60 protein-coding genes, 1 tRNA gene and 1 riboswitch (2 of these 62 running past the window's edge) are annotated in these 57671 nt (G+C 35.9%); of the genes, 44 read left to right on the forward strand and 17 right to left on the reverse strand.

Annotated elements, in window-relative coordinates; genetic code table 11:
• A protein-coding gene (gene odhA, locus AC3WVA_RS10365; protein WP_098881099.1) for a 2-oxoglutarate dehydrogenase E1 component crosses the window boundary here: on the reverse strand, positions 1–2794 show its 5' portion. 74 nt of this gene lie to the left of the window's left edge; the window shows 2794 of its 2868 coding nt (coding positions 1–2794); its start codon is at positions 2792–2794; its stop codon lies beyond the left edge, outside the window.
• Positions 2795–3619: 825 nt separating this feature from the next.
• On the opposite strand from odhA, the gene AC3WVA_RS10370 reads away from it, so the two are divergent.
• The 6 genes from AC3WVA_RS10370 to AC3WVA_RS10395 all read left to right on the forward strand — a co-directional run bounded on the left by AC3WVA_RS10370 (position 3620) and on the right by AC3WVA_RS10395 (position 6009).
• Complete coding sequence (locus tag AC3WVA_RS10370; protein WP_000428510.1) at positions 3620–3829, forward strand: helix-turn-helix transcriptional regulator; 210 nt, start codon at positions 3620–3622, stop codon at positions 3827–3829.
• Between the two features lie 2 nt (positions 3830–3831).
• The gene (locus AC3WVA_RS10375; RefSeq protein WP_492321894.1) at positions 3832–4209 is read left to right on the forward strand and encodes a permease; all 378 of its coding nucleotides are present in this window, start codon (positions 3832–3834) and stop codon (positions 4207–4209) included.
• Between the two features lie 28 nt (positions 4210–4237).
• Positions 4238–4420: a DUF3976 domain-containing protein gene (locus AC3WVA_RS10380; protein WP_001178300.1), complete on the forward strand. Its 183-nt coding sequence runs from the start codon at positions 4238–4240 to the stop codon at positions 4418–4420.
• A 125-nt stretch (positions 4421–4545) separates the two neighbouring features.
• The gene (locus AC3WVA_RS10385; protein ID WP_071758951.1) at positions 4546–4905 is read left to right on the forward strand and encodes a hypothetical protein; all 360 of its coding nucleotides are present in this window, start codon (positions 4546–4548) and stop codon (positions 4903–4905) included.
• Positions 4906–4923: 18 nt separating this feature from the next.
• Positions 4924–5193, forward strand: a complete 270-nt coding sequence (locus AC3WVA_RS10390; RefSeq protein WP_048526758.1) for a hypothetical protein — start codon at positions 4924–4926, stop codon at positions 5191–5193.
• A 219-nt stretch (positions 5194–5412) separates the two neighbouring features.
• Entirely contained in the window at positions 5413–6009 is a 597-nt protein-coding gene (locus AC3WVA_RS10395; RefSeq protein ID WP_492321895.1) for a hypothetical protein, read from the forward strand.
• Between the two features lie 63 nt (positions 6010–6072).
• Here AC3WVA_RS10395 and AC3WVA_RS10400 read toward each other — a convergent pair.
• Positions 6073–6145: transfer RNA gene (locus tag AC3WVA_RS10400), tRNA-Val, on the reverse strand.
• Positions 6146–6324: 179 nt separating this feature from the next.
• Entirely contained in the window at positions 6325–6540 is a 216-nt protein-coding gene (locus AC3WVA_RS10405) for a hypothetical protein (protein ID WP_492321896.1), read from the reverse strand.
• 285 nt (positions 6541–6825) lie between these two features.
• Here AC3WVA_RS10405 and AC3WVA_RS10410 point away from each other — a divergent pair, with 285 nt between their 5' ends.
• The 6 genes from AC3WVA_RS10410 (at position 6826) to calY (ending at position 11682) form a co-directional block, all read left to right on the forward strand.
• On the forward strand, positions 6826–7053 hold the full coding sequence (locus AC3WVA_RS10410) for a hypothetical protein (RefSeq protein ID WP_000251865.1): 228 nt from the start codon (positions 6826–6828) through the stop codon (positions 7051–7053).
• A gap of 156 nt (positions 7054–7209) precedes the next feature.
• Entirely contained in the window at positions 7210–8496 is a 1287-nt protein-coding gene (locus AC3WVA_RS10415) for a D-alanyl-D-alanine carboxypeptidase family protein (RefSeq protein WP_098344712.1), read from the forward strand.
• A 191-nt stretch (positions 8497–8687) separates the two neighbouring features.
• Positions 8688–9257 (forward strand): signal peptidase I SipW, encoded by a 570-nt coding sequence (sipW, locus tag AC3WVA_RS10420; RefSeq protein ID WP_098344711.1) that lies wholly within the window; start codon positions 8688–8690, stop codon positions 9255–9257.
• A 62-nt stretch (positions 9258–9319) separates the two neighbouring features.
• On the forward strand, positions 9320–9907 hold the full coding sequence (locus tag AC3WVA_RS10425; protein ID WP_098344710.1) for a CalY family protein: 588 nt from the start codon (positions 9320–9322) through the stop codon (positions 9905–9907).
• A gap of 134 nt (positions 9908–10041) precedes the next feature.
• On the forward strand, positions 10042–10815 hold the full coding sequence (locus tag AC3WVA_RS10430) for a DUF4047 domain-containing protein (RefSeq protein WP_142320912.1): 774 nt from the start codon (positions 10042–10044) through the stop codon (positions 10813–10815).
• 273 nt (positions 10816–11088) lie between these two features.
• A complete protein-coding gene (calY, locus tag AC3WVA_RS10435) occupies positions 11089–11682 on the forward strand; it encodes a biofilm matrix protein CalY (protein WP_048526765.1) in 594 nt (197 codons plus the stop codon).
• Positions 11683–11756: 74 nt separating this feature from the next.
• On the opposite strand, the gene AC3WVA_RS10440 is transcribed toward calY, so the two are convergent.
• Together AC3WVA_RS10440 and AC3WVA_RS10445 are read right to left on the reverse strand one after the other, a co-directional pair.
• The gene (locus tag AC3WVA_RS10440; protein ID WP_000578882.1) at positions 11757–12080 is read right to left on the reverse strand and encodes a helix-turn-helix domain-containing protein; all 324 of its coding nucleotides are present in this window, start codon (positions 12078–12080) and stop codon (positions 11757–11759) included.
• A 79-nt stretch (positions 12081–12159) separates the two neighbouring features.
• Complete coding sequence (locus AC3WVA_RS10445; protein ID WP_048526766.1) at positions 12160–12294, reverse strand: anti-repressor SinI family protein; 135 nt, start codon at positions 12292–12294, stop codon at positions 12160–12162.
• A gap of 343 nt (positions 12295–12637) precedes the next feature.
• Here AC3WVA_RS10445 and inhA1 point away from each other — a divergent pair, with 343 nt between their 5' ends.
• The 11 genes from inhA1 to AC3WVA_RS10500 all read left to right on the forward strand — a co-directional run bounded on the left by inhA1 (position 12638) and on the right by AC3WVA_RS10500 (position 25923).
• The gene (gene inhA1 / locus AC3WVA_RS10450; RefSeq protein ID WP_098881101.1) at positions 12638–15025 is read left to right on the forward strand and encodes a M6 family metalloprotease immune inhibitor InhA1; all 2388 of its coding nucleotides are present in this window, start codon (positions 12638–12640) and stop codon (positions 15023–15025) included.
• Between the two features lie 171 nt (positions 15026–15196).
• Entirely contained in the window at positions 15197–16564 is a 1368-nt protein-coding gene (locus tag AC3WVA_RS10455; RefSeq protein WP_492321897.1) for an aldehyde dehydrogenase, read from the forward strand.
• Between the two features lie 238 nt (positions 16565–16802).
• Entirely contained in the window at positions 16803–17786 is a 984-nt protein-coding gene (gene potA / locus AC3WVA_RS10460; protein ID WP_000720319.1) for a spermidine/putrescine ABC transporter ATP-binding protein PotA, read from the forward strand.
• A complete protein-coding gene (gene potB / locus AC3WVA_RS10465; protein ID WP_048526770.1) occupies positions 17783–18631 on the forward strand; it encodes a spermidine/putrescine ABC transporter permease PotB in 849 nt (282 codons plus the stop codon). Before potA ends, potB begins: the two co-directional genes overlap by 4 nt.
• Positions 18632–18637: 6 nt before the next feature.
• Positions 18638–19438 (forward strand): spermidine/putrescine ABC transporter permease PotC, encoded by an 801-nt coding sequence (potC, locus tag AC3WVA_RS10470; RefSeq protein WP_000714198.1) that lies wholly within the window; start codon positions 18638–18640, stop codon positions 19436–19438.
• Between the two features lie 38 nt (positions 19439–19476).
• A complete protein-coding gene (gene potD / locus AC3WVA_RS10475) occupies positions 19477–20526 on the forward strand; it encodes a spermidine/putrescine ABC transporter substrate-binding protein PotD (protein WP_048526771.1) in 1050 nt (349 codons plus the stop codon).
• A gap of 59 nt (positions 20527–20585) precedes the next feature.
• Entirely contained in the window at positions 20586–21233 is a 648-nt protein-coding gene (locus tag AC3WVA_RS10480) for a phosphatase PAP2 family protein (protein ID WP_098344510.1), read from the forward strand.
• A 260-nt stretch (positions 21234–21493) separates the two neighbouring features.
• Complete coding sequence (locus AC3WVA_RS10485) at positions 21494–23686, forward strand: MMPL family transporter (RefSeq protein ID WP_492321898.1); 2193 nt, start codon at positions 21494–21496, stop codon at positions 23684–23686.
• Between the two features lie 101 nt (positions 23687–23787).
• The gene (locus tag AC3WVA_RS10490; protein WP_048526774.1) at positions 23788–24204 is read left to right on the forward strand and encodes a YodN-related protein; all 417 of its coding nucleotides are present in this window, start codon (positions 23788–23790) and stop codon (positions 24202–24204) included.
• Between the two features lie 98 nt (positions 24205–24302).
• Positions 24303–25226, forward strand: a complete 924-nt coding sequence (locus tag AC3WVA_RS10495) for an RluA family pseudouridine synthase (RefSeq protein ID WP_098521101.1) — start codon at positions 24303–24305, stop codon at positions 25224–25226.
• A 91-nt stretch (positions 25227–25317) separates the two neighbouring features.
• Entirely contained in the window at positions 25318–25923 is a 606-nt protein-coding gene (locus AC3WVA_RS10500; protein WP_048526776.1) for a DUF1648 domain-containing protein, read from the forward strand.
• Positions 25924–25963: 40 nt separating this feature from the next.
• On the opposite strand, the gene AC3WVA_RS10505 is transcribed toward AC3WVA_RS10500, so the two are convergent.
• The 4 genes from AC3WVA_RS10505 to AC3WVA_RS10520 all read right to left on the reverse strand — a co-directional run bounded on the left by AC3WVA_RS10505 (position 25964) and on the right by AC3WVA_RS10520 (position 31227).
• Positions 25964–26791, reverse strand: a complete 828-nt coding sequence (locus tag AC3WVA_RS10505; protein ID WP_071758941.1) for a CAP domain-containing protein — start codon at positions 26789–26791, stop codon at positions 25964–25966.
• A 465-nt stretch (positions 26792–27256) separates the two neighbouring features.
• Positions 27257–28585: a (Fe-S)-binding protein gene (locus tag AC3WVA_RS10510; protein WP_048526778.1), complete on the reverse strand. Its 1329-nt coding sequence runs from the start codon at positions 28583–28585 to the stop codon at positions 27257–27259.
• Positions 28582–29994 carry a glycolate oxidase subunit GlcD gene (gene glcD, locus AC3WVA_RS10515; RefSeq protein ID WP_098521103.1) on the reverse strand — a complete coding sequence of 471 codons (1413 nt, stop codon included), beginning with the start codon at positions 29992–29994 and terminating at the stop codon, positions 28582–28584. Before glcD ends, AC3WVA_RS10510 begins: the two co-directional genes overlap by 4 nt.
• A gap of 117 nt (positions 29995–30111) precedes the next feature.
• Positions 30112–31227 carry a CdaR family transcriptional regulator gene (locus AC3WVA_RS10520; RefSeq protein ID WP_492321899.1) on the reverse strand — a complete coding sequence of 372 codons (1116 nt, stop codon included), beginning with the start codon at positions 31225–31227 and terminating at the stop codon, positions 30112–30114.
• A 136-nt stretch (positions 31228–31363) separates the two neighbouring features.
• On the opposite strand from AC3WVA_RS10520, the gene AC3WVA_RS10525 reads away from it, so the two are divergent.
• The 9 genes from AC3WVA_RS10525 to AC3WVA_RS10565 all read left to right on the forward strand — a co-directional run bounded on the left by AC3WVA_RS10525 (position 31364) and on the right by AC3WVA_RS10565 (position 39522).
• A complete protein-coding gene (locus AC3WVA_RS10525; RefSeq protein ID WP_492321900.1) occupies positions 31364–32338 on the forward strand; it encodes a YncE family protein in 975 nt (324 codons plus the stop codon).
• A complete protein-coding gene (locus AC3WVA_RS10530) occupies positions 32331–33002 on the forward strand; it encodes a response regulator transcription factor (protein WP_000049882.1) in 672 nt (223 codons plus the stop codon). The genes AC3WVA_RS10525 and AC3WVA_RS10530 overlap by 8 nt, the downstream gene beginning before the upstream one ends.
• Before the next feature lie 3 nt (positions 33003–33005).
• Positions 33006–34406, forward strand: a complete 1401-nt coding sequence (locus AC3WVA_RS10535; RefSeq protein ID WP_048526782.1) for a sensor histidine kinase — start codon at positions 33006–33008, stop codon at positions 34404–34406.
• A gap of 228 nt (positions 34407–34634) precedes the next feature.
• Positions 34635–35324, forward strand: a complete 690-nt coding sequence (locus tag AC3WVA_RS10540) for a FadR/GntR family transcriptional regulator (protein ID WP_255285105.1) — start codon at positions 34635–34637, stop codon at positions 35322–35324.
• 168 nt (positions 35325–35492) lie between these two features.
• The gene (locus tag AC3WVA_RS10545; RefSeq protein ID WP_000869149.1) at positions 35493–36212 is read left to right on the forward strand and encodes a (Fe-S)-binding protein; all 720 of its coding nucleotides are present in this window, start codon (positions 35493–35495) and stop codon (positions 36210–36212) included.
• Between the two features lie 16 nt (positions 36213–36228).
• A complete protein-coding gene (locus AC3WVA_RS10550; protein ID WP_000061914.1) occupies positions 36229–37650 on the forward strand; it encodes a LutB/LldF family L-lactate oxidation iron-sulfur protein in 1422 nt (473 codons plus the stop codon).
• Positions 37650–38360, forward strand: coding sequence for a LutC/YkgG family protein (locus tag AC3WVA_RS10555; RefSeq protein ID WP_098344505.1), 711 nt, complete (start codon positions 37650–37652; stop codon positions 38358–38360). Before AC3WVA_RS10550 ends, AC3WVA_RS10555 begins: the two co-directional genes overlap by 1 nt.
• Before the next feature lie 112 nt (positions 38361–38472).
• Positions 38473–39195: a prepilin peptidase gene (locus AC3WVA_RS10560; protein ID WP_098344504.1), complete on the forward strand. Its 723-nt coding sequence runs from the start codon at positions 38473–38475 to the stop codon at positions 39193–39195.
• Between the two features lie 15 nt (positions 39196–39210).
• The gene (locus AC3WVA_RS10565) at positions 39211–39522 is read left to right on the forward strand and encodes a cyclic-phosphate processing receiver domain-containing protein (RefSeq protein WP_098344503.1); all 312 of its coding nucleotides are present in this window, start codon (positions 39211–39213) and stop codon (positions 39520–39522) included.
• Positions 39523–39549: 27 nt separating this feature from the next.
• Here the strand turns inward: AC3WVA_RS10565 and AC3WVA_RS10570 are convergent, their stop codons facing one another.
• The 7 genes from AC3WVA_RS10570 to phaQ all read right to left on the reverse strand — a co-directional run bounded on the left by AC3WVA_RS10570 (position 39550) and on the right by phaQ (position 45025).
• Positions 39550–40401, reverse strand: coding sequence for a formate/nitrite transporter family protein (locus tag AC3WVA_RS10570; protein ID WP_098344502.1), 852 nt, complete (start codon positions 40399–40401; stop codon positions 39550–39552).
• A 203-nt stretch (positions 40402–40604) separates the two neighbouring features.
• The gene (locus tag AC3WVA_RS10575) at positions 40605–41399 is read right to left on the reverse strand and encodes a TerC family protein (RefSeq protein WP_492321901.1); all 795 of its coding nucleotides are present in this window, start codon (positions 41397–41399) and stop codon (positions 40605–40607) included.
• Between the two features lie 82 nt (positions 41400–41481).
• Positions 41482–41655, reverse strand: a riboswitch (yybP-ykoY riboswitch).
• Positions 41656–41693: 38 nt separating this feature from the next.
• On the reverse strand, positions 41694–43013 hold the full coding sequence (locus AC3WVA_RS10580; RefSeq protein WP_492321902.1) for a TrkH family potassium uptake protein: 1320 nt from the start codon (positions 43011–43013) through the stop codon (positions 41694–41696).
• Between the two features lie 114 nt (positions 43014–43127).
• Positions 43128–43313: an alpha/beta-type small acid-soluble spore protein gene (locus tag AC3WVA_RS10585; RefSeq protein ID WP_001140707.1), complete on the reverse strand. Its 186-nt coding sequence runs from the start codon at positions 43311–43313 to the stop codon at positions 43128–43130.
• Between the two features lie 147 nt (positions 43314–43460).
• A complete protein-coding gene (locus AC3WVA_RS10590; protein WP_001067916.1) occupies positions 43461–43904 on the reverse strand; it encodes a MaoC family dehydratase in 444 nt (147 codons plus the stop codon).
• Between the two features lie 101 nt (positions 43905–44005).
• Positions 44006–44530, reverse strand: a complete 525-nt coding sequence (gene phaP / locus AC3WVA_RS10595) for a polyhydroxyalkanoic acid inclusion protein PhaP (protein WP_048526789.1) — start codon at positions 44528–44530, stop codon at positions 44006–44008.
• Positions 44531–44572: 42 nt separating this feature from the next.
• A complete protein-coding gene (gene phaQ, locus AC3WVA_RS10600; RefSeq protein WP_048526790.1) occupies positions 44573–45025 on the reverse strand; it encodes a poly-beta-hydroxybutyrate-responsive repressor in 453 nt (150 codons plus the stop codon).
• 198 nt (positions 45026–45223) lie between these two features.
• On the opposite strand from phaQ, the gene phaR reads away from it, so the two are divergent.
• The 5 genes from phaR to AC3WVA_RS10625 all read left to right on the forward strand — a co-directional run bounded on the left by phaR (position 45224) and on the right by AC3WVA_RS10625 (position 50434).
• Positions 45224–45706, forward strand: coding sequence for a polyhydroxyalkanoic acid synthase subunit PhaR (phaR, locus tag AC3WVA_RS10605; RefSeq protein WP_098344500.1), 483 nt, complete (start codon positions 45224–45226; stop codon positions 45704–45706).
• A gap of 152 nt (positions 45707–45858) precedes the next feature.
• On the forward strand, positions 45859–46602 hold the full coding sequence (locus AC3WVA_RS10610) for an acetoacetyl-CoA reductase (protein ID WP_000250412.1): 744 nt from the start codon (positions 45859–45861) through the stop codon (positions 46600–46602).
• Between the two features lie 84 nt (positions 46603–46686).
• Positions 46687–47772 carry a class III poly(R)-hydroxyalkanoic acid synthase subunit PhaC gene (phaC, locus tag AC3WVA_RS10615; RefSeq protein WP_098344499.1) on the forward strand — a complete coding sequence of 362 codons (1086 nt, stop codon included), beginning with the start codon at positions 46687–46689 and terminating at the stop codon, positions 47770–47772.
• Positions 47773–47867: 95 nt separating this feature from the next.
• Positions 47868–49061, forward strand: a complete 1194-nt coding sequence (locus AC3WVA_RS10620; protein WP_098344498.1) for an NAD(P)/FAD-dependent oxidoreductase — start codon at positions 47868–47870, stop codon at positions 49059–49061.
• A 23-nt stretch (positions 49062–49084) separates the two neighbouring features.
• Positions 49085–50434: a TrkH family potassium uptake protein gene (locus tag AC3WVA_RS10625; RefSeq protein WP_492321903.1), complete on the forward strand. Its 1350-nt coding sequence runs from the start codon at positions 49085–49087 to the stop codon at positions 50432–50434.
• A gap of 38 nt (positions 50435–50472) precedes the next feature.
• On the opposite strand, the gene AC3WVA_RS10630 is transcribed toward AC3WVA_RS10625, so the two are convergent.
• The gene (locus AC3WVA_RS10630) at positions 50473–50814 is read right to left on the reverse strand and encodes a DUF3905 domain-containing protein (protein ID WP_492321915.1); all 342 of its coding nucleotides are present in this window, start codon (positions 50812–50814) and stop codon (positions 50473–50475) included.
• A gap of 140 nt (positions 50815–50954) precedes the next feature.
• Here AC3WVA_RS10630 and ykzP point away from each other — a divergent pair, with 140 nt between their 5' ends.
• From ykzP to AC3WVA_RS10665, 7 genes are all read left to right on the forward strand, one after another.
• Positions 50955–51107, forward strand: a complete 153-nt coding sequence (ykzP, locus tag AC3WVA_RS10635) for a protein YkzP (protein ID WP_000240799.1) — start codon at positions 50955–50957, stop codon at positions 51105–51107.
• A 228-nt stretch (positions 51108–51335) separates the two neighbouring features.
• A complete protein-coding gene (locus tag AC3WVA_RS10640; protein ID WP_492321904.1) occupies positions 51336–52412 on the forward strand; it encodes a putative 2-aminoethylphosphonate ABC transporter substrate-binding protein in 1077 nt (358 codons plus the stop codon).
• A gap of 19 nt (positions 52413–52431) precedes the next feature.
• On the forward strand, positions 52432–53433 hold the full coding sequence (locus tag AC3WVA_RS10645; RefSeq protein WP_098521108.1) for a putative 2-aminoethylphosphonate ABC transporter ATP-binding protein: 1002 nt from the start codon (positions 52432–52434) through the stop codon (positions 53431–53433).
• Positions 53434–55191, forward strand: coding sequence for a putative 2-aminoethylphosphonate ABC transporter permease subunit (locus tag AC3WVA_RS10650; RefSeq protein WP_141539620.1), 1758 nt, complete (start codon positions 53434–53436; stop codon positions 55189–55191). It begins immediately after the preceding gene.
• A 21-nt stretch (positions 55192–55212) separates the two neighbouring features.
• Positions 55213–56007, forward strand: coding sequence for a phosphonoacetaldehyde hydrolase (gene phnX / locus AC3WVA_RS10655; RefSeq protein ID WP_492321905.1), 795 nt, complete (start codon positions 55213–55215; stop codon positions 56005–56007).
• A 15-nt stretch (positions 56008–56022) separates the two neighbouring features.
• On the forward strand, positions 56023–57120 hold the full coding sequence (gene phnW / locus AC3WVA_RS10660; RefSeq protein WP_098521109.1) for a 2-aminoethylphosphonate--pyruvate transaminase: 1098 nt from the start codon (positions 56023–56025) through the stop codon (positions 57118–57120).
• Positions 57117–57671 carry the beginning of a saccharopine dehydrogenase family protein gene (locus tag AC3WVA_RS10665; protein ID WP_098344492.1) on the forward strand. It continues 630 nt past the right edge of the window, so only the first 555 of its 1185 coding nucleotides appear in the window; the start codon lies at positions 57117–57119; its stop codon lies off the right edge, out of view. The genes phnW and AC3WVA_RS10665 overlap by 4 nt, the downstream gene beginning before the upstream one ends.

Below are 57671 nucleotides of genomic sequence, written 5' to 3' on the forward strand. Positions count from 1 at the left end.
TTAGTTCTTGCTCAGCTTTGTGAGCGAATGGATCGCCACCAGATGGGCTAGAGCGATCTGGGCGTCCAATATAACCTGTTTTCACTTTATCTCCAGCTAGTTCGAACAGAATTGGAGCCATGTAATGCCATGCGCCCATATTACGAGGTTCTTCTTGAACCCAAATAATTTCTTCTAAGTTTTTAAAGCGTTTAATAATAGATTGAATTTTCTCAGCAGGGAATGGGTACAGCTGTTCAATACGAACGACATGAACTTCATCTAAGTTGTAGTCATGTTTACCAGACTCGATTTCTGCTGCTAAGTCAATCGCCATTTTACCTGTGCTTAAAACAAGACGTTTTACTTTGTTTGGTTTCGTGCCAAGGTTTTCTTGTTCTAGAGCAGGTTGGAAACGTCCTTCGCTTAACTGACTAGCAGTTGAAAGCGTAAGTGGGTGACGTAATAAACTCTTCGGCGTCATCAGTACTAATGGTCGAACAGCTTCTGTTCCTAAGATAGATGCTTGACGACGTAAAATATGGAAGTATTGTGCCGCACTCGTTAAGTTTGCAACTGTCCAGTTATTCTCAGCAGCTAACTGTAAGAATCGCTCTGGACGTGCACTAGAGTGCTCTGGTCCTTGACCTTCATAACCGTGTGGTAATAGAAGAACTAAACCAGATTTTTGACCCCATTTTGCTCTTCCTGCTGAAACATATTGATCAAATAATGCTTGCGCAGTATTTGAGAAGTCACCATATTGCGCTTCCCACATAACAAGCGTTTCTGGAGCGAATACGTTATAACCATACTCGTAACCAACAACAGCAGCTTCTGATAACGGACTGTTATGAACAGAGAATGAAGCGTTAATGTTTGGTAAGCGATGTAATGGTGAATATGTTTCATTTGTATCAGTATCGTGTAATACGATGTGACGATGAGCGAATGTACCACGCTGTGAATCTTGACCAGTTAAACGAATTGGCGTACCTTCTTGTAAAATAGAAGCGAATGCTAATGACTCAGCAAGTGCCCATTCAATTTTACCGTTCTCTTCAAGAGCATCTTTACGGCGTTCAAGAATTTTCTTCACTTTCGGATATACGTTAAAGCCTTCTGGCCAAGATAGTAGACCTTCATTAATTGCACGAAGTGAGTCAAGCTCAACACCAGTATCAATTGACTGAATGCCCTTTGCAACAACATCTGGCACTTTAACGTGAATTGTTGCATCGCTCGTATCAGCTGGTGGTACTTGTGCATAGTCAGACTTTAATTGTTCTTGCGTAAACTGTGTAATTGTTTCAACCTCATCTGCATTTAGAACACCAGCAGCTTGTAATTGATCTGCATAAATTGCTCTTACAGTTGGGTGATTTTTAATCTTTTTGTACACTTGTGGTTGTGTAACTGCTGGGTCATCCATTTCGTTATGACCGTAGCGGCGGTAACCAATTAAGTCGATTAAGAAATCTTTTTTGAACAATGTACGATATTGAATCGCAAGATTAGCAGCTGCAAGACAAGCTTCCGGATCATCAGCGTTCACGTGAACAATCGGAATATCGAAACCTTTTGCAAGGTCACTTGAATATTTCGTAGAACGAGAATCATAGCTATCAGTCGTAAAACCAACTGCATTGTTTGCGATAACATGAATTGTGCCGCCCGTTTGGTACGCGTTTAATCTGCTTAAGTTCAACGTTTCAGATACAATACCTTGACCAGGGAATGCAGCATCACCATGAACTAAAATTACGAATGATTTTGAAGTATCTTGTTCTGGAAGACCAGATTTTTTACGATTTTCTTGAGCCGCACGTGCGAAACCTTCCACAACAGGGTTAACGAACTCAAGGTGACTTGGGTTATTTGCTAATGTAACGCGAGTGCTAACTTCTTCGTTACTAACGACTTGTTCTCTACCTAAATGGTATTTTACGTCGCCAGTCCAGCCAGAATTAGCTACTGCGCCTTCTATTTTTGCATGTTTGAATTCAGCAAACATGTGACTATATGGTTTTTCTAATACGTGTGCAAGTACGCTTAAACGACCGCGGTGAGCCATACCAATCATGACATCTTCAACGCCATTTTTAGCACCTTCTAGAACAATTTCATCTAGAACAGGTACAAGCATATCAACGCCCTCGATAGAGAAACGCTTTTGCCCAACGAATGTTTTATGCAAGAATTGCTCGAAACCTTCAACAGCTGTTAAACGTTTTAAAAGAGCAGTTCGTTTTTTATTTGATAGTGGTTGACGCAATGAATTTGATTCCACCATTTGATGCAACCACGCGCGTTCTTCACTATCTTGTATATGAGAAAATTCATAAGCTAAAGATTGTGTATACACTTCTTTTAATCTATGAATTACATCAAGTGCAGTGTGAATACCTTCTGGTGCATCTTGCCATACTGTCTTAGCTGGAATCGCTTTCAAATCAGCATCGCTCAGTTCGTTCATTGCTTTCTCAAGAAGAGATTGTCCATTTGCAGCATCTTCCATCGGATTGATGTGAGCCAACGTATGCCCGAAAGAACGAATCTGTTCAACAAGCTGAACGACTTTAAGAATTTTTTCAATGTTCCCTGTGCTTTGAGGAGAAAAATGTGTTGCTGTGTTGTCCCCTGTTACGACATCATCTTGAAACGAAGGAGCTCCAAAAATTTCAAAAAGCTCTTGTAATTCCGGATCAACAGAACCTGCTCCAGTTACGTAAAGATCATACTGTTCAATAACATAACCAAGGTTCGGACCGTGGAACTTGGCCCAAGGGTTTGTCGTTGTATTCTTCCTCGTCATTTGTTTAAACCTCCCAATGCATATAATCCTTTTTCCATACAAAAAGGTGCATTTTGCTCTTTTCAATAATTGATGAACCAATAATCAATGTAAATGTTTTCTTTACTCTTATGTTATTACAATAATTTACATAATACCAAACACTATTACTTATCTGTTTTGTAAAAAAACATTCACAATAACTTATCACCCAAGTTAATCTTTCATGTTATAAAGTAATTTTACAGAAAAATAGGGTGGATATATTTGGTATACCTATACGAATAACTAAAATTGTTACATGTAAATATAAGTATAATAGTTAGAATGTTTCGATAAAAATAAGTTCGAATTATGTATATTGAAATAATAAGCGCTTTCATTGATATTATACAACAATATAACGGAATATAGTATAAAAAATAAAAAATTATGAATTTATCGTAAACTTTATTTAGATAGTGTTAAATATTGAAAGGAAAGTGAAGGATTTCTACAAAAAAAGTTGCTAAACATAAAAAATGCTTCATAAACAGTTAGTTTCTATAAATATGACGAAAAACACCGTAAAACGAGTAACGTATTTTGTGGAATAAAGAGATGAATGAAATATTTTAAAAGAATAAAACAAATATGGAGATATTAAATTTTAAAAAAAGAGAGGAGGAGATATAGTAACGGTTACTTACAGTGTTCCGCGTTTCATTTCAAAATAGACGTGCTGAAAATGAAAAAGTTTCTTCTATATAAATAGAGTGAAGAATGAATAAAACGGGTGTAAAGGAAACTTGACGTAAAGTTTTCTTTACATATATACTCGGTATAAGGGAGGAGGGAGAAATTTCCTTGGAAAATAAAATGGTCGAATACCGAAAAAAATTTGGACTATCTCAAGAAAAATTGGCTGAGAAACTTGGAGTTTCTAGACAAACCATCATTTCAATTGAAAAGGGAAAATACGATCCATCACTTCCGTTAGCATTTGAAATCGCGAAAACATTTCAAACGACGATAGAACATGTATTTATTTATGAAGGAAAAGAAGGGGAGGAATAGGGATGAATTATTCACAAAAGTACTTCGTTATCATGGGAATTATCTTTCTATTTATGAGTGGATTTATGATATTAACAGGGATAATGACACATTCTGCACCACCAGAAATAACTTATCCATTGCTTGGGATGATGATTATGAGTTTTTGCCTAAGTTACCTGCACCCACAATTTAAAGAAAAAGACGAACGAATGAAACTCATTCGTTATAAAGGAATGTTCTTCAGCTTTTTTGCATTAATAGCGTATTATCTTCTTTTCTCTTTCGGCTTAAACTTAAAAATACTTACACTATCTGCTACTGAACTATTGAACATACTAATGGCCCTTACGATGAGTACCGTCTTTATCTCATTTGTTGTTTTGGCAAAAAGATATTAAGATGGAAGAGAGAAAGGAAGATTAACATATGCAAATGATGTATGCTTTTGGCATTGGGCTTGTATTATTTTTAGCCGTATTCTTATTTATTCGTAAAGACGTTCAAGGCGGGACGTTAACGAAACGAGGCTTTTATAAAATGATCGGCTGTTTAGTTGTTATGTTTATAGCGATTATCGTAATGATCGTTTTAATAAATCAGTCACTATAGAATGAACCTTACTTGAGTAAGGTTTTTCTTTTTTGTATAAAATCCGAAAATTCCCACTAAATCCATTTACTACATATAATCGATATTATATAATTTAATAAGATGATAGATAAGGAGAATAGTATATGAATAAAAAAACTATCTTCTTTTTATTAACATGTATACTACTTGTAGCTACTACTACTTATATAATATGTAACAAACGAGAACAAGTGCCACCTATGTTAGTATGGGAGGGACAGGAATACTATGTAACGCATGGACCTGCGAAAGCAGAAGAAGTTGGGCAAAGGCTCGGAGAAGTAACAAAGAAAATTGAAACAAGTAAAAAACCTACTAAAAATAGTGAATCTAACACATTACAAGAAAAAACAGAAGTATTCACAATGATAGAGGAAGAAAAACATCTTCAATCACCTTTAATCATAAAGGAGCCTCATAGTGACGAATATAGAGTAGTAAGACCGATGTTAAAAGTACTATAAAATAAAAAGGAGATCCATATGCAGACAGTAACTTCATATCCATGGTCGTTAAGAAAAATGTTTGTTTTTTTCCTTTGCTTTATCCTTCCACCAATCGGTGCAATTTATATTTTGATGAATAAAGAAGCACTACAAAAGAGAGACTTCATTTTATATGTATTATTTGCTGCTATTAATATATCGCTTTGGTTATCGCTTATGATCTTTGATCGGAGTATGTGGATGGTAGCGGGGCATTATGTGCTTGGAGCAATTGTTATTGTTGTTTCGAATATGAATAAGAGATAGGCCAGCAACCTTAAAGTTGCTGGTTTTTCTTTTGCTATTTATAATGAAGAAACAAATTTTTAATAGAGGGTAGTGGGCGTTATGAGATGGGAAGAGGGAACGTTTGAAAAAATAGAAACGAATGATTCATATAAATGCTATACTAAAAAATGTTTGTAATGTCAGTTTCATACTATTATATAGTGATGACTTACTAGAAAAGATAAGAGGAGAATGGGCGTGCAAAAGATACAAAAATTATTGCTGTTAATGATGGTAGTAGGATTAACAGTAGGTGTTTTAGCAGGGTGTGCAAACCCGAAAGATACAACAGAAGAATTTTTAATCGCGATACAAAAAGGTGATGTTGAAAAGGCTCGTACATTTGTTGAGAGTGACAAGGAATTTAATAAACTAAATGAAAAAACAGATGATGCTGAGGCAAAAGCAATGCTGAGTGCAATTACGAAAAACTTTAAATTTGAAAAGCCTGAAGAAGTATCGAAAAAAGATGACAAAGCAGAAGTGAAAGTGAAAATTACATCTGCCGATCTATCCGTTGCTGTAACAAAAGCAGTGGGAGAAGTTATGCCAATGGCCTTCGCTAGCGCTTTTAGCGAAGACAAAGGGCAATCTGAAAAAGCAATCGAAAAAACAATGACATCAGCAATCGTCAAACACTTATCAGATAAAGATGCAATCATGGCAACTCGCGAAGTTACATTGAACTTAAAGAAAAACAAAGATGGCGACTATAAAATCGTTGCAGATGATAACTTGAAAGAAGTATTGTTTGCCAATGCGAAGTCTTTGGAGAAGATGTTTGGTGGGAAGTAATTAGCTTACATAAAAAAGAGAAACCATATCACGTAGAAGGTTGATATGGTTTCTCTTTTTTTATGACCCCGGAGAGGCTCGAACTCACGACCTCCACCCTGTCAAGGTGGCGCTCTCCCTACTGAGCTACGGGATCTTCAAAAATGCGTATGTAACAGCATCTTTAATCTTTATGCTAAAGTAATTATATATAATTAACTGAAATTTTATAATATTTTTAAAGCAGGTTTTAAAAAGGAAATCATATTCAATTATACGAGTAGTGTTTGAAGGGATAATGATGAGAAGAAAGCTTAGTAGCATGTAGCGGTCATATTATTTAATGTATTTATCCAAAGGGTTTTCGTCGCTTAAATCAACAAGTAAAGGACATAAGAATAATAAAGGTAGAGCGGCATTAGCATGATGAAAGGTGTCATTAGACAGATACTGCCTCCCAAAACAATATGGGCAATCTTTTTCAAAAATCACGGGTATCGACCATACATCTTTAATTGTCCACTTCGTTTTACAATACGTACAACGTGCCATAGAGTTCCTCCTCATGTTAAGTTTTCTTCTAGTATATTCTATTCTATTGTACGAAAGTCATTTGTATTTGGTATGATACAATGTAAGTTGTTTTGTTTTTATGTGGGTTTATTTAGTCATTTATGATCAATTACATATCGTTTTCTATTTTTGCAGGATGATAGGTTTTCAGTTTCGATATGCAAATTGGCCAATATATCCTTTTTACAATTTACTTAAAATCATGTATAACAGAGATACAAGATTATTTTATAATTATTCAAAAGTAGAGGGAGAATTATTGTAATGGTAAGGAAAACGTTCAAGATGCGTGTATCTAGAAATAGAACGATTTCGATTAATGGCTCAATTCTTGATGTGGATGTTACACATGATGAGTTTTTACAAGAGTTTGTTGAGTGGGTCGATTCTAAAGGCTGGTCGTTTATGGGGATGACAGATGAGATTACACCTGAGGAAGCTAGTCAAAATTTAATAGATTCATTAATTGATGAGAAGGATAAGAAAGAATAATTCTTTCTTATTTTTTATTGTATATTTATGTCGTTCATCGTAAAAATATGATATAGTAAAAAAACAGTGAATGTTCTTCCAATTTAATACAATTTACATATAGATTGGTAGATTCAATTTTTAAACTGTGAGAGTATAGTGAAAAGGGAGAGTCATATGGTAAATTTTAAGAAAATTTTGGTTTTTATTACCGTTATTTGTTTGTTTTTTTCGACACCTATGACGTTACGTGCTGAGACAAATATTGGAGTGAATCCAGAACAAGTAGCCCCACCACCTAAGGAAGGGCCGAATGTTTTTAGTCAGTTTGCAACTACGATTGATGCGAAAACTGGAGATATTTTGTATGATAAAAACGCACATCATCGTGCATTTCCGGCTAGTATGACGAAAGTGTTAACGGCGATTTTACTTATGGAGCATACGAAGCCAGAGGATCAGTTTACGTTTTCACAATTAGCATTAGATCAAGAGAAGAGTAATTATCAAATTGAGTTTCAACCTGGTGAGACGATTAATAGAGATACTGCGCTCATGATTTTAATGGTGCTGAGTGCGAATGATGTGTCGTATGCGATTGCAGAGCGTATTGGTGGAAGTGTTGAGAATTTCGCTCATATGATGAATGAGAGAGCGAAGCAATTAGGTGCTACAGATAGTCATTTCGTCACGCCAAACGGATTGCATGATCCGAATCATTATACTACGCCATTTGATATGGCTATGATTACGAGAGGTGTGCAAAAATATCCTGAGATTTTACAAGCAATGAATACGAAAAGAACGACAGTTACGACATCTAGACAGACGGTGTCTATTTTTAACAAGTCTACTTATTTTGAAAATCCATATAGTATTGGTGGTAAGACGGGTTTTACAAATGAAGCGCGCAATACACTCGTTTTATTAAATGAGAAGGATGGAAATCGTATTATAAATGTAGTGATGGCTTCTCAAAGACCTGAAATTTATGAAGATTTGAAGCAGATGGCAGACTATTCTTTCGGTCAATTTGTGAAGCAAACGATACTAGATAAACATAGTTGGCATCAAAAGACGACGTATTTAAATAAAGATATTGATAGCGAACTTGAGCAAAGTGCAGAACTTATGCTTAAGAAAGATGAAGGGAAAAACGTAAGGACGATTTTCCGTGCGGCCTCATTAGATAAAGATTCTTTATATCATAAAGGAATTCATCGTGGTGAGGTAGTTGGGGCAGTCGATATTACGAAAAATAATCAAACAATTGCGACGGTAAATGTTCTTTCAAAAGAAGATGTTACTTTTGCGATGCCTAAAAAAGATACGGCTACACCTGAAGTAAAGGAATCAAATGTGAAAATAATAAGCATTGGGATAGGTGCCGCTTTATTATTTGGAGTCATTTTATTTGTAGTGCTACGCCGAAATACAACAGGAATGAAATCAGAAGAAAAATAAATTACTAGTTAAAAGGCTGTGAAGAGATTTTGTCACAGTCTTTTTTTATATTTAAAATAACTAATAATTGTAAATTTTCTTATTGCATTTACGTTTCGTTCGTTATATTATTTAGTTGTGTTCTTGTTAAAGAACAAAGATGGATATTGCATACTTCAAATAATATAAAACAACGGAGAGGGAGAGAGATGATGAAAATCGTTTGGAAGATTATTAGCAACGTTATCTCATTTGTTTTATTTGCATTAATGGTTTTTTTAGCCTTTGTAGTTATTTCGTCAAAAGCGAGTGGTGGAGATCCAACAGTGATGGGATATCAATTTAAATCAGTGTTATCAGGATCGATGGAACCGACATTTTTAACAGGATCAATCATTGCGATAGAGCCGACGAAAGATGGTTCTAAATATCAAAAAGGTGATGTTATTACCTTTAAAGAGAAAGACGAAAAAATTATCACTCACCGTATTATCGGTGTGAAAGATACAAATGGAAAAGTAATGTATGAAACAAAAGGGGATAACAACAATGGCCCTGATTTAGAACCAGTACGTGCGGAGAATGTCATTGGGAAATATGCAGATATTACAGTTCCTTATGCAGGATATGCATTAAATTATGCTAGTTCGAAGGCTGGAGCTGCATTGCTTCTTATTATTCCAGGTGTCTTTTTATTAGGTTATTCCGCGATTTCTATTTTTGGTGCGATTCGTAGCATTGACGGGGAAAAGAAAGAGAAAAAAGTAGAACAATCCGTCTAGTTCGTTTGGTTATGCTTTCCGTTTAGGAAGTTAACAAATAAATAGATTAAGGGGATATGGACATGACTTTAAAGAAAAAATTAGGGATGGGTATCGCATCAGCCGTGTTAGGGGCAGCGTTAGTTGGCGGAGGAACATTTGCATTTTTTAGTGATAAGGAAGTGTCAAACAATACATTTGCGGCTGGTACACTTGATTTAGCAATCAATCCAACAACAGTTGTTAATGTATCGAATTTAAAACCTGGCGATACAATTAAAAGAGATTTTAAACTAGAAAATAAAGGATCTTTAAATATTAAAAAGGTTCTATTGAAAACAGATTATAAGGTAGAAGATGCGAAGAACGACAATAAAGATGATTTTGGTAAACATATTAAAGTAACATTCTTAAAAAATGTAGACAAGCATGAAACAATCGTAAAAGAAACAACGCTAGATAAATTGAAAGGTGACACACTTACAGCGGTAGATAATGATTTAGCTGCTTGGTTCTGGGATGAAAAAGGTATTTCAGCAGGTAAATCTGATAAATTCACAGTGAAATTCGAGTTTGTTGATAATAAAAAAGACCAAAATGAATTCCAAGGCGATAAACTTAATTTAACTTGGACGTTTGATGCACAACAAACAGAAGGTGAAGCAAAATAATATTAAAAAGGGCTATCAAATGGATAGTCCTTTTTCTATATTTCTAGTATATAGCTATCATTTTGTATCGTTCTTTATTATAATAAAGTTAACGTTCTGTATAGAGAACATTTTGTTCGATGGGAGAGATTAAGATGCTGAAAACACCTCGCAAATTAAAAAAGATGCTTATATTGCCTTGTATGTGCTCTATTTCATTTTATTTAGGATCTCAAATAATGACGTATACAGAAGCTGCATTTATTCATGAAACGAAAGTGGAAGCCGCTCTTTCTACAGCGATTATATTTCCAAAGACAGTTGATACGTTAAAAGAGGAAGCTGAGAAATACAAACAGTCTATTGAACATGAGTATGGAGAAATGAAGGGGAAGTTGGCAGTAACTTCTATAGAAGAAATTCAACAGGCAATTGTAGTATGGCAACAAGGACGTGAGAAAGTTGCTTCTGAGGAGGCAGCGCTGCAAAATGTATATACTGTAATAGAAGCCCCTTATAATCAAATACAAGAAGAATTAAAAGTGAATAAAAGTGAATCGATTCAACAAGTGGCCGTATATGTGAATGAAGGTTTTCACAGTATAAAAGAGAAGCGCGATTATATTGTGAAAGAAGTTAGTTTACAAGCGATTGATGAACAAATTCAGATTCTTCACCAACAATTAAATGATGCGATAGAGGCGGAAGCTCAAATGAAGAAAGAGGAGGAAAAGAAAATAGAAGAGAAGAAACAAGCGGAAGAGCAGAAGCAAATGGAAGAGCAGAAACAAGTAGAGACAGCTAAAAAAACTGCGGAAGGAAATCATGAAAAGAATACTTCCACAGAACATGAGAAACAATTGAATAATAATGTTGTAGAGTCTGGGGAAATATCACAAACAGCTGAGGATCATCAAGAAAAAGAATGATATAAATGGGTGTGAGAAGGTGTTTTGCTGCGCACCCATGTATTTCTTAAAATATAAACAATTTAATTCAGAAAAATCAAAATAATATTGAGAAATAAAAATAATTGAAAATACTAATAAATATTAGTTGTATTTATACTGTTTTGTTCGTTATAATGAACTTAAGGTTTTTAAAAGAGAACAAAAATTAGCTAAGCTAATATAGTTTTCTTTATATCTCTTATTGAAAAATAAGAGATGAAAAATATAAAAAACAGCTAGGGGGAATTGATTGTGAGTCTAAAAAAGAAATTAGGTATGGGAGTTGCATCAGCAGCACTGGGGTTATCTTTAATTGGTGGAGGAACGTTTGCATTCTTTAGCGATAAAGAAGTATCAAATAATACATTTGCAGCTGGGACGTTAGATCTTACATTAGACCCTACAACGCTTGTAGATATTAAAGATTTAAAACCAGGGGATTCTGTTAAGAAAGAGTTCTTATTAAAGAATAGCGGTTCATTAACAATTAAAGACGTTAAACTAGCGACAAAGTATACTGTGAAAGATGCAAAAGGTGATAATGCTGGTGAAGACTTTGGTAAGCACGTTAAAGTGAAATTCCTTTGGAACTGGGATAAACAAAGTGAGCCTGTATATGAAACAACTTTAGCAGACTTACAAAAAACTGATCCAGATCTTTTAGCTAAAGACATCTTTGCTCCTGAGTGGGGAGAAAAGGGTGGATTAGAAGCTGGTACAGAGGATTATTTATGGGTACAGTTTGAATTCGTAGATAATGGACAAGAGCAAAATATTTTCCAAGGTGATTCATTGAATTTAGAATGGACATTCAATGCTAACCAAGAAGAAGGCACTGAAAGATAATCAAAAAGCGGGGATTCCCCGCTTTTTGTATAAAGAAAAAAGAAGTGCTGGTTGTAAGCACTTCTTTCTATTTATTATTTTTGATCTTGCTTCCATTTTGTAAATTCAAGAAATTCACGAAATTGTTCTTTGGAGACACCTGAGCTCATTGCATCTTTAACGAGTTGTGTCCATTCGGAGTCTAAGTGATTTTCCTTTGTTGTTTCATCATGAAGTAAAGTATCAACTGGAATTTGTAGAACTGCTGCGATCTTTTCAAGAAACTGAATGGAAGGGTTCTTTTGTAAATTTCGTTCTATAGAACTAATGTAAGATTTAGCAACACCGGCTTTTTCGGCAAGTTCAGTTAATGAAATACCTTTTTGTAAGCGCAGGCGTTTTATACGTTCTCCAATCATATTTGCGCACCTTTCTATCAATATGTCGTCGTCTTATGATGCCATTATTATAACATAAATTTCGTTAAAAAGAACAAACCTATTGAGCCTGACTGGATGACTTCATACGTTGGAAAAAATGTTCGATATCTTGTAGAGCGATACCAGAGTCGAGAGCTTCAAGTATTAAATCAATCCATTCTTGATCCAGTGCGTCAGTCTTATCTTTGTACAAATGTAATTCCTCCCTAATTATCGGTCATAACTGCTGCTACAGAATACGTGATAATACAATCGGATTTTGTATTTTTATGTAGTGAATTATCAAATATTTTGTAGATAAAACAAAGATAAAATCCCCATTAAACTCCCTCTATGGCGATTATAAAGTTTCTGACAAGTATTTTCAATATTTTCAGAAAACATTGTTGAATTGTGATATATTCGTATGCTAACTATGGAATTTTTACAAATATATTAAAAACATTACATAATATGACTAAATATTGAAAAAATATTGAATTTTTAATAAAATTCATCTTGTAATACATATTATTTATTAGGGGAGGAAATAAGGGATGAACAAGAAACCGTTCAAAGTTTTATCATCAATCGCTTTGACTGCTGTGTTAGGTCTTTCACTCGGAGCTGGTACTCAATCGGCATATGCTGAAACGCCTGTGAATAAGACAGCTACGAGCCCAGTTGATGATCATTTAATTCCAGAAGAGCGTTTAGCAAATGCACTAAAAAAACGTGGGGTAATTGATTCGAAGGCTTCAGAGAAAGAAACAAAGAAAGCTGTCGAAAAATATGTAGAGAACAAAAAGGGTGAAAATCCTGGGAAAGAAGTATCAAATGGGGACCCACTTACGAAAGAAGCATCTGACTTTATAAAGAAAGTGAAAGATGCGAAAGCAGATACGAAAGAAAAGTTAGATAAACCTGCAACGGGAACACCTGCTGCGACAGGACCGGTCAGAGGTGGTCTAAATGGTAAAGTACCAACTTCTCCAGCAAAGGGAAAAGAATATAACGGTGAAGTTCGTAAAGATAAAGTACTCGTTTTACTTGTAGAGTACGCTGACTTTAAACATAACAATATTGATAAAGAACCTGGTTATATGTATACTGACGATTTTAACAAAGAACATTATGAAAAAATGTTATTCGGTGATGAGCCATTCGCATTAGAGGATGGAAGCAAAATCGAGACATTTAAACAATATTATGAAGAGCAATCTGGCGGTAGTTATACAGTAGACGGAACAGTTACAAAATGGTTAACAGTTCCTGGTAAAGCTGCTGATTACGGTGCAGATGCTGCTACAGGTCATGATAATAAAGGACCAAAAGGACCACGTGATTTAGTAAAAGATGCATTAAAAGCTGCTGTAGATAGTGGTATTGATTTATCAGAGTTTGACCAATTCGACCAATACGATGTAAATGGTGATGGAAATCAAAAACAACCGGATGGTTTAATCGATCACTTAATGATTATTCATGCGGGTGTTGGACAAGAAGCTGGCGGCGGTAAATTAGGTGACGATGCAATTTGGTCACATCGCTGGACAGTTGGACCTAAACCATTCCCAATTGAAGGCACACAAGCGAAAGTTCCATATTGGGGCGGAAAGATTGCAGCATTCGATTACACAATTGAACCAGAAGATGGCGCAGTTGGTGTATTCGCACATGAATATGGCCATGATTTAGGTCTTCCAGATGAGTATGATACGCAATATAGCGGCGCTGGTGAGCCAATTCAAGCTTGGTCTGTTATGAGTGGCGGTAGCTGGGCTGGAAAAATCGCTGGAACAACGCCAACAAGTTTCTCGCCACAAAATAAAGAGTTTTTCCAAAAAACAATCGGTGGTAATTGGGCAAATATCGTAGAAGTAGATTACGAGAAATTAAATAAAGGTATCGGTCTAGCAACATATTTAGACCAAAGTGTTACGAAATCTAACCGTCCAGGTATGATTCGTGTTAACTTGCCAGATAAAGATATAAAAACAATTGATCCGGCATTCGGAAAACAGTATTACTACAGCACAAAAGGTGATGATCTTCATACGAAGATGGAAACACCACTTTTCGATTTAACGAATGCAACGACTGCGAAATTCGATTTCAAGTCATTATATGAAATTGAAGCAGAGTATGATTTCCTTGAAGTACATGCTGTAACAGAAGATGGCCAAAAAACATTAATCGAAAAACTTGGTGAGAAAGCAAATAGTGGAAATGCCGATTCAACAAATGGCAAATGGATTGATAAATCATATGATTTAAGCCAATTCAAAGGCAAGAAAGTAAAATTAACATTTGAGTACATTACAGATGGTGGGTTAGCATTAAACGGCTTCCTACTTGATAATGCATCATTAAATGTAGATGGTAAAGTAGTGTTCTCTGATGATGCAGAAGGTACACCGCAGTTCAAGTTAGATGGGTTCGCTGTATCTAACGGAACTGAGAAGAAAAAACATAACTACTATGTAGAGTGGAGAAACTATGCTGGTTCAGATAACGCGTTCAAATTTGCACGCGGTCCAGTATATAACACTGGTATGGTTGTATGGTATGCGGATTCAGCTTACACAGATAACTGGGTAGGTGTACATCCAGGACACGGTTTCCTTGGGGTAGTTGATTCTCATCCAGAAGCAATTGTAGGAACTTTAAATGGTAAACCAACAGTTGAAAGTAGTACACGATTCCAAATCGCTGATGCGGCGTTTTCATTTGATAAAACACCAGCTTGGAAAGTCGTATCTCCAACGCGCGGAACGTATACGTATGATGGCTTAGCGGGTGTACCGAAGTTTGATGATTCGAAAACGTATATTAATCAACAGATTCCAGATGCAGGACGTATTTTACCGAATCTTGGCCTGAAGTTTGAAGTAGTAGGACAAGCTGATGATAATTCTGCAGGTGCTGTTCGTTTATATCGCTAATACAGTAAAACTACCGAGAGATTTTCTTTCGGTAGTTTTTTTGTGAGCAATGAATTTTATATACAAGAAGAAATTATATATAATGTAACTTTACGAATGAAAATTAGTTACATATAAAGTCTATATAAATAATGAAAGAATTAGATAAAAATAGTGAGAGAAGGTGAATGAATGGGTGTTTCTTCTATTGTAAATAAACAAAAGGCATATTTTTATAATGGCCATACGAGAAGTATAGAAGTGAGAAAGAATAATTTGAAGAAGCTTTATGAAGGCATTCAGCGCTTTGAAGAAGAAATATTTCAGGCATTGAAATTAGATTTAAATAAGTCAGTTCATGAGTCGTTTACAACGGAAGTTGGATATGTATTAAAAGAAATTTCCTTTCAATTGAAGCATATTTCATCGTGGAGTAAACCGAAGCGAGTCCGAACAGCACTCACTCATTTTGGATCAAAGGGGAAAGTAGTGCCTGAACCGTACGGTGTGACACTTATTATCGCACCGTGGAACTATCCGTTTCAATTAGCAATTGCACCACTTGTAGGAGCGTTGGCAGCTGGAAATACAATCGTTTTAAAGCCGTCAGAGTTAACGCCAAACGTCTCTAAAGTGCTAACGAGAATGTTAAGTGAATTATTCCAAGAAGAACTTGTAGCGGTAGTAGAAGGCGGTGTAGAAGAGAGCACAGCTTTGCTAAAGGAACCATTTGATTATATTTTCTTTACAGGTAGTGTGGGCGTTGGGAAAGTTGTTATGGAGGCAGCAGCAAAACAGTTGACGCCGCTTACGTTAGAACTTGGCGGAAAAAGCCCATGTATTGTACATAAAGATGCAAAGATAGATGTAACAGCAAGACGAATTGTTTGGGGGAAGTTTTTAAATGCAGGTCAAACGTGTGTAGCGCCTGATTATATGTACGTGCATACTTCGGTGAAAAAACAGCTAATTGAAGCGATGCGACACGAAATTGAGGAGCAGTATGGAAAAGAGCCACTGCACAATGATAATTATGTACGAATTGTGAGTGAACGTCATTTTGAACGTTTATGTACGTTTTTGAAAGATGGTAAAACTGTAATTGGCGGGAACTATAAAAAAGAAACTTTACATATAGAGCCAACAGTGTTAACTAATGTGACATGGAAAAGTACTGTTATGGAAGACGAAATTTTTGGTCCAATTTTACCAATTATAGAATACGACAATATAGAAGATGTAATTGACACAATTCAGCAACATCCGAAGCCGTTAGCGTTATATGTATTTTCTGAAGATAAAGAAGTGCAAAGACAGGTAACGAGTAATATCTCATATGGCGGAGGCTGTATTAATGATGTTGTTTATCATCTTGCAACGCCATATTTACCTTTTGGGGGCGTCGGAAGTAGTGGATTAGGGAGTTATCATGGGGAAGAAAGTTTTCGGACTTTTTCACATTATAAAAGCATTTTAGCCCAATCTACGGCATTCGATATGAAAATTCGTTATTCTTCTACAAAAAGTGCTTTAAAATTCATACGAAAGTTGTTAAAATGATGATGGTGTTTATCAGTAGGCGTAGCCGTATGATAATAGCCCCTTCGTAATGGAAGGGGTTTTTCTGTTCGACATTATGTATCATGCGAAAATTAATCAAACATACTACATAAAGAATAGAAGTGAACGCTTGCTAAATAACCATTTTTGTTTGGATCGAAACAAAAAATAGTCTATAGAACATAAATATTTATTCATGAATATAAAAATTTAAATTTAAGATAGATAGGACGGGAAAATGAAAAAGATTATTAAAGTTGAAGCAGTAGAAAAACATTTTGGAAATCAAGTGATTATCCCACCGCTTTCTTTAGATATTAAAGAAGGGGAATTTTTAACAATTTTAGGGCCGAGTGGTTGCGGGAAAACGACATTACTTCGTATGATCGCAGGATTTGAAACTCCAACTAAAGGGAATCTTTTATTAGATGATGAAAAGATTAACGATTTGCCACCATATAAGCGTCATATGAACCTAGTGTTCCAACATTATGCGCTATTCCCACATATGAATGTGGAGAAAAATATTTGTTTCGGTATGAAAATGCAGAAAGTACCGGCAGCAGAGCAGAAAGAGCGTGCTGAAGAGGCAATGCGTTTAACGCAGTTACTTGAGTTCCGTAATCGTAAACCTGCAAAGCTTTCTGGTGGACAACAGCAGCGTGTAGCAATTGCGAGAGCGATTGTAAATAATCCGCGCGTACTATTACTAGATGAGCCACTTGGGGCGTTAGACTTTAAGTTAAGAAAAGATTTGCAACGTGAATTGAAAAACTTACAACGTAATTTAGGAATTACATTCATATACGTAACGCACGATCAAGAAGAGGCGATGAGCATGAGTGATCGTATCGTAGTTATGAATAAAGGACATATTGAACAAATTGGAACGCCGAAAGAAATTTATAATAAGCCGAAAACGTTGTTCGTTGCGACATTTATCGGTGAAAATAATATTGTGAAAAACGGGGAAGGCTATGTAGCAATTCGCCCTGAAAACGTAAAAGTGCGTTCGGTTGAAGAACCGATTTTAAAAGAATACCATCTTGGACATATTGAAGACATTGAGTTTGTTGGAAATATGGAAAAGCTTTATGTACGTGATGAGAAAACATCAGAATTACTAATGGCGTATCAAACTGCTGAAGAAGCAGCGCAGTGGAGCATTGGAGATAATGTATACGTAGGCTGGGAGCAAGAGGACGAGGTGACCTTAAATTGAAAAAAGGGAAATTACTCGCACTACCGACAGTCGCGTGGCTGTTAATCTTCTTCCTAATTCCCCTTCTGTTTGTATTGGCATTTGCCTTCATGCAGCGCGGAGCATATGGGACAGTGGAAATGCAATTCACATTAGAAAACATAGCGCGTGTATTTGATCCATTATATATGGGGACGTTATGGGAAACTGTTAAGATTGCAGTTATTACAACAGTAATCTGTTTAGTAATTGGTTATCCATTTGCGTATACAATTACGATTGTTGATCGTAAATATCGTTCTATTCTTTTATTATTGGCAACGATCCCGTTTTGGATTAACTTCCTTGTTCGTTCATATGCATGGATTGTTATTTTACGTTCACAAGGTCTTGTAAACACATTGCTATTGAAACTAGGTATTATTAATGAACCTTTAAATTTACTATATAATACACCTTCTGTAATACTCGGTATGGTATATTCTTTATTACCATTTATGATATTACCAGTGTATGCAGCGATTGAGCAGCTTGATAAGCGTAAGCTAGAAGCAGCTTATGATTTAGGGGCAACACCAGTAAAGGCATTTTGGAATGTTACAGTACCAATGACGATGTCAGGGATTGCTACTGGTTCTATTTTAGTGTTTGTTTCTTCTATCGGAATGTTTGTTGTATCAGACGTTATGGGTGGATCGAAAGTAGCATTAATCGGAAACGTAATTCAAAATCAATTCTTAGGAGCGCGTGACTGGCCGTTTGGATCTGCGTTATCTATGATTGTTGTTCTATTCTCTGTTCTGTTAATTTACTTATATTATCGTGCAACGAAAGTATATAAATATGATGGGAACGGAGGGGAATAGGCAAAGATGAAGAAGTTTTTAGTTTCTTATTCTTGGTTAATTTTATTGTTCTTGTATTTTCCAATGATGGTTTTAATGGTATATTCCTTCAATGATTCGCGCATTAATGCGGAATGGGAAGGATTCACATTCCATTGGTATACAGATTTATTTCAAAAACAAGATGTTATTGATGCGTTTGTAAATAGTATGACGATTGCGATCGTAACGACAATTGTAACGACGGTTCTTGGTGTGATTTTCGCGATTGCATTACATCGTTATAAATATCGTTATGAAGGTGCTATTAACGGTCTTGTGTATTTACCAATTTTAATCCCTGATATTTTAATGGGATTATCTTTACTTATTTTATTCAGTCAATTAGGTATGGAACTTGGTAAAACAACAATTATTATTGCGCACATTACATTTAGTATTTCATTTGTTGTCGTTATTTTAGCAGCACGTCTTTCTGGCATGGGACGTGATCTAGAAGAGGCTGCGAATGATTTAGGAGCAACGCCTTGGCAAACGTTTCGCTTTGTAACGTTCCCGGCAATTGCACCAGGAGTTATTTCAGCTGCATTATTAACATTCACATTATCAATTGATGATTTTGTAATTAGTTTCTTCGTATCAGGACCAGGATCAACAACATTGCCATTATACATTTACAGTATGGTTAAGCGCGGAGTATCACCAGAAATTAATGCCCTTTCTACAATTTTAATTGTAGCTATCGTAGGATTAATGGTTCTATCTGAAATCTTCCGTAACAAAGGTGCAGATGGTGAAGAAAACTCTGGAGGACACCTTCCTTTATAATACGAACGATATAGAAAGTACGAGGGGGTAATAAACCGATGAAATTAATGAAAAGATTAGCCGGTGCAGCAATTAGCTTTAGTCTTGTTGCTGGTGTACTTGCTGGTTGTGGTGAAAAGAAAGAAGAGTTAAACATTTATAGCTGGGCTGACAATTTTGATGAGCAAGTGCTAAGAGATTTTGAAAAGAAGTATAACGTAAAAATTAACTATGATAAGTACGCAAGTAATGAAGAAATGCTTGCGAAATTACAAGCTGGTGGCGCGAAGTATGATTTAATTCAGCCATCTGATTACATGGTTAAAACAATGGCAAAAATGGATTTATTAGCGCCGTTAGACAAAAAGAATATCCCGAATATCGAAAATATGGTTTCTAATTTCAAAACACCTGCGTTTGATCCAGAGAATAAATATTCTTTAGTATACACTTGGGGTGTAACAGGGATTGCATACAATAAAAAGTATGTGAAAGAAGCTCCTACAAGCTGGGCTGACCTATGGAATGAGAAATATAAAGGGCATGTAACTTTATTAAATGATTCTCGTGAAGTATTAGGTATGGGTCTTAAGAAGCATGGTTTCTCAAACAGCACGAAAGACGATGCGCAGTTAAAGACAGCAGCAGATGATTTAAAGAAGCTGCTTCCAAACTTATTAGCATTTGATACAGATAATATTAAACAAAAATTCATTACAGAAGATGCTTGGATCGGAACAGTTTGGTCTGGAGATGCAGCATTTATCGCTAAAGATAATAAAGATGTAGAGTACGTTGTACCAAAAGAAGGCGGCACAATTTGGGCTGATACGTTAGCAATTCCAAAAGGTGCGAAAAATAAAGAACTTGCAGAGAAGTTTATGAACTACTTACTAGATGAGAAAGTAAGTGTGAAAAACTACGAGTCAATTGGATACAGTAATCCAAATGAAAAAGCTCATCCTCTTCATAGTAAAGAATATCGTGATAACCATATGATTTTCTTAACAAAAGAAGAATTAGATCGTACAGAATGGCTTGTTGATGTAGACGATAAGTTAAAAGACTATGATCGTTACTGGACAGAGTTAAAAACAAAAGGTAAATAAGCAAGGGAATGCGGTTTCTACAGTAGAAATCGCATTTTTTCATAGTAGGAGGAAATCGTTTGAAAAAGAAGTTACATCAATATGAGCTAGTATGTATCGCTTTATTATTTGCTGTATTTGGCATTGTTGCTTGGCGCGTACATGCGGGTGGCGTTACAGTGATGGATACATACGTCCGAGGATTAGTAAAAGGAATACAAACAGAAGAGTCGCTTGCATTTTTCTCACACTATACAAAATTAGGGTCTGCCATTGGGATTGTAATTACGCTCGTTATAAGTTTACTTGTTTTTTGGAGAAAACGTTATTACGCTGCGATGATCGTGTATCCAGTTGGTATTTTAGTAACACATCTTGTAAATAAAGGGATAAAAGAAATTGCGAAAAGGGAGCGTCCGTCGTTAAATGAAGCGTTCGATGCACTTGGGTATAGTTTCCCTAGTGGGCATGCGATGTTATCTATTATGACATTCGGATTTCTTGCTTATATCATTGCCGCTAATTTGAAGAGTGTAACTGGGAAATATGTGATAACGATTTTGATGGGAATAGTCATTGTATCGATTGGGTTAAGTAGAGTTATTTTAAATGTACACTATCCAACTGATATTTTAGCGGGTTATTGCGTAGGTGGTATTTTGCTAATTATGGCGATTTATTGCCACCGTTTACTTACCGAGAGATTGGGACTTAATAAAGAGAGATAAAGTGAAACTTTAATCAGTGGGTTTTCTTCATCCCTCACTGATTATTAGCCCTCACCAATCGGACTTTAATGGGCAGCCCGCCCCCCACCTAACTTCTTTTCTTTCGCTGAATTGTGAGGTGGGGGTCTTACTGCCCGTTAAAGCGGGATAAAAAACGTCTGGAAAAACTATCATTATAGTGTTTCCAGACGTTTTTTGTTTGCATGAAGATGTGATACAGTATAAATGACAATTGAATTATTTAAAGTAGGTGAAAATGTGTGAAAACAAATGTACATAAAGTAGATAAGTGGGGGAAGTTAGGAGCTTTTTTGTATCAGTTTCGCTATACGGTAATTGTAGCATTACTATTGCTTGCGATAGGACTCGGTATTTTTGCTCCAAAGCTACCAGGAGTATTAGGTGGTGACGGTTTCCAAACAGAAGGGGACTATCAAAAAACGAAAGAAATTTTAGATAAAGATTTTAAGAGGTCTCAAGATACACTTTTACTCGTTTTTGAAAAAAAGAAAGATGTTTCACATGAGGAATTTCAAAAACAAGTAGAAAGAATTGTAAAGAATGTACAAGAGAAAGAGACTTATGAATCTTTCCATCATCCAATGCAAAATAAAGAAATGTTACAAGATGATATCGGCTATGCGACAATTTTATTTTCCGGGAAAACAAATAAGGAACGAATGGAAAAGACGTTACAATTTGCTGATAAAGTCGAAAAGGAAAGTAATGCATCGTTAAAAGTAACGCCGACAGGATTTCCAAAAATTAATCAAGAGATTAATGAAAGAACGCAAAATGATTTAAAAGTAGCAGAGATGATTGGATTACCAATTGCATTTCTTGTATTACTATTTTCATTTGGTAGCCTTTTGGCATCTATTTTACCAATTCTAAATGGGGCACTTAGTGTTATTAGTACGATGGGCATATTATACTTTATAGGTAGCGATAAGGAACTATCTATCTTTGTGTTAAATGTTGCACCGATGATTGGACTTGCATTATCTATTGATTTTGCACTATTATTTGTAAATCGCTTTCGAGAGGAAGTTGCAAAGCGAACGGTAAAAGAAGCGATAACAATTACATATCAGACAGCAGGGCGTGCAATCGTATTTTCAGGATTATGTGTATTTGTTGGCTTATCCGGTTTGTTCTTCTTTAAAATTGATTATATTCAGTCAGTTGCAATTAGCGGAATGATTGTTGTGATTATGAGTATTTTATTTTCACTCACACTTCTTCCAGCGCTATTATCATTAATTGGTAAACGAATATTAAAAAAGAATCAGGTAGCACATACACCAGCAAGAGCGTGGCGTACATTTGCACAATTTGTAATGAAACATCCAATTGCGATGATTATTGTTGTTACAACATTTATTGTGATTTGCTTATTACCGTTACGTACAGCTAATTTGCAGTTCCCTGATGTGGAAGCTTTACCTAAACAAAGTGATACAAGAATTGCATATGAGAAGTACGAAGAGGCATTTAATGAAACGGCAAAAACACATGCTGATGTTACGTTAGTGGTAGAGACGAAAAAAGATATGAAAGAAAAAGAAAGTTTACAAAAGGTAGAAGAAGTCGTTCAAAAGTTAAAAGACGATAAAAAAGTGCATGAAGTAAGAAGTTTATACGACGGGTTAACAGGTATGAAAGCAGATCAAGTTGCTGGAATAGTAGCGTCGCCAGAAGCAGCAAAACTAGCTCCTATATTTGAAGCATACACGAAAGGGAATAAGACGACGATAGAAGTCTTTCTAAAAACAAAACCACGTACTGAAACTGCTAAACAATGGGTTCGTGATTTTAAACAAAATTATAAAGAAACAGATGTTACGTATTATTTAGGCGGAATGACGACGTTCCAACAAGAGTTAGAAGATGAAATTAAAGATAAAGTTGCAATTGGGATGTCTGTTATATTTGGATCGACCTTTGTTATATTATTATTCGCATTCCGATCTATACTCATTCCAATTAAGGCAATTATTATGAATATACTTAGTTTAAGCGCAACAATTGGAATTGTTGTTTGGTTATTTGAAGGTGGGCATTTCGGTTTAGAGGCAAGTCCTGTTCTATTTGTCTTACCAATCTTCATTTTCGGCCTCGTATTTGGGCTTAGCATGGATTATGAAGTCTTTCTTATTTCACGTATCCATGAGTTATATGAAGAAACAGGAGATAACGATCAAGCTACGTTAGAAGGACTTGTTTCAACAAGTAGAATCATTACATCAGCTGCATTAATTATGATTGTTGTAACGGGTGCATTCGCCTTTACTGATATTTTACCAGTAAGACAAATGGGGCTTGGTGTTGCATTAGCGATATTCCTTGATGCAACAATTATTCGTCTTATGCTTGTACCAAGTTTAATGAAATTGTTTGGAGACTGGAATTGGTGGTTACCATTTCGAAAGAAAAGAGAAAAATCATCGTAAAAAATACTCATCTCATAGATGAGTATTTTTTTATGAATAGCAAGACCTACATTTTGCAAATAGTATGTGATAAGAACATTACATATAAGTAGGTGAAGGCAATGTTTCGTTATTTTAAGTTTAAACTAAATGATACAGTACAGTTTGCAGAAAACGATGGGCATATGTATCGCATTGTCGGTTATCGGTTAGAAAAAGGGTTTTACCCAAAAGATGAATGGACTCATATCATTTATGAATTGCTTAGAGATTTTGATGGGTATACGATGGATGCGGAAGAAGAGGAACTTGTAAAGGTTATTCAAGTAGAGGATGAGTATTACAAAATACAAGAGGTATCGGGCTATCGTTATCCGGTAAAAATGAAGCAAAAGCAACAAGTGATGAAAGTAGAAAAAATGGATGACTTATTAGATACGTATAACGATTATAAAAGGTTGGCGGATTTCTTTAAAGATTTATCGTATGAACAAAAAGCGGAAGAAGTATTGCAGGAAATGAAAAAGCGTAGAGCGTGAGGGGCAGTCTATTATAAGACTGTCCTCTATTTTTGACGGTGCATCAAATTGTATTTTCCGTTACAATGATAGAATCAATAGAAATAAGGTGATACAGTATGGAAACGAAGAAGAAGGGTGAATGGTGCGAAATTACTGTTCCAGCGAAATGGAATGGTATAAGCATTGAGTCATTATTAAAAATAGAATGGGAAATACCGAAAAAGTTGTTACATCAGCTTCGTATGGAAAAAGGTGTTACCGTTAACGGGGAACAGAGAAGATGGAATGAACTTTTAAAAGAGGGCGATAAGCTACAAGTGCATATGTTTATAGAGGAAGCATACGATGTAGAACCGGAGTATGGTGAACTAGATGTAGTATATGAAGATGATCATGTACTTATTGTAAATAAGCCTGAGAAGATGGATACGCATCCTGCTGAAAAAGGCGGGACGGGAACACTTGCAAACCTTGTTGCCTTTCATTTTCAAATGCAAGGTTTAGAGACGAAGGTTCGTCATATTCATCGGTTAGATAAAGATACGACAGGTGGTGTCGTGTTTGCTAAGCATAGAATTGCGGGTGCAATTATGGATCGTTTATTAATGGAACGAAAAATTAAAAGAACATATGCGGCACTTGTCGAAGGAAAAGTGAAAAAGAAACAAGGAACAATTGACGCAGCGATTGGGAGAGATCGCCATCATGCGACGAGACGACGTGTTTCTCCAAATGGAGACCAAGCAATCACATTTTATAAAGTAGAGAAGTATTTTAAGAACCAAAATATTACGCTCGTAACGTTACAATTAGAAACGGGTAGAACTCATCAAATTCGTGTTCATATGAGCTATAATGGTAATCCACTAGTCGGGGATGTATTATATGGTGGGCAAACGCAATATATGTCCGGGCAAGCATTACATGCGATGAAAATAAACTTCTTACATCCAATTACGAAAGAAGAGATTGAAGTGGATGTACCATTTTCTACAAAATTAAATAATACAATGAAAGAATTTCAAAGGGTGAATGCGTAAAATGTAAGTTTAAATTTGAGAAAAGTAGATTTTTGCAGGAATTTCTCTAAAAGAAGCGAAGCCGTTAAGAGAAAAGAGAGGTGAGAATCACTTGGTCAAATATAAATATATACTAGGAATATTTTTCGCTTGTCTTTTAGTTACTCTATGCCTCTATCCATATTTACCGAATGAGATGGCTGTACATTGGGATGAAAATGGTGGGCCGAACGATTTTATGAGTAAACAAGTTGTTATAGCATTTATTCCTTTTTTTCTTATTTTTTTACATGGATTGATGTATATTATTTCACATAATATATATAAGTTTAATGAAGGCGAGCATGTCATTATAAGTGGATTTCTAAAGACGATTACTTTATTTATGTTGTTTATCCATATGCTCATTCTCTTTATTAATTTTGGAAGTATGATATCCTTTCAAACAGGACTAACAATTGGGATTAGTATATTTCTGTTTATGCTTAGTAAGTTGTTTAAACAAGTTCAGAGTACGGAAAAAGACCCAATCAAATTACAAAAGATCCGTTTAGTGAGTAGGCGGATTTTTCAAATGATGGCATGTAGTATATTATTTTCATTATTTTTGAATTTGAAGTGGGGGTTTTATGTATTACTTAGTGTAATAAGTAGTGGTTCTATTTTGTTCATGTTTTACATTTTATACTCATACATAATAGAAAGTTATGAAACATAAAAAAGAGTCTTCTCATAATGAGAAGACTCTTTTAATCTATTTACTTCGTAATAAATTGTTGTGTCCAGTAGTTACCGCTTTCTACGTAGCCAACACCGATGTGAGTGAAACCGTTATTTAAGATGTTTGCACGGTGTCCAGCGCTGTTCATCCAAGCTTGTACTACTTCTTCAGGTGTACGTTGGCCTTGAGCGATGTTTTCACCGGCTGATGTATAAGAAATACCAAATTTCTTCATCATGTCAAACGGAGACCCGTATGTAGGGCTGTTATGATCAAAGTAGTTGTTTTTTTGCATATCTTCAGATTTAATACGTGCTACTTTGCTTAATTCAGTATCGATTTTTAAAGCTGGTAAACCTTGTTTTGTACGCTCAGCGTTTGTTAATTCAACAACACGTTGTTCGAACTCGCTTAAAGATTTTGCTTCTTCAGCAGGCTTTTGCTCAGCAGGTTTTTGTTCAGCTGGTTTTTGAGTATTGTTGTTTTCAGCAGGCTTTTGAGCTTCTGGTTTTTGAACTTCTTCAGCAGGCTTTTGCTCAACTGGTTTTTGCTCAACTGGCTTTTGAGTTTCTGGCTTAGCTGTTGGTTGCTCAGTTACAACATTTTCAGTAGGTTGTTGACCAGGAATAATGCAATTTGGTTGGAAGTTTCCTTGTTGCCATTGTGCTAATGATTCCACGCCCATAGATTGTAAGAATGCTTGTAATTCTTGTTGGCTCATTTGCTTCATCATCACTTTTGAATGCTGAATATTTTGAACCTTTATGTTAGATGGTTGTACTGTTGCAGCTTGTGCATCTAGAGAAGATACTCCTAAAGTAAGAGCCGTTGCAGCAGCTACAGATAATAAAACACGCTTTTTCATGATGTGTGTCCCCCTATATAAAGTTTTAATTTGTTTTCACACGATTTGTTTTTGACAGCCTGTCTGACTGACAAATTCATCGTAGCATAGATTTTGTGAGAAAAAAGATGGAAAAAAATTCATAGACTTAAAATTTACCTAATTTATCCTAAGAGGGGAAAAGAGGAAAAATAAGAGAAACATAGAGTATAAAAGGAATTTTCAGCACTTTTATACTTGTTTTTAAGAGGGGATTTTTGGATAAAGTTACCTAAATAGAAAATGAAGAATCCTATTGTATCAATGGTTTGAGAGTTTTTTTGAGGAATATACTGGATTGATTTTTACAAAACTGTAATGTTTCTGTCGTTCTTTTTTATAATAAAGTAACATATTTTTAATGTTGTAGAGGACAAAAAAGCGGCTATCTCTTTACGTAGACGAAGGAGATAGCCGTTTTCTTATTATTACGTATGTTACGAGTTATTACGAGTTGGTTTCAATTGCTTCTAATAATAAATCTACAATGTGAATTCCTCTCATTTTATGAGAAAGACCTTCTCGCTCAATGCCTAATTTCATTTGTAATAAACAACCTGGATTTGCAGTGACAATGGTTGTCGCTTCTGTTTCGTGTACACGGTCCATTTTGTAATCTAGAAATTCCATGGATAACTCTGAATGAACAATATTGTAAATACCAGCAGAACCACAGCAGCGATCCGCGTCTTTCATTTCACGGTATGTTGCGCCTTGAATTGCTTCTAGTAACATACGAGGTTCTGAAGATGTTCGCATAACATTGCGTAAATGACAAGAGTCTTGATACGTAACAATTTGCGGCGTGAGTCGTAAGTCAGTTCGCTTGTGGAAGTCTAGTTCTACTAGAATAGCAGTAATATCTTTAATTTTAGAAACAAACTGCTTCGCACGTTCAGCCCACTGTGGATCATCTTTTAAAAGATAATCGTAGTCTACGAGGTAAGCTCCGCAACCACCAGCATTCGTAATAATATAATCGATGTTTAAATCTTCGAATGCTTTTATATTGCGTTTCGCTAATTCTTTTGCACCGTTTTTCTCACCAGCATGCCCATGTAATGCCCCGCAGCAACTTTGTGTTTTTGGAATAACGATATCACAACCAGCTAACTGAAGCAGTTTCATTGTTGCATTATTTGTTTCTAAAAACATCGTATCCATTAAACAACCTGTGAAGAATGCAACTTGTTTCTTCTTTGTACTTTCAGCATGTAAAAATTCAGGGCGATCTTTCATTGCTTTCATTTTAGGGACTTTTGGTAGAACGAGATCCATCGTTGCAAGTGTTTCAGGGAATAGTTTCATAATCCCTGTTTTATGTGTTATCGTTTGTAAACCAGAACGCTGATAAAATCCAATTAGACCGGTTAATGTTCTCATTCGATTTTGATGCGGGAAGAGTCCTTCAAAAACGACTTTACGAACAGCTCTCACTGGTACCGAGAACTTTTTGTTTTGATTTATAATATCACGAGCTTCTTCTAATAAATGTCCATAATTCACACCAGATGGACAAACAGGTTCACAAGCACGGCAACCGAGGCAAACATTTAATGTATTTTCAACATCTTCATCTGGCTCAATCAAACCGTCAACGACCGCTTTCATTAACGCGATACGTCCTCGTGGTGAATGTGATTCTTTATATCCAGATTGAATGTAAGTAGGGCAAGTTGGTAAGCAGAAACCGCATCGCATACAGTTTAGTAGTTCATCTTCACTTAATCGTTCTTTAAATTCTTTTTGAATGTTTTCTTTATTTAATGTTGTCATCGCTCAACCACCACTCTTTTACGAGTGTCCTTCGCGAACATCTTTCCTGGATTCATAATGTTATTTGGATCGAAGGCTTGTTTAATCCCTTGCATAGCAGCAATACCTTCTTTACCTAATTTCATTTCTAAATACGGAGCTTTCATCGCACCAACACCATGTTCGCCAGTAATCGTGCCGCCAAGTTCGATTGCTTTTGCAAATATTTCAGCAAAAGCTTGTTCAGCTCGGTGCATTTCTTCTTCATTACGAGCATCGGTCATACAAGTTGGATGTAGATTACCATCACCAGCATGTCCAAACGTACAAATAGGAATATTATATTTTTTTGCAATGGCATTAATCGCTTCAACCATCGGAGCGATTTGTGAACGTGGCACAGTTGCATCTTCAAGTATTGTTGTAGGTTTTAGTCTTGCAAGTGCTGATAGTGCGCTACGGCGAGCAGTACGAAGCGCATCTGCTTCCGCTTCATCTTTTGCAACGCGAACATCGACTGCATTCATAGAGCGGCAAACGTTAGCCATTTTTTCAATATCTCGATTGACAACTTCAGGTGGACCATCTTGTTCAATTAATAAAATTGCTTTTACGTCAGTTGGTAAACCGATTTGTGCAAACTCTTCTACAACTTCAATTGTCGGCTGGTCTAAAAACTCGAGTGTCGCTGGAATGATTTTATTTGCAATAATAGAAGAAACAGCGCGTGCGGCTTCATTAATATCTTCATATAGCGCAAGCATCGTTTTCTTCGTTTCAGGCATAGGAACAAGTTTTAATATCGCTTCTGTTACGACGCCAAGTGTTCCTTCAGAACCGATAAATAAACGAGTTAAATCGTAACCAGCTACATCTTTTGCTAATTTACCACCAGTACGAATCATATCGCCATTTGGTAAGACAAGTTCAAGACCCATCACATAATCACGTGTTACGCCATATTTTAATCCGCGTAATCCACCTGAGTTTTCATTAATGTTACCGCCAATTGTAGAAATTTTCATCGAGCTTGGATCTGGTGGATAAAATAAACCTTTTTCTTCTACCGCTTTAATAATATCAAGTGTAATGACACCAGCTTGTACAGTAATTGTTAAATTCTCTTCGTCAATTTCTAAAATGTTATTCATATGGCGGAAGATAAGAACAATACCGCCTTCAAGTGGGCATGTCCCTGCGCAAAGGTTTGTTCCGGAACCACGAACATATACAGGAATTTTGTGAGCGTTACATACTTTTAATACTTCAGTTACTTCATTTGTATTACGAGGAGCAATGACTGCATCAGGCATTGCTTGGAAGTTTGGAGTGGCATCATAACTATACGTTAAACGCCCCATATTGGATGTATCTACATTATCTTCGCCAACAATGGATACGAATGAATGAATAATTTGCTTTTCTAACATTGGAAATCCCCCTCAAACTGTTAACGTATTTAGTCATAATAAAAAACGTTGTAACAGTGCTTTCATTATAATGATAAAAAAGTTGGGGGATTCTTTCTATGTATAATCATCTAAAGATTAATCTATTTTATTATTATTTTTTGTGTGATTATCTAATAAGAGGAGAGAAAAGTATAAAATGTTTAAGTCTTTGAATTGTTTCGGGTCAAGTCCTGTATGCTCCTCAATCTTTTTAAGTCTGTAATGCAATGTATTAATGTGTATATGTAATTGCTCCGCTGTTTGTTTATAAGATTGGTTATAATCGATAAATAAACGTAAAGTGTGCATAAGTTCAGGTGATGATAGTAAGTTTTCGATGGTGCGCCTTAGAAACTGTTCACGCGTTTCAGCAGAAATATCTTGTAGGCACATTTCTAAACGTAAATCTTCATTAAATACAATTTTCTTCGTTTCAAGTGATACGGAAAGAGCTTGTAACGCTTGTTCGTACGATAAGTTCATATTGTTTGGCGTAACGGTTTGTCCAATCCCGATATATAAAGGAATAGAAAATAAAGTTTCACAGTCTTGTTTTAATCGTTTTAAAAATTGATACGTTTGCTCTTTGGAGTTCGTGGATGTAAATAAAATAAATCGATCATTTCCCCAGCGAACAAATAGGTGCTCCTTTGTTAATAGATTGCGTACGTGTTGCCAAACTTTACGCTGAAGCATCGTGTCATTTTGATCGATAGAGAACAAAATAAGTTGTTTCTTCTTATATAAATCAATACCAAGTGTTTTTGCACGGTCGAGAAAGCTTGGAGACCAGTCTGTATTTTGAAGCCAATCAAAGACAAATGCTTCATAAGAACGGTGTTCAAGTTCTAGTTGTTCTAAAAAGTAGTTTTCGTGAATGAGTAGTTCAGTCATTTTACGTAATATTTCTCCGTATTGCGAAATATTTTCAGGTTCGCCTGTAATTCCAATGACACCAATTACTTCGTCATGGAATAGTAAGGGGAGGTTCATACCCGCCTTTACGCCTTGCAAACGTCGTTCATCTTCTTTTGTAATAATGACAGTTTTCTTTTGTTTCGCACAGCGGAGTGCACCTTCATGAAATTGACCGATTCTTTCTACATCTGTACTTGCGATAATAACGCCTTGTATATTAATAATAATGACATTTTCTTTAATTAGTCTGCGTACTTCTCGTACAATTTTATTCGCTAAATCAGGAAAAAGCATAATTTGCACACCTCAAATTCTATTTGTTGTACATTATATATGTAAATGATATAAGAAAGGGGAATTTCACAATTTCCACACATTTATTTGTTATTTTACAATTATAACGAAATCATCCGAAGATGGAGGGAATCTTTTGAGAAAGTATGTTTTTCTTCTCTGTTTTTTATTTCTATTAGTAGGGTGTCAAGGAAGTTCATATACACCGATTGCTAAAGATAAAAGTGTTATTATAACAACGAATATAAAAGAAGGTAGTCTTAGTTTTGTGGATAAACAAACTAAAAAGTTAATGACGACATGGGAACTTAATGAACCAATGGCAGGAATTGCACTACTTCCAAACGGTGAGGACATAATTGTATATGGCAAGCAGTTAGAGTACATGTATGTATATTCACTAGCAGAAGGAAGGCAAGTGGACAAGTATAAAACGGGAAGAGGCATTGTAAATGTGGTCGTATCAGAAGATAAAAAGCAATTATTTGCTGCTGATCAAAAGGCTCAAAAGGTAAGGTTTTTTACGGTAAAAGGGAAAGAGACAGGGAGTGTGTCAACCGGAAAAGGACCAATAACGATGGTAGAGCACGATAAACAGTTATCTGTACTAAACTTTTATGATACGAAGTTAACGACAATTGATACAAAGAAAAAAGAAGTAATCCAATCCTTTATGATTCCTCCAGCGTCAACGGGAGCGACAATTAGTCCGAATGGGAAAGAAATATGGATTGGCGGGCATGGTGATGGAAATCAAGTGAATGAGAAAGTATTAGTGTATTCTTTGCAGAGCGGGGAAATGGTACGTTCTTTACACGCCCCATTCATGCCTGTGAATATAACGAAGGATAATAAGTATGTATTTGCATTGAGTCACGGCTCGAATACACTTAGAAAGTTTGATGTTGGCACGTATAAAGAGGTTGCTTCTGTAGAAGTAGGATCGAACCCATTTGCATTTTTGAAGAGCGGAGCAGAAGGATACGTAGCAAGCTATGATAGTGATGAATTGTGCGTCATGGATATGAAGAATTTGAAAATAAAACAAACAATTAAAGTCGGAAAAGGGCCGTTTCAACTCATAGAGAGAGAAGGGAAGGACAATGAGTAAATATAGGGTGCTAGTTGTAGATGATGAAAGTGATATGAGACAGCTTGTTGGCATGTACTTAGATAATTTCGGGTACGAGTGGGGAGAAGCTGAAAATGGAAAAGAAGCTCTACAAAAATTAGAGACGAATCATTATGATTTCGTTGTACTAGATATTATGATGCCAGAGATGGATGGACTTTCAGTTTGTAAAGAAATTAGAAAGACGTCAGATGTACCAATTATATTTTTAACAGCAAAAGGTGAAGAGTGGAATAGGGTGAACGGCTTACGTATGGGAGCAGATGATTATATTGTAAAGCCATTTAGTCCTGGAGAATTAATTGCTCGTATGGAAGCTGTGTTAAGACGTTATACAAAGCAAGAACAACAAGAGGAAGTTCAGTTTGGACCGATCCTGATTAATGAAAAAAGTAGGAAGATTGAGGCGGATGGTGAGCCGATTTCTCTTACAGTAAAAGAGTTTGATTTACTCTATTTTCTTTGCCAACATACGGGACAAGTATTTAGCCGAGAGCAATTGTTGGAAAAAGTATGGGGATATGATTATGCCGGTAGTACAAGAACAGTAGATACGCACGTGAAAACGATGCGTTTGAAACTTGGAGAAAGTGGAAACTACATTCAAACTGTTTGGGGTGTAGGCTATAAATTTGAGGTGTAACGTATGTTTACGATGGTACAGAAGCTTTGGCTAACAGTAGTATGTGCAGTATTTGTAACAGTTTCTTTTCTTTATTTTGTATCTTTATACTCGTACGAAAAACTATATGTTGATAATTTAAAAGATTCATTAGTAACGGAGGGGAAGGGTCTTGCTGCGCAATATGATAAGCGTGAAGGTATATCAACTTTTGAAGAGAAAGTAAGAGCATTTGATCAAATATCTAGTTCAGACGTTCTTTTCGTATCGAACCCACGTGATTTAAGCGCATGCTTACCTTTTGATGTGCATCATCATTCTCTTATAAGTGAAGGGGACAGGCAAGCATTATTAGATGGGAAAACTGTGACAAAGATAGGGTATGAGGAACATTTTGATCGTAATATTATGGGGGTTGTCATCCCTGTTTTAGAGAATAAAAAATTAGTTGGTATTGTATATTCATATATTCCTTTAAAAAGTATAAAAGACTTAATATATGATATGGGCCTTATTTTGGCACCGTTAGTACTTGCTATAACTTTACTGACAATATGGATTGGTAGAAAGATTATTATTGCTATTACGAGGCCACTTTCGCAAATGGAACGAGTTGCGAATCATTTAGCTACGGGAGATTTCTCAGAAAGAATTACAATTTCTTCCGAAGATGAAATTGGACGATTAGGAAAAGCATTTAATAAAATGGCAAATTCTTTAGAGACAGAAGACGTAAAGCGTAAGGAATTTTTAGCTAACGTTTCACACGAGCTAAGAACACCATTAAGTTATATAAAAGGATATAGCGAGGCTATTTTAGATGGTGTAGCGAAGGGACCACAGCAGGAAAAAGTAACACAGCTCATTCATAAAGAAGCAGATCGTATGCAGCGTCTCGTTCATGATTTGTTAGATTTAGCACAATTAGAAGGGGAACATTTTCCTTTAAAGAAACAACCTATCGTTTTTTCACAACTTATTGAAGATGTGTTAGATACGTATGAGATTAAATTTATTGAAAAGAAAATTCGTGTTTCAACAAATTTAAATCCAGAAATCATTGTAATGATTGATGAGGATCGTATGCAACAAGTGCTTCATAACGTGTTAGATAATGCGATACGGTATACGAATCCAAATGGGGATATTGTGATAACGCTTAGGCAAATAGATGATTACTGTGAATTGAACATAAAAGATACGGGAATCGGTATTGATACAGAGCATTTAGAAAATCTTGGAGAACGTTTTTACCGCGTTGATAAAGCGAGAAGTCGCCAACATGGTGGAACAGGTTTAGGTCTTGCTATTGTAAGGCAAATTGTTCATATACATGATGGACAGTGGCGAATTGAAAGTGAAAAAGGAAATGGGACGACGGTTATTATTAAATTGAAAGTACAGGATGAGGAGAGCATGTTCTAATTTTTAGGGCATGCTTTTTTGTATAGGAGACAATAGTTATACAGAAAGATATAAATTAATACGTAATAAATATTGAAAATTTGACGATTTTATGAACAAAACATTTGTACTTCTTACCAATTCGTTCTAAAATAGTTATGATGCAAAGTTCTTATAAATCGTTTCAATTGTTGTTTGGAAGATACTGAGGTGATTTAACTGGAGTACAAATCGATTAAACCGAAAAAAATTTACGAAGAAGTATCTGAAGCTATTTTAACAATGATTAAAAATGGTACGTTAAAACCTGGTGACAAACTACTTCCTGTACATCAATTAGCTGAGCAGTTTCAAGTGGGCAGATCTGCTGTTCGTGAAGCGTTAAGTGCGCTAAGAGCGATGGGCTTAATTGAGATGAAACAAGGAGAAGGTACATATGTGAAGAATTTCGATTCTTCTTCATTAACAAAATCGTTAAACAATAGATTATTAATGAAGAAAGAAGATATTTTGAATTTGTTAGAAGTACGAAAGGTGCTTGAAGTGGGGGCAGTTCGAGCAGCTGCGGCAAAGCGTACGGAAGAGAATTTGAAAAATATGAAGCATTGGTTAGATGAAATGGCAAAGAGCATTGGAGATGAAAAAGCTGGTGAAAAAGCAGATTTTCAGTTCCATATGGGAATTGCGGAGTCTTCGCATAACAACATTTTGCTTGAACTCATGAATCATGTTTCAGAGATGATTGCTGAAACAATTGGTGAATCAAGACGCATTATTTTATATGGTGAACAAACAACATCAGAACGACTTATAGAAGAGCATCAAGTTATATATGATGCAGTGTTAAAGCAAGATGTAGAATCAGCGCAGCAAGCAATGCTAGATCATTTAACAAATGTAGAACATATTGTCACAGGTATAAACGATATAAATTCGTAATTTAATCTTTTAAAAATCAAATTTTTTGATAAAATAGAGAGAGATTAAGTAAGCGTTTTCTTTAGAAAAGGGAGAGGATAGGCCATGGTTGAGCCTACTTCTTCTTTTCTTAGTCATCTGATGACCATATGTTTGTTGGTGGAGTTGTAAAAAGGGGGAGCAATAATTATGAAAGTTACTTTATTTGTTACTTGTTTAGTCGATATGTTTGAAACAAACGTCGGCAAAGCAACAGTTGAAGTGTTGGAGCGTTTAGGTTGTGAAATTGAATTTCCAGAAGCACAAGTTTGTTGTGGTCAGCCTGCTTATAATAGCGGCCATGTAGAAGCAGCAAAAGAAGCGATGAAACATATGATTGAAACTTTCGAAGATGCAGAATATATCGTTACGCCATCTGGTTCTTGTGCGACAATGTTTCATGAGTATCCGCATGTTTTTAAAGATGATCCGAAGTGGGCTAAACGTGCACAAAAAGTTGCTGATAAAACATATGAATTTACACAATTTATTGTAGATGTTTTAAAGGTTACTGATGTTGGTGCAAGTTTACCAGGGATCGCTACTATTCATAAGTCATGTCATATGACACGTATGCTTGGAGTAACAGAGGCACCAGGAATTTTATTATCAAATGTAAAAGGATTAACTGTGAGAGAGTTACCAAATGTGCAAAATTGTTGCGGGTTTGGGGGAACGTTTTCAGTGAAGATGACTCCAATTTCTGAGCAAATGGTAGATGAAAAGGTAGATAGTGCAATGGAAACAGGTGCTGATTATTTAATCGGTGCAGATTGTGGGTGTTTGTTAAACATTGGCGGACGTATTGAGCGTTTAGGAAAAGAAATAAAAGTAATGCATATTGCTGAGGTACTGAATAGTCGCTCATGAAGGGGGAACATAAGCTATGTCTATGAAAATCAGTGAGAAAAAATTTAATGATCGCGTTGGCGATGGAATTCAAGATTCGTTTATGCGCGGAGCAGTATCATCTGCACAAACACGCTTATATACGAATCGCTTAAAAGCAGCGGATGAATTAGGAAACTGGGAAGAATGGCGTGAACTCGGTGAAGAAATTCGTCAACATACGTTAGAAAATCTTGATTATTACTTAATGCAGTTAAGTGAAAATGTATCAAAAAGAGGCGGACATGTGTACTTTGCGAAAACGAAAGAGGAAGCAGCAAAGTATATTCAAGATGTTGCAAAAAAGAAGCAGGCAAAAAAAGTAGTAAAATCAAAGTCGATGGTAACAGAAGAAATTAGTATGAACCATGCGCTTGAAGAAATCGGTTGTGAAGTGTTAGAAAGTGACTTAGGAGAGTATATCTTGCAAGTAGATAACGATCCACCTTCACATATTATTGCACCTGCACTTCATAAAAATAGAACGCAAATTCGTGATGTATTTAAAGAAAAACTTGGCTATGAAAATTCTGACGATCCATACGAAATGACAAAGTTTGTTCGTAAGCAACTTCGTGAGAAATTTATGGATGCGGAAATTGGTGTAACAGGTTGTAATTTTGCTGTTGCAAATACTGGTTCTCTTTGTTTAGTAACGAATGAAGGTAATGCCGATCTTGTTATGTCGATTCCGAAAACACAAATTGCAGTAATGGGTATGGAACGTATGGTTCCAACAATGGAAGAATTAGATGTTTTAGTTGGTTTACTATGTCGTAGTGCAGTAGGTCAAAAGTTAACAAGTTATGTAACTGTAGCGGGACCAATTCAAGAAGAGGAAGTAGATGGGCCAGAAGAATTCCACTTAGTTGTTGTTGATAATGGTCGTTCTCAAATTCTTGGATCTGAATTCCGTCAAGTGTTGCAATGTATTCGTTGTGCTGCTTGTGTGAACGTATGCCCTGTATATCGTCACGTTGGTGGACATTCATATGGTTCTATATACTCAGGACCAATCGGTGCGGTATTAACACCACTTTTAGGCGGATATGATGATTACAAAGAGCTTCCTTATGCCTCTAGTTTATGCGGAGCGTGTACAGAAGCTTGTCCAGTAAAAATTCCATTACATGATTTATTATTAAAACATCGTCAAGTTATCGTTGAGCAAGAAGGGCGTGCTCCACTTGCAGAGAAATTGGCAATGAAAATGTTTAGTATGGGTGCATCTTCAGCAGCTTTATATAAAATGGGATCAAAAATGGCGCCAGCAGCCATGAGTCCATTTACATCTGGTAACCGTGTATCAAAAGGTGTTGGGCCACTTAAAAATTGGACAGATATTCGTGAATTCCCGGCTCCAAGTAAAGAACGATTCCGTGATTGGTATAAAGACCATAAGAAAGGCGGGGACAAATAATGACAGGATTAATTCAAAACCGTGAGTCCTTTCTAGAGAATATTGCAAAAGAACTTGGACGCGCGCGTAAAACGGATGGTGTAAAACGTCCAGTGTGGAAAAATAATGTGAATAAAGAAACGTTAAAAGATTATTCACAAGAAGAATTGTTAGAAGTATTTAAAAATCAATGTACAAACATTCATACAACTGTTGTGGAAACGACAAATGACCGTTTACGTGAAGATATTCAAAAAGTAATCGTGGAAAACGGCGGGGGACCTATTATGTTATCGGCAGATGAACGTTTTGATTCTTATGGATTGACTTCTTTATTTAAAGAAGAGCTTCCAAAGCAAAATGTTGAAGTAAATGTATGGGATCCTGAGAAAAAAGAAGAGAATATGCGTATCGCAGAAAGAGCGAATATTGGAATTGCCTTTAGTGATTATACTTTAGCTGAATCTGGTACGATCGTTGTACAAAGTCATAAAGGCCAAGGTCGTTCTTTACACTTTTTACCGACCGTATACTTTGCTATTATTCCACGTGAAACACTTGTGCCTCGTATTACACAAGCAGTTGAGGATATGAACTCGCGTGTAGAAAATGGTGAGACAGTGGCATCTTGTATTAACTTTATTACAGGACCTAGTAACTCGGCAGATATTGAAATGAATCTTGTTGTCGGTGTACATGGCCCATTAAAAGCAGTATATTTCATTGTATAAAAGAGGGGAAAGCAGGCCAGAAAATGGCCTGCTTTTTTAATAGAATAGAGATAATATGAAGTAGAAGTTCTCTCCTTTTTTTGCTATGTTCTTGTGGAAAGGAGAGGAAGGGATGTTCACTTATGTATATGCATTGTTAGTGGGGATGGTGTTTGGTTCCTTTTTTATGGTAATTGCGATGAGAGTTCCACTAGGGGAGTCTATCATTGTCCCTCGCTCACATTGTCATTATTGTAAGTATGTGCTAAAGCCAAAAGAATTGATTCCAATCATTTCATTTTGTATACAAAGGGGGCGTTGTACGAATTGTAAGAGGGAAATTTCAATTTTGTACGTAGTATTTGAACTTGTAACCGGAATGATATTTTTTCTTACGGTATATATGATCGGGGTGGAACGAGAGCTTATTATCATTTTATCGCTTTTTTCATTACTTCTTATTATTTCAGTTACAGATTACATATATATGTTAATCCCAAATCGTATTCTAGCTTGGTTTGCCTGTTTACTCATTTTAGAATGTATTTTTGTACCGTTAGTCACATGGCCAGATAGTATAGTTGGTAGTGGCGTTATATTCATTTTGTTATATTGCATGCAAAAGATATATCCTGAAGGGCTTGGGGGAGGTGATGTAAAATTACTTTCGCTACTTGGATTTATAGTGGGACTGAAAGGGATTTTTATGATTTTATTTTTAGCCTCTTGCTTTAGTCTTTGTTTCTTTGGAGTTGGTATAGTATTAAAGCGTGTGAAAATGAGGACGCAAATTCCGTTTGGCCCTTTTATTAGTCTCGGGGCAATATGTTACATGTTAATCACGTATGCAAAATAGAGAGGGGGATAGAATATGAATGTATATATGGATGATCAAAGAAGTTGTCCGTACGGGTATGTGCTCGCAACTACAGTAGAACGTGCTTTGCAAATGGTTCGGGATTATGATGTGAATATTCTTTCTCTTGATTTTAATATGGGATGGGGAGCGAAAAATGGACTAGATTTTGTAGATGCTTTTTGTAAAGAGGGTTTATGTGTAAATGAAGTGCACTTACATACGAATGATGTCATCGGTATGCACAAGATGAAACAGAGAATGGATAAGGGAAAGGAAGAAGGAGAAATTACTCCTCACCTTGTTGTTAAATACGTGGGAAGCTAAAAACTCCAAAGTAAAACTTTGGAGTTTTTAATGTTTCATATGGGCTTGTAAAGGAATAATCTCTTCTTGTTGAGCTGTTGCGATTTCAGTTTCTTCCTGTTGAACTTCAGGCGTTTTCTTTGTTAAGTAGTGGTATACCATACCGACAAATACTGATCCGCCAATAATGTTACCAATTGTAACAGGAATTAAGTTATGAATAGCACCTGAAAAAGAAATTGTCTCAGGATGCGGTGAAACTAAAGATAAAGCAAAGAGTGATAAGTTTGCAATACTATGTTCGTAACCAGATAAGAAGAATGTGAAAACAAGTAGCATCATGACCATTATTTTTGCTGTGTCACCTTTAACCTGAGAAGGTAAGAAGCAAGCAAGACATACGAGCCAGTTACATAAAATGGCTTTAAAGAATAACTGCATTGTAGGTGTATTCATCTTTCCTTCAACGACTTTACTCATTAAGTGACCGTGATCAATTGCTTCAAAAATTCCAGTTGCGTAAAATAGTAAGGCAAAGAATAATGCGCCGGCTAAGTTACCTGCATAACAAGCAACCCAGTTACGAAGTGTATCAGAAATCGTTGTTTCTTTTCTTAAAGTTGCTACAGTGAAGTACATTGTGTTTCCAGTAAATAATTCAGCGCCGCCATATATAATAAGGACGAGGGCAATTCCGAAAAACATAGAAGCCGCTAAATAAGTGGCTGGTGAATCTGCAATGTGAAAGAAGTTACCTAATTTAAAACATAGTACGATAATAAAACCGATATAAATACCCGCAAGTGCGGCACGAATGAAATATTGCATCGGGTTTATATCTAGCATTTGTTTTTTGCTCTTAGCCAGTTTGACAACATAATCTAATCCTTGTTCTAGCATGAGTAATACGCTCCTTTAGTACATCATCTATAAATACTCCTTATATGAATAAAGTACATGGATTCGGTCATAGTTTCAATAAGTTTGTGCAATGTTTCACAAAAAGGACATACATACATTAAGAAAACGTTTACAAAAGATAGTATAATAGAAATTTTTCTGGACATTGAGAGCGAGAAAGGAAAAAGAAAAAAGCGCTGTAATTACAGCGCTTTTTCGTCTAAATTCTTTTTGACTTTTGTTTCTACTTCTTTCGAGAAGAACCAGCCGCCAACTGCGATTCCAACTAATACAATCCAGAATGTAAGCTTCCATGGTGTAGATTCTGGGAATGAATGTGGAATTACATTTAATGCAGGGTGTGCTAATGTATAAACTGCTAGTTTCACACCAACCCAACCTACAATTAAGAATGCTGCAGTTTCAAGTCCTGGTTTACGTTTTAAGATTTGTACGAAAGCAGTTGCTGCAAATCGCATAATGATTAATCCGATAAGTCCACCTACAAAGATTACAACGAATTGTCCAGTATCAAGACTACCAATTGTACCTAATCCTGTTTTCGGTAAAGTCATTGCTAATGCAACAGCAGCTAAAATAGAATCAACTGCGAAGGCGATATCAGCAACCTCAACTTTAAATACAGTCCACCAAAAATTCTCTTGTTTTTTCTTTGCTTCTTTTTCTTCTGTTTCTTCATCCGTATTCTTTTTAACATACGTTTTAAATAAGTGATTACCAGCGATAAACATAAGGTAAATGGCACCGATTGCTTGCACTTGCCATACGTCGACTAAGAACGAAATCATAAATAACGATCCGAAACGGAAAACAAATGCCCCCGCTAATCCGTAAAATAGTGCTTTCTTACGTTTTTCTTCTGGTAAATGTTTTACCATAATTGCAAGAACAAGAGCGTTATCAGCTGCTAAAATCCCCTCTAGTGCAATTAGGATGAGTAATACCCAACCATACTCCAATAATAATGATACATCCATGTACATTCTCCTCTCATTTCTATAAGTACTAAATAAGTGAAGAATTTCCCCACTATTTAGTTTCCCCATACTCCTGCCTATTAACTTTGGAAGAAATTGGTAATGAATACAAAAAAGACCTCTGCCGTTAATAGGCAAAGGTCTTGCTAGACATATGTAATGAAAATGCCAACAAAGCCGGAAGAACTAAGTTCTACGTAATGACGACTTTGTTTCCAAGAAATATTCTTGGACGCTACTCCCCTTTGGAGATATGCTATTGTACTCTCATTATATGGATAATTTATACGGTTGTCAACCTGTTAAAATATCTTCGTTCGGATATTTTATTTTGCGGTTCTTTTTACGTGCAAATGAAAAAGCAAGTGTTAAAGGTCCCATTTTCCCGAAAAACATCATAAAAATGATAATAGCTTTTCCGATCATCGTTAAGTGTGGTGTGAAATTCATGCTGAGACCGACAGTCCCAAATGCTGAAAATACTTCGAAAGCACTCATCAATAGAGGAACCCGTTCAGTAATACTTAAAATTAAAATAGCAAAAAAGATAAATGAAATAGAAATAATAGTGATGGTCAATGATTTGACGATGAGAGTATCTTTAATAGATTTTTTAAATACGACAATATCATCTTGTTCTTGTAAAAATTTAAATACCCCAAAAAACATAATTAAAAATGTTGTTAACTTAATTCCACCACCAGTTGAAGCACTCCCAGCTCCGATAAACATTAGAAGCATCATTAATAAAAGGGAAGGCTTTGATAATGCAGAAATATCAACTGTATTAAACCCGGCAGTACGCGTTGAAACGGCCTGGAAATAAGCGGCCATTCCTTCTTCAAATGGAGTAAAGCCTCTCATAGAAAGAGAATTGTGGAACTCGAATATGAAAATAAAAACGGTCGCAATAATATTAACGATTAGAGTAGAAGAGAGCATAAGTTTTGAGTGTAATGTAAGGTTTTTAAAATTTTTCTTTCTTTTTATATCTACGATTACTGCAAAACCAATCCCGCCTAAAATAATGAGGGAGGAAATGACGAGATTGACAAGAATGCTATGAGAATGCGACATTAAATTATCGCTCCACACAGAAAAACCAGCATTGTTAAAAGCGGAGATGGAATGAAAAAAACTATAATAGATCCCTTTAGCAATCCCGTATTTTGGTACCCATTCGAAAGAAAGAATGAAAGTAGCGATACATTCGACTGTAAAAGAGAATAAAAATAATGCTTTGGCAAGACGAATGACGCCACCAATATTCGTTTGATTTAACGCTTGTTGTAGTAAAATTCGGTTTTGAAGACCAATTTTTCTACCGAGCATAATCGCAATTAAAACGGCAAAGCTCATAATGCCAAGTCCGCCCACTTGTATAAGTGTTAAAATGACACATTGGCCAAATAAGGTAAATACTTTCCCAGTGTCCACAACACCGAGCCCAGTAACCGTACAAGCAGAAACGGTTGTAAATAAAGCATCGAGCCATGAAATAGACGTTGTTGTAGCAATGGGTAGCTTTAATAAGCATGTACCGATAATTGATAACATAATAAAAGACAAAGTAAGAACACGGGGAGGACTCATGCTAATGTTAATCCGTTTCATGTTACATATCGTTCCTTTCAGTTTGCTTTTACTAGTATGTGAAAAAGTACGGTTATGTATGTTAAAAATAGAAAGAGGCAGAGAATATCTGCCTCTAAGCCATATGTTATAGTGTTATCCACGTAATTGTTGTTGAGCTAAAGAAACAAGACGTTTTGTTACTTCACCGCCAACTGAACCGTTAGAACGAGATGCTGTATTAGATCCTAAGCTTACGCCGAATTCTTGTGCAATTTCGTATTTAAATTGATCAAGTGCTTGCTCCGCACCTGGAACTAGTAATTTGTTTGTTTTTGCCATGATGATACACATCCTTATAAGTAGTCCAGTTCAGCTAAGTACTTATCTAAACTGGTAACGTTATTTTATGTGGAACCGGCGTGCTCATACGCGGAAGTAATCGGTGTGATTAGAAGTTATTGGATAGAAAAAAGAGTAGCAAATTTGCTACTCTTTTTTCAGTATTGTCGCTGTACCTTCCACGACAATATCATCGGATTGATTATATATGTTTGTTTGCAGCGTAATAATTTTTTTATCGTCGCGTTTTTTGATGACTTCTGCCACAACGCGAAGTGTATCGCCGATTTTGACAGGAGCACGGAATGAAACGTTTTGAGATAAATAAATCGTATTTTTCCCTGGAAGTTTCGTACCAAGAATCGTCGAAATGAAACTTGAAACGAGCATACCATGAGCAATACGTTCTTTAAACATTGTCGTTTTTGCAAAAGAGTCTAAAATATGAATAGGATTCACATCTCCAGTCAATTTTGCAAAATTGATAACGTCTTCATCCGTAATCGTTTTTGTAAGGGATGCTTGATCACCGACTTGAATCTCATCATAACGAAGCTCCGGAACAGTTTGTGCTTCTTGAAATGGATTCATTTTGTCCTCCTTCTTTTCCATATCGAAAAATGCCAGCCATCTTGATGTAGTAGGAGGAAGAAAGAGTTTTGTTTGTGCTGCAGTTAGCTCCCACATTTTTCTTACTTGATGGAAGTAAATAGATTTTTTGAGTTTTCCTCGAACTTTTTTGCGAGTTCCAACTGTTTCGACTTGAACTCTTCCAAAAAACCTTCTAACTGTTTTTGAGCCTCTTCACGTTGTAATTGTTGTTGTTCAATAAATTGCTTAGTTGTTTCTTCAAATTGACCGCTTGTTTGAGTAAGGATAGACAAAGATGTTTTTGTAGGAGAAACAGTTAGCTGTTGCATATGAGCAGAAAGTTCTTTCCACTTGTCTTGCCACTCGTTAATTTGATCATTTAAGGAGTTTCCAGTTAATTGCTTCACGTAATCTGTATATTGATTATTGAATTGATTAGTGAATTGTTGCAGTTCTTTTTCTAGTTCATCTACTCCTGATGTTAATTTATGCAAAGCGTCTTGTTGTTGTTTTAATGTTTCTAAAGTAAGTTGCTCTAATTGTTTCCCAGCTGAAGAGAAGAGGGAAAGAGATTGAGACCAGTTTTTCCAAAATGCATCGACTAATTCGTATGGCTTAGTTTCCATTGTTTGACCTCCAAATGTTTTTTTACATATTGTGAACGCAGATTACTCTGCTGTACCACCAGGTGAAGATGAAGAATCCTTTTCATCCTTTTCTGGAGAAGTAGAAAATGGAAAGAATGCATTGGTGTATAACGTAAAAAACGTCCGCAACATATTTTGATAATGTTCAAAAGAAGTCGCACATGTTGTTAAATATTGCTCTCCATATTCTGTTAAAGAATAAATTCGTTTCGCTGGCCCGCCTTCACTTGTATCCCAAGTAGAAGAAATGAGATTTTCTTTTTCTAATTTGCGTAGTGTTCTGTACACATTACCTTGGTCAACAGAAGAAAAGCCGATGTCCATTAGCATTTGAATGAGTTTGTAACCATGAAGACTCCAGTCTTTTAGACATAGAAGTAAGAAAGGAACTAAGAAGTTTTTTGGCATGGAGTTTGGTTGTTTCGCTTGGTTTTTTTCCAAACTTTCTTGGTGTTCTGGTTCATTATGTAGCATGATTGTGCATCACCTCATGAATCAGTTAGATGGAATTTTTTGCTTATAAGTGCAATTTACACCTATCTGTTTTTAATGTCAACACATTTATTGGAAAATAAAGAAAAATTAAATATAGACTTGAAGTTTTATTCAGAATATTAGAAAATAGTGAATAGGTTGAATTGTTTCAAAAACAAAAAAGGGAGTGTAGGCGAAGTGATTGATCAAAAATTCGATCCATTGCAAGCATGGAAAAATGCTTATGAACAAACCGAAACATTTTGGGGAAAAGCGCTCAATGAAACAATTAAAACAGAAGAATATTCTGCTTGGATGGGTAGCGTTCTAGACTTGAATTTGTTTTATCAAAAAGCGTTAAATGATACAACAAAAAGTTATTTAGAACAGGTGAATGTGCCTACGAAAGAGGATATCGCTAGAGTAGCTACGCTTGTTATTAACTTAGAAAATAAAGTTGATAATATCGAGGAAGTTCTAGAAGAGAAAGTGGATTCACTAGGACAAGCCCCTACATTAAAGCGTGATGTTACGAAAGTAAAACAAGATATTCGCACATTAGAAACGAAAGTTGATCAAATTTTAGAATTGCTAGAAAAGCAAAATGCAGTACTAGCGAAACTACAAGAACCTGTAAAAGAAGAAGTAAAGCCTGCGAATAAGCCAGAAAATAAAAAATGATAATAGCGTTTGTTTATAACGTGTAAAAGAGAGGGGAGAATCTCTTTTTCATGTATAAACAACGAAACATAATTAATATATGGACTCTATTCATATGAGTACCAAAATGATTCATAACAATCGTTCACAAATTCATTTAAGGGGGAAAAGAAATGGTTCAATTAAATGGAAAAGTAGCAATCGTAACAGGTGGGGCAAAAGGAATTGGAAAAGCAATTACAGTAGCGTTAGCACAAGAGGGCGCAAAAGTAGTTATTAATTATAACAGCAGTAAAGAAGCGGCTGAAAACTTAGTAAATGAATTAGGAAAAGAAGGACATGACGTTTATGCAGTTCAAGCGGATGTTTCGAAAGTAGAAGACGCAAACCGACTTGTAGAAGAAGCTGTGAATCATTTTGGTAAAGTAGATATTCTTGTTAATAATGCTGGTATTACAAGAGATCGTACATTCAAAAAGTTAAATCGTGAAGATTGGGAGCGCGTAATTGACGTGAACTTAAGTAGCGTATTTAATACGACAAGCGCTGTCCTTCCATACATAACGGAAGCAGAAGAAGGAAGAATCATTAGTATTTCTTCTATTATTGGCCAAGCTGGTGGATTTGGACAAACAAACTACTCAGCAGCGAAAGCAGGTATGTTAGGATTTACAAAATCATTAGCGTTAGAACTTGCAAAAACAAATGTAACTGTAAACGCAATTTGCCCAGGATTTATTGATACTGAAATGGTAGCAGAAGTACCAGAAGAAGTACGTCAAAAAATCGTTGCTAAAATCCCGAAAAAACGTTTTGGTCAAGCTGATGAAATTGCAAAAGGTGTAGTATACCTATGCCGTGACGGTGCATATATCACAGGTCAGCAATTAAACATTAACGGCGGATTATATATGTAATGAAGTAAGAAAAAAGTGCATATCCATAGCAGGAATGCACTTCTTTTTTTTTAGAAGGAAATCGACCAAAAAGGAGATAGAAAAATGACTACATTCGTAACAGAATGGGAAAAGCAATTAGAGCTATACCCAGAAGAGTACCGAAAAGCATACCGCCGTGTGAAAAGAGCGAGTGAAATTTTATTACGTGAACCAGAGCCACAAGTAGGATTAACGCCGAAAGAGGTTATTTGGACGAAGAATAAGACGAAGCTTTATCGCTACATTCCAAAACAAGAAAAAACACAAAGAGTTCCAATTCTGCTAATATATGCGCTTATTAATAAACCGTATATTATGGATTTAACTCCTGGAAATAGTTTAGTCGAATATTTAGTGGACCGTGGTTTTGATGTGTATATGCTTGATTGGGGCACATTTGGTTTAGAAGATAGTCATTTGAAATTTGATGATTTCGTGTTTGATTATATTGCAAAAGCAGTGAAAAAAGTAATGCGAACTGCAAAATCGGACGAGCTTTCTTTACTTGGTTATTGTATGGGTGGAACGCTAACTTCTATTTATGCGGCACTTCATCCACACATGCCAATTCGTAACCTAATCTTTATGACAAGTCCTTTTGATTTCTCTGAAACAGGATTATATGGTCCTTTATTAGATGAGAAATACTTCAATCTAGATAAAGCGGTTGATACATTTGGAAATATTCCGCCAGAAATGATTGATTTCGGAAACAAAATGTTAAAACCAATTACAAACTTTGTTGGTCCATATGTTGCTTTAGTAGATCGTTCTGAGAATGAGCGCTTCGTTGAAAGCTGGAGGTTAGTTCAAAAGTGGGTTGGCGATGGCATTCCGTTCCCAGGTGAATCATACAGACAGTGGATTCGTGATTTTTATCAAAACAATAAACTGGTTAAGGGTGAACTCGTTATTCGCGGACAAAAGGTAGACCTTGCAAATATTAAGGCGAATGTCTTAAATATTTCAGGGAAACGTGATCATATCGCCCTGCCATGCCAAGTAGAAGCGTTGCTAGATCATATTTCTAGCACAGATAAACAATATGTATGTTTACCAACGGGACATATGTCGATTGTTTACGGTGGAACAGCGGTAAAACAAACGTATCCAACGATTGGAGATTGGCTTGACGAGCGTTCGAAGTAAAAATGAAAAAGTCCAACTAGCATATGTTAGTTGGATTTTTTTATGGAAAATAACAAAACATAGAGGGGAGAAATTTATATTTTAGGAGTATAATTATGAAACTTATGACTGGTAAGTTGTTTTGGAATACAGGAGTTTCTATACCTTGTTATCCATCGTTAGAAAATGATATGATATGTGATGTGCTTGTAGTCGGAAGCGGAGAAGTGGGTGCTCATATAGCGTATTTGTTAGCGAAAATTGGGATGCGTGTTACGCTCATTGAGAAACGAGCAATCGCTTGCGGTAGCACAGCTGCTAGTACAGGTTTACTACAATTTCTTCATGATAAATCGTTAACCTCACTTATCCATACATTTGGTGAAGAAAAAGGGGTGCGAGCATATAAGCTTTGTTATGAAGCGTTACGAACAATGGAGAAAGTTGTACCGACTCTCGATATTGATCCTCAGTTTATTCCGCGAAGTAGCTTGTATTATGCAAGTAAAAGTGAGGATATCTCATTTTTACAAGAGGAGTACAATACGTTACAGAATTATGGATTTCCGGTTGACTATCTTACAGAATCTGATATTAAGGAACATTATCCTTTTACAAAACAGGCGGCATTATACACACATGGTGATGCAGAGGTGAATCCGTATTTATTAGCGCATAGCCTTTTGCATAAAGCAAATCAAATGGGTGCTACTATATATGAACGTACAGAGGCCATGCATATAAAAAAACGCCAAAATGATTTAATTTGTTATACGAAAACAGGAAATCAAATTGTAGCAAAGAACATTATTATGGCGACGGGGTATGAAGAGTTTTTCGGAAAGAAAGAAAAAAATACAATAGTGGAAACATCTTATGCAGTTGTAACAAATAAGATAGATTCATTTGAAGGATGGCACGAACGATCATTAATTTGGGAAACAGCACAGCCTTACTTATATTTTCGAACATATGAAAACCGTATTATTATAGGCGGGTTAGATGAAGCGATGCAAATTCAAACAATTGGTGATACGAAATTATTGCATAAGCGTGATATCCTTATTAACATTGTAAAAGAGATGTTCCCGCAGTATAAGAATATACAGGCAGAGTACTATTGGGCGGCAGCATTTGGAAGTAGTCATGATGGTCTCCCTATTTTAAAAGAAGACGAAAAGATACATAATTTATTTTACGCATTGTCACATGGTGGTAATGGAACTGTGTATGGAATGGTATTTGCCAAAATATTTGAGCAGTTATTTACAAATAAAGAAAGTGAAGATTTTTCTTTATTTAATCGATAGAAAAAAGGTAGCGAAGTGATGGAATGAGAGATATAAAAAAGTTTTTACAAAAATTACGTCCTGTACAACTCATTGTTTTGTTTTATTTATTAGCAGTCGTTGTATCGGTGATATTGCTTAGTTTCCCATTTGTTACGAAGGCTGGTGTGAAATGGACATTTATCGATGCGCTCTTTACATCTGTTAGTGCGGTAAGTGTGACTGGCCTGTCTGTTGTTACGATTTCAGATACGTTTACTACGGCGGGAATTATTATGTTAGCCCTTATTTTACAATTAGGTGGCTTAGGAATTATGGCACTTGGTACGTTCGTTTGGATTATAACGGGAAAAAAGATTGGTTTGCAGAGAAGAAGACTCATTATGGCAGACCATAATCAAGGGAATTTATCAGGCCTTGTAGAATTGATGCGTTCTATTTTAATTGTAATTATTTCGATAGAACTTATTGGAGCAATACTATTAGGTACAAGATTTCTACTTTATTTTCCAACGTGGCAAGAAGCTTATTTCCACGGTTTCTTTGCGGCTGTTAGTGCAACTACGAACGGAGGATTTGATTTAACTGGACAATCACTAATTCCGTACAAAAAAGATTATATTGTGCAAATGATTCATATGTTGCTTATTATTTTAGGAGCAATCGGTTTCCCTGTATTAATGGAAGTGAAACAATTCCTTAGTAAAAGGAGACAGCAACTATTTCGTTTTTCGTTATTTACAAAATTGACGACAACAACATTTTTTGCACTCGTTATCGTTGGAACAATTATGATTTTTTTACTAGAACGAAATCATTTTCTAGCGGGGAAATCATGGCATGAAACAGTTTTCTATACATTATTCCAATCTGTGACGACGCGAAGTGGTGGACTTGCTACAATGGATATACGTAAATTGTCACAACCGACGCTTTTATTTATGAGTATATTAATGTTTATAGGGGCATCTCCAAGTTCGGTTGGGGGCGGAATACGTACAACAACATTTGCTGTTAGTATATTATCGCTATACACTTTTGCAAGAGGCGGGAGAACGGTTAGAGTCTTCAAACGCCAGCTACATGAAGAGGACGTGCTGAAAGCATCTGTCGTTATGACGATGGGGATTTTATTATGTGCTACAGCACTATTTACCTTATCTATTACGGAAAATGTACCGCTTATGAGTTTAATTGTTGAAGTGTGTTCTGCTTTCGGGACGACAGGACTATCGACAGGTATTACGCCAGATTTAACAACTGTTGGTAAACTTGTGCTCATTGTACTTATGTTTATCGGGCGTGTCGGTATTTTAACATTTATACTAGCTAGTGGCGGAAGAGAACAGCCACCTCGTTATAAATACCCGAAAGAGAGAATTATTATTGGATAGTATGAAACCATTCTACCTATGTGAGGTAGAATGGTTTTTTAGTCGTTAATGCCAAATTGCGGATGCATAAAAGCATCATTCTTATTATCTACTTCTTTTTTTAGCAAATCTTGATTTTCTTCTGAAATCCACCCAATATCATTTGTAGGATGAATCCATTCTTCTCCAGCCATAATGGCAGGGTCTACTTCATCGCTCCAATTGTGAAGTGGACTATTCTCGGAATCATATTTACTGTCTCCGATTACGATGTCATATTGATTGATGAAAGGTTGTTGCATCTTCTTTCCTGTTCCTTTAAAAGATGGGAAACTCATTTGATGCGGGAGCGTTTCATCTAAAATGGGTGACTGCATTTTATCTTTATTCTTCAAAATAATCGCTCCTTTTCTAATGTTTTCTTCATAGGTAGTATTTCCATCTAGTGCTCTTATGTACTTGTTAACACTTGCCAGTAATAATTATTTCAGCTTGCTTCAAACTAGAGTAGAAAGTGATTTCTTGAGAGCAGGTGAATGTATTGGTAAAAAGAAAAGTGAAACAAAATGCGGCAATCAATAATAATAAAACTCCGAAAGAAAGCTTACCAGATGCAGAATTTGCATTAGAGTATGAAGGAGAGAATAGCGCGAAGTATGCAAATCGTAATTCAAAAAAAGGTAAACAAAAATGAGGCGTTTTTTACAAACGCCTCATTTTTTTGTGGGATTATAAAGGTTTTTTTAATTATTTGTAAATTTAGGGTTTGTTATTAGCAGAAAAATGCGAAAAAACATAGAAGTAGCAACGTATTACACAAAAACAAACAACAAACAAAAGATTAATGTTGGTTTAATACTGCTTTTACACTAGTTGTTTATATTTGAATTGTACATAAGATTTGTAAAAGGAGAGAGAGACAGTGAAAAAAACAATCTTTAAAGCTGTAGCAACTGGAATGGTATTTTCGTTATTAATGGGGTGTGGTGCAAAGAAAGAAGAAAGTGCTGGGGCAAAAGTGAAAGATGATAAATTATCTGGATCATTAACTGTTTACACAGCGATCGAAGAAGAACTTGTACCAATTTATCTTGATTCTTTTAAACAGAAGTATCCAGATGTAAAACTGAACATTGTTCGTGATTCAACTGGAGTTATTACAGCGAAATTGCTAGCTGAAGGAAAAAATACACAAGCAGATGTTGTATGGGGAACAGCAGCGTCTAGTCTATTAGCTTTAGATAAAAAAGATATGTTAAAAGGATACTCTCCAAAAGGAGCAGATCGTGTTCTTCCGCAATTTAAAGATGATAAGCAACCAGAAAAATGGGTAGGTAATACGGCATTTATGACGGGGATTGCTATAAATAAAGAAGAATTAAAGAAGAAAAATTTACCGATGCCAGAATCATACGAAGACTTAACGAAACCAGAATATAAAGGAACGCTTGTTATGCCACATCCGGCTTCTTCTGGAACAGGATTTTTAACAGTTTCTGCATGGTTACAAATTATGGGTGAAGATAAAGGCTGGGATTACATGAAGAAACTTCATGAAAATATGGCAACTTATACTCATTCAGGTTCAAAACCAGCGAAATTAGCAGGTGCAGGTGAATATCCAGTTGGTGTATCAATGGTTTATAGTGCTTTAAAAGAGAAACAAAAAGGTGCACCAGTTGAAGTAGTGTTACCGAAAGAAGGATTAGGTTGGGAAGTAGAAGCGAACGCACTTATTAAAAAAGATAACACAAAAAATGAAAAATTAGCGCAAGCATTTTTAGATTGGGCAATTACTGATGATGTAATGAAGTTATACTTCGAGAAAAATGGATTTGCGACAATTAAAAATGATTATAAACTTCCAGATGGATTCCCTAAAGACGTAACAGAAAAGTTATACAAAAAGAATGACTTTAAGTGGGCAGCAGAAAATCGTGACAAAATTTTAGAAAAATGGGAAAAAGAGTTTGGTCAAAAAGCAGAACCGAAAAAGTAAGTGAGTGGGAGAGAGAAAAATGAGCGAATATTTATCAATTCAACACATTCAAAAACAGTTTGATGCATTTACAGCGTTAAAAGATATTTCTTTTACTGTGAAGAAAAATGAGTTTGTATGTTTATTAGGCCCAAGTGGTTGTGGGAAAACAACATTGCTTCGAATTTTAGCAGGGCTAGAAGAGGCGACAACAGGTAGTATAGCCGTGGATGGAAAAGATATTACAGCACTACCTCCTGGAAAGAGAAACTTCGGAATGGTGTTTCAATCGTATGCATTATTTCCGAATTTAACAGCACTTGAAAATATTGAATATGGCTTAAAGACAAAAAAATATGGAAAAGCAGAAGTAAAAGAGAAAGCGCTAGAGGCGTTAGAACTTGTAGATTTGCTGAATGTAAAAGATAAATATCCTGCTCAAATGTCTGGTGGACAACAGCAGCGAGTGGCACTTGCACGTGCGCTCGCTCTGTCTCCGGATATTTTGTTACTCGATGAGCCGTTATCTGCTTTAGATGCAAAAGTGCGAGAAAAGTTGCGTAGAGAAATGCGTGATTTGCAAGAAAAAGTAGGAGTAACAACTATTATGGTCACGCATGATCAAGAAGAGGCATTAACGATGGCTGATAAAATTGTTGTAATGAATCATGCGGAAATTATGCAGATTGGAACACCAGAGGAGATTTATCAAAGACCAGCCAATCCGTTTGTGGCAGATTTTATTGGTTCTATTAATTTCTTTTCGAAAAATAATGAAAAACATGCAATTCGTCCTGAACATGTAACAATTGTACAAAACGATGGTATTAAAACGGTTGTGGAAAGCATGGAATTCCGAGGATCTGTATATCGGACAGAAGTGCGAGTCGTAGAAGAAAAAACACATCTTTATAACGAGAAAATTGTAGTGGATATATTGGCATCAGAAGTGGAAAAAACCGCTATTAAAAAAGGAAAGTCGATTCAAATCTCTTTCTCAGAAAATCATATGTTGTCATATGGAAAGAAGGTCATTGTATAGATGGAGATGTTAGAAAATTTCAAGGTAGAAAGTACGAAAAAAAAGATTAAGAGACGTATCGGTAAAGAAGAGTGGATACAAAGACTATTAATTATTGGTATGCTCCTCGCTTTTTTGATCATGCTTGTATTACCACTATTACAATTGTTTACACAAGCTTTTTATGATAAAGATGGAGCTTTCATTGGAGTTGCGAATTTCAGTAAATATTTCACAACTCCAACGCTAGTTCAATCATTGCAAAATACGATATGGATTTCGGGTGCGACAACAATTATTGCAGTGACACTTGCTTTCGCTTACGCCTATGCGATCGCTCGTACGAATGTGTTCGGGAAGCGTGTATTTCAATATGTCGCGTTATTACCATTATTCGCACCAACGATGATGCATGGTATTGCACTTACATATTTATTTGGTAATCAAGGGTTAGTAACGAAAGGAATGTTTGGTTTGTTTGAAGGGATACAAATCCCTTTATATGGACCGGTAGGAATTGTAATGGCTGAAGTCATGTATACATTTCCGCAAGCGTTTCTTATATTATTAATTGCTTTTCAAGGATCTGATTATCGTTTATATGAAGCTTCTAATATGCTAGGGGCGAGTAAAACAAAGCAATTTTTCACTGTTACTTTACCTAGTGTAAAGTACGGATTAATTAGTGCAATGTTCGTTGTGTTTACACTTAGTTTCACTGATTTTGGGGCACCAAAAATTGTTGGTGGGCAATATAATGTACTTGCTACGGACGTATATAAGCAAGTAATTGGGCAGCAAAATATGCCGATGGGTGCAACTGTCGGAATGATTTTATTAATTCCAGCTATATTTGCATTTGCAGTTGATCGCATTACGCAAAGAAAGCAGGCAAATCTCTTATCTTCTAAATCAGTACCTTACAGAATAATAAATAATAAGAAACGAGATGTTATTTCATTCGTATATTGTAGCGTAGTAACGCTTATGATCATTCTATTATTTGTGGCAGTTGGTATTGCTGCAAGTGTGAAAGTATGGCCATATAATATGAGTTTTACATTTGAGCATTTTAATTTTTCAAGTTTAACAGGAGATGGACTTGAAGCGTTTAAAAATAGTGTAATTGTTTCCGCAATTACAGCGGTTATTGGAGCGATTTTAACATTTATGTTCGCTTATGCGATTGAGAAAATAAATCAGCTACAATTTTTCCGAAAAGCAGGTTACTTTTTCTCTATCGTTCCTTTAGCGATACCAGGTTTAGTAATTGGGTTAGGCTATGTCTTCTTCTTTAGTCAACCAACAATACAAATCTTTGGACTTTCCGTAACGAACCCGTTTCATTCTCTATACGGAACGATCGTTGTGTTAGTACTAGTCAATATCATTCATTTTTATTCTGTAACATTTGTTACGGCAACGACGGCTTTAAAGAAATTAGACCGAGAATTTGAACTTGTTTCACAGTCAATGGGCATCCCGTTTTATAAAACATTCTTTCGAGTAACAGTGCCGATGTGTTTACCGGCAATTTTAGAAATGGTAATGTACTATTTCGTAAATTCAATGGTAACTGTCTCGGCAGTTGTATTCCTATACTCGGCTGATTTTAAACTAGCTGCCGTATCAATTGTAAATATGGATGATGCAGGAAATGTGGCACCAGCAGCTGCAATGAGTGTACTGATTGTTGTTACAAATATTGTAGTAAGAGTTGTATATGAATGGGGAACGAAAGCACTTCGTAACCGAACTTCACAATGGCAAAAAAGATAAATAAGAAGGGTGATGGATTGAATGAAAATAGAAGCAGTTATTTTTGATTGGGCAGGTACGACAGTTGATTATGGATGTTTTGCACCACTTGAAGTATTTATAGAGATTTTCCATAAACGCGGCGTTGAAATTACAGCAGAAGAAGCTCGTAAGCCAATGGGGTTATTAAAAATCGATCATGTAAGAGCACTTACAGAAATGCCTCGTATTGCGAGTGAGTGGAATCGTGTTTTTGGAAAATTGTCAACAGAAGCAGACATTCATGAGATGTATGAAGAATTTGAAGAAATTCTCTTCGCTATTTTACCACGCTATGCGACGCCAATTAATGGAGTAAAAGAAGTGGTTGCTTCTTTACGTGAACGCGGAATTAAAATTGGTTCAACGACTGGTTATACGAGAGAAATGATGGATATTGTAGAAAAAGAAGCAGCGATTCAAGGGTATAAACCCGATATTCTTGTAACGCCAGATGATGTTCCAGCGGGTCGTCCATATCCGTGGATGTGCTATAAAAATGCGATGGAACTTGGTGTATATCCAATGAATCGTATGATAAAAGTTGGGGACACAGTATCGGATATGAAAGAGGGAAGAAATGCTGGAATGTGGACAGTTGGTGTAATTCTTGGCAGTAGCGAGCTCGGCTTAACGGAAGAGGAAGTGGAGAATATGGATCCAGCAGAACTTCGTGAAAAAATAGAAGTCGTTCGTAATCGTTTCGTTGAAAATGGAGCACACTTTACGATGGAAACGATGCAGGAACTTGAAAGCGTAATGGAACATATCGAAAAACAAGAACTTATTATTTCATAAAAGGGGAATAGGATCATGACTGAAAATCACTACTTATTATTAACGCCAGGGCCATTAACGACAACAAAAACAGTAAAAGAGGTTATGTTATACGATTGGTGTACGTGGGATGCTGAATATAACACAATGGTACAAGAGGTAAGAGCTAAACTTGTATCGTTAGCAACGAAGGAAGAAGAGAAATATACAACTGTTTTAATGCAAGGAAGCGGTACGTTTTCAGTTGAAGCAGTCATTGGTTCTGTCATTCCTAAAAATGGTAAGCTGCTCGTTTGTACAAATGGTGCGTACGGTAAACGAATTGTACAAATGGCAGAGATGTTACATATAGATGTGGTGGTCAGTCAAACAGAAGAGTGGGAGCCTACTAATATTGTAGAAGTAGAAAAGATATTGCAACAAGATAAAGAGATTACACACATTGCAGTTGTTCATTGTGAAACAACAACAGGTATTATCAATCCAATTGTAGATGTATGTAAATTAGGGAAGCAATATGGAAAAGTAACACTAGTTGATGCAATGAGTAGTTTTGGTGGTATTGAAATAGATATCGATGAGTTGCAAATTGACTTTTTAATTAGCAGTGCGAATAAATGTATTCAAGGTGTTCCTGGGTTCGGCTTTGTTATTGCAAAGCGCGCTGAATTGTTGAAATGTAAAGGACAGGCACGTTCATTATCACTAGATTTATACGATCAGTGGGAAACGATGGAAAATCAAAATGGGAAATGGCGTTTTACGTCACCTACACATGTTGTACACGCTTTTTATCAAGCACTACTTGAATTAGAAAAAGAGGGCGGAGTAGAAGCACGTTACAATCGTTATGATAACAATCAAAAATTATTAGTCAGTAGAATGAGAGAAATCGGATTTAGGCCACTAGTAGATGAAAAATACCAGTCGCCTATTATCACATCCTTTATTTATCCAGAAGAGTGGTTCGATTTTGAGCAATTATATAATGAATTAAAGCATGATGGCTTTGTTATTTATCCAGGTAAGCTTTCAAAAGTAGATACATTCCGCATTGGAAATATCGGTGATGTACATGAGGCAGATATTAATCGCTTAGTTGATAGTATTGCTAAAGGGGTTGTTATAGGTTGAAAGTATTTTGCTTAGGTGGAGCAGGTAAAATTTGTCGTGAAGCAATTTTAGATTTAGTACAATTTTCATCTTTTGAGACGATTACAGTAGCGGATTTTAATGAAGAAGAGGGCCTGAAAGTAGTAGAATGGCTCAACGATCCTCGCGTAGATTTTGTGAAAGTAGACGTAACGAATCACGAGGATACGGTTGCAAAAATGAAAGGTTACGACATTGTAATGGACGGTACGACAATTAAGCTAAATGGCTTGTCTACTCGATGTATTGCAGAAGCAGGTTGTCACGGTGTGAATTTGAATGGATTTGGTGAAGAAAATGATTCACATTCTATATTTGTTCAAAATGGAAAAACGTGTTTACCTGGTTTTGGTATGACGCCAGGTGTAACGCAAATGATGGCAATGCATGCAGCAAATCAGCTTGATACTGTAGAGTCAGTTCGTGTCAGTCACGGTTCGTATCGTCCAATTGCTTTTTCTGCATCAATTACAGAAACAACGACATATGAATATGATCCACATTTACCATCACGTACAGTGTATGAAGATGGT

The sequence above is a fragment of the Bacillus sp. EB106-04-02-XG92 genome, from assembly GCF_058791995.1.

What these genes read in the sequence shown, in the direction of transcription:
- AC3WVA_RS10440 (WP_000578882.1), bottom strand. Translation starts at nt 12,080, where the DNA reads ATGATTGGAGAACGTATAAAACGCCTGCGCTTACAAAAAGGTATTTCA.
- phaC (WP_098344499.1), top strand. Translation starts at nt 46,687, where the DNA reads ATGACTACATTCGTAACAGAATGGGAAAAGCAATTAGAGCTATACCCA.
- phnX (WP_492321905.1), top strand. Translation starts at nt 55,213, where the DNA reads ATGAAAATAGAAGCAGTTATTTTTGATTGGGCAGGTACGACAGTTGAT.
- potD (WP_048526771.1), top strand. Translation starts at nt 19,477, where the DNA reads ATGAAATTAATGAAAAGATTAGCCGGTGCAGCAATTAGCTTTAGTCTT.
- AC3WVA_RS10570 (WP_098344502.1), bottom strand. Translation starts at nt 40,401, where the DNA reads ATGCTAGAACAAGGATTAGATTATGTTGTCAAACTGGCTAAGAGCAAA.
- AC3WVA_RS10495 (WP_098521101.1), top strand. Translation starts at nt 24,303, where the DNA reads ATGGAAACGAAGAAGAAGGGTGAATGGTGCGAAATTACTGTTCCAGCG.
- AC3WVA_RS10430 (WP_142320912.1), top strand. Translation starts at nt 10,042, where the DNA reads ATGCTGAAAACACCTCGCAAATTAAAAAAGATGCTTATATTGCCTTGT.
- AC3WVA_RS10555 (WP_098344505.1), top strand. Translation starts at nt 37,650, where the DNA reads ATGACAGGATTAATTCAAAACCGTGAGTCCTTTCTAGAGAATATTGCA.
- AC3WVA_RS10405 (WP_492321896.1), bottom strand. Translation starts at nt 6,540, where the DNA reads ATGGCACGTTGTACGTATTGTAAAACGAAGTGGACAATTAAAGATGTA.
- AC3WVA_RS10645 (WP_098521108.1), top strand. Translation starts at nt 52,432, where the DNA reads ATGAGCGAATATTTATCAATTCAACACATTCAAAAACAGTTTGATGCA.
- AC3WVA_RS10505 (WP_071758941.1), bottom strand. Translation starts at nt 26,791, where the DNA reads ATGAAAAAGCGTGTTTTATTATCTGTAGCTGCTGCAACGGCTCTTACT.
- AC3WVA_RS10545 (WP_000869149.1), top strand. Translation starts at nt 35,493, where the DNA reads ATGAAAGTTACTTTATTTGTTACTTGTTTAGTCGATATGTTTGAAACA.
- phnW (WP_098521109.1), top strand. Translation starts at nt 56,023, where the DNA reads ATGACTGAAAATCACTACTTATTATTAACGCCAGGGCCATTAACGACA.
- AC3WVA_RS10520 (WP_492321899.1), bottom strand. Translation starts at nt 31,227, where the DNA reads ATGCTTTTTCCTGATTTAGCGAATAAAATTGTACGAGAAGTACGCAGA.
- AC3WVA_RS10550 (WP_000061914.1), top strand. Translation starts at nt 36,229, where the DNA reads ATGTCTATGAAAATCAGTGAGAAAAAATTTAATGATCGCGTTGGCGAT.
- AC3WVA_RS10535 (WP_048526782.1), top strand. Translation starts at nt 33,006, where the DNA reads ATGTTTACGATGGTACAGAAGCTTTGGCTAACAGTAGTATGTGCAGTA.
- sipW (WP_098344711.1), top strand. Translation starts at nt 8,688, where the DNA reads ATGAAAATCGTTTGGAAGATTATTAGCAACGTTATCTCATTTGTTTTA.
- potA (WP_000720319.1), top strand. Translation starts at nt 16,803, where the DNA reads ATGAAAAAGATTATTAAAGTTGAAGCAGTAGAAAAACATTTTGGAAAT.
- AC3WVA_RS10410 (WP_000251865.1), top strand. Translation starts at nt 6,826, where the DNA reads ATGGTAAGGAAAACGTTCAAGATGCGTGTATCTAGAAATAGAACGATT.
- AC3WVA_RS10620 (WP_098344498.1), top strand. Translation starts at nt 47,868, where the DNA reads ATGAAACTTATGACTGGTAAGTTGTTTTGGAATACAGGAGTTTCTATA.
- AC3WVA_RS10510 (WP_048526778.1), bottom strand. Translation starts at nt 28,585, where the DNA reads ATGACAACATTAAATAAAGAAAACATTCAAAAAGAATTTAAAGAACGA.
- AC3WVA_RS10390 (WP_048526758.1), top strand. Translation starts at nt 4,924, where the DNA reads ATGCAGACAGTAACTTCATATCCATGGTCGTTAAGAAAAATGTTTGTT.
- AC3WVA_RS10375 (WP_492321894.1), top strand. Translation starts at nt 3,832, where the DNA reads ATGAATTATTCACAAAAGTACTTCGTTATCATGGGAATTATCTTTCTA.
- AC3WVA_RS10560 (WP_098344504.1), top strand. Translation starts at nt 38,473, where the DNA reads ATGTTCACTTATGTATATGCATTGTTAGTGGGGATGGTGTTTGGTTCC.
- AC3WVA_RS10415 (WP_098344712.1), top strand. Translation starts at nt 7,210, where the DNA reads ATGGTAAATTTTAAGAAAATTTTGGTTTTTATTACCGTTATTTGTTTG.
- phaQ (WP_048526790.1), bottom strand. Translation starts at nt 45,025, where the DNA reads ATGCTACATAATGAACCAGAACACCAAGAAAGTTTGGAAAAAAACCAA.
- AC3WVA_RS10490 (WP_048526774.1), top strand. Translation starts at nt 23,788, where the DNA reads ATGTTTCGTTATTTTAAGTTTAAACTAAATGATACAGTACAGTTTGCA.
- AC3WVA_RS10650 (WP_141539620.1), top strand. Translation starts at nt 53,434, where the DNA reads ATGGAGATGTTAGAAAATTTCAAGGTAGAAAGTACGAAAAAAAAGATT.
- inhA1 (WP_098881101.1), top strand. Translation starts at nt 12,638, where the DNA reads ATGAACAAGAAACCGTTCAAAGTTTTATCATCAATCGCTTTGACTGCT.
- AC3WVA_RS10590 (WP_001067916.1), bottom strand. Translation starts at nt 43,904, where the DNA reads ATGAATCCATTTCAAGAAGCACAAACTGTTCCGGAGCTTCGTTATGAT.
- AC3WVA_RS10610 (WP_000250412.1), top strand. Translation starts at nt 45,859, where the DNA reads ATGGTTCAATTAAATGGAAAAGTAGCAATCGTAACAGGTGGGGCAAAA.
- AC3WVA_RS10385 (WP_071758951.1), top strand. Translation starts at nt 4,546, where the DNA reads ATGAATAAAAAAACTATCTTCTTTTTATTAACATGTATACTACTTGTA.
- potC (WP_000714198.1), top strand. Translation starts at nt 18,638, where the DNA reads ATGAAGAAGTTTTTAGTTTCTTATTCTTGGTTAATTTTATTGTTCTTG.
- AC3WVA_RS10580 (WP_492321902.1), bottom strand. Translation starts at nt 43,013, where the DNA reads ATGAAACGGATTAACATTAGCATGAGTCCTCCCCGTGTTCTTACTTTG.
- AC3WVA_RS10585 (WP_001140707.1), bottom strand. Translation starts at nt 43,313, where the DNA reads ATGGCAAAAACAAACAAATTACTAGTTCCAGGTGCGGAGCAAGCACTT.
- phaP (WP_048526789.1), bottom strand. Translation starts at nt 44,530, where the DNA reads ATGGAAACTAAGCCATACGAATTAGTCGATGCATTTTGGAAAAACTGG.
- glcD (WP_098521103.1), bottom strand. Translation starts at nt 29,994, where the DNA reads ATGTTAGAAAAGCAAATTATTCATTCATTCGTATCCATTGTTGGCGAA.
- AC3WVA_RS10575 (WP_492321901.1), bottom strand. Translation starts at nt 41,399, where the DNA reads ATGGATGTATCATTATTATTGGAGTATGGTTGGGTATTACTCATCCTA.
- AC3WVA_RS10425 (WP_098344710.1), top strand. Translation starts at nt 9,320, where the DNA reads ATGACTTTAAAGAAAAAATTAGGGATGGGTATCGCATCAGCCGTGTTA.
- AC3WVA_RS10380 (WP_001178300.1), top strand. Translation starts at nt 4,238, where the DNA reads ATGCAAATGATGTATGCTTTTGGCATTGGGCTTGTATTATTTTTAGCC.
- AC3WVA_RS10625 (WP_492321903.1), top strand. Translation starts at nt 49,085, where the DNA reads ATGAGAGATATAAAAAAGTTTTTACAAAAATTACGTCCTGTACAACTC.
- AC3WVA_RS10565 (WP_098344503.1), top strand. Translation starts at nt 39,211, where the DNA reads ATGAATGTATATATGGATGATCAAAGAAGTTGTCCGTACGGGTATGTG.
- AC3WVA_RS10530 (WP_000049882.1), top strand. Translation starts at nt 32,331, where the DNA reads ATGAGTAAATATAGGGTGCTAGTTGTAGATGATGAAAGTGATATGAGA.
- AC3WVA_RS10455 (WP_492321897.1), top strand. Translation starts at nt 15,197, where the DNA reads ATGGGTGTTTCTTCTATTGTAAATAAACAAAAGGCATATTTTTATAAT.